Annotated in this window: 54 protein-coding genes (1 of these 54 cut by a window edge); 29 read left to right on the top strand and 25 right to left on the bottom strand. The window is 59.9% G+C overall.

All coding sequences use genetic code 11. The features are described from left to right. The 4 genes in view from yidC to rpmH are tightly spaced (at most 16 nt apart) and all read right to left on the bottom strand, a layout consistent with a single transcriptional unit that may run on beyond the window. Positions 1-839, bottom strand: partial view of a membrane protein insertase YidC gene (gene yidC, locus AC3A5O_RS02620; RefSeq protein WP_122567683.1) — the beginning only. The gene continues 844 nt to the left of window position 1, outside the view; the window shows 839 of its 1,683 coding nt (coding positions 1-839); it begins with the start codon at positions 837-839; its stop codon lies beyond the left edge, outside the window. Between the two features lie 2 nt (positions 840-841). Beyond that, complete coding sequence (gene yidD, locus AC3A5O_RS02615) at positions 842-1,087, bottom strand: membrane protein insertion efficiency factor YidD (protein ID WP_010465488.1); 246 nt, start codon at positions 1,085-1,087, stop codon at positions 842-844. After that, positions 1,080-1,481, bottom strand: coding sequence for a ribonuclease P protein component (gene rnpA / locus AC3A5O_RS02610; protein WP_003207107.1), 402 nt, complete (start codon positions 1,479-1,481; stop codon positions 1,080-1,082). Before rnpA ends, yidD begins: the two co-directional genes overlap by 8 nt. Positions 1,482-1,497: 16 nt before the next feature. Continuing rightward, on the bottom strand, positions 1,498-1,632 hold the full coding sequence (gene rpmH / locus AC3A5O_RS02605) for a 50S ribosomal protein L34 (protein ID WP_003213577.1): 135 nt from the start codon (positions 1,630-1,632) through the stop codon (positions 1,498-1,500). A gap of 567 nt (positions 1,633-2,199) precedes the next feature. On the opposite strand from rpmH, the gene dnaA reads away from it, so the two are divergent. From dnaA to gabP, 5 genes are all read left to right on the top strand, one after another. Then, the gene (dnaA, locus tag AC3A5O_RS02600) at positions 2,200-3,726 is read left to right on the top strand and encodes a chromosomal replication initiator protein DnaA (RefSeq protein WP_060739907.1); all 1,527 of its coding nucleotides are present in this window, start codon (positions 2,200-2,202) and stop codon (positions 3,724-3,726) included. Positions 3,727-3,765: 39 nt separating this feature from the next. After that, complete coding sequence (dnaN, locus tag AC3A5O_RS02595; protein ID WP_003196145.1) at positions 3,766-4,869, top strand: DNA polymerase III subunit beta; 1,104 nt, start codon at positions 3,766-3,768, stop codon at positions 4,867-4,869. Positions 4,870-4,892: 23 nt separating this feature from the next. After that, the gene (gene recF / locus AC3A5O_RS02590; RefSeq protein ID WP_003196148.1) at positions 4,893-5,996 is read left to right on the top strand and encodes a DNA replication/repair protein RecF; all 1,104 of its coding nucleotides are present in this window, start codon (positions 4,893-4,895) and stop codon (positions 5,994-5,996) included. A gap of 5 nt (positions 5,997-6,001) precedes the next feature. Continuing rightward, positions 6,002-8,419, top strand: a complete 2,418-nt coding sequence (gyrB, locus tag AC3A5O_RS02585) for a DNA topoisomerase (ATP-hydrolyzing) subunit B (RefSeq protein ID WP_122567830.1) — start codon at positions 6,002-6,004, stop codon at positions 8,417-8,419. Positions 8,420-8,721: 302 nt separating this feature from the next. Further along, entirely contained in the window at positions 8,722-10,116 is a 1,395-nt protein-coding gene (gene gabP / locus AC3A5O_RS02580) for a GABA permease (protein WP_122567685.1), read from the top strand. A gap of 152 nt (positions 10,117-10,268) precedes the next feature. Here the strand turns inward: gabP and AC3A5O_RS02575 are convergent, their stop codons facing one another. Beyond that, a complete protein-coding gene (locus AC3A5O_RS02575) occupies positions 10,269-11,003 on the bottom strand; it encodes a response regulator transcription factor (protein ID WP_014335791.1) in 735 nt (244 codons plus the stop codon). Between the two features lie 239 nt (positions 11,004-11,242). Between AC3A5O_RS02575 and AC3A5O_RS02570 the strand changes: the two genes are divergently transcribed. Continuing rightward, entirely contained in the window at positions 11,243-12,760 is a 1,518-nt protein-coding gene (locus tag AC3A5O_RS02570) for a sensor histidine kinase (RefSeq protein WP_122567686.1), read from the top strand. Between the two features lie 201 nt (positions 12,761-12,961). Here the strand turns inward: AC3A5O_RS02570 and AC3A5O_RS02565 are convergent, their stop codons facing one another. The 4 genes from AC3A5O_RS02565 to glyQ form a co-directional block, all read right to left on the bottom strand. Next, complete coding sequence (locus AC3A5O_RS02565) at positions 12,962-13,741, bottom strand: lysophospholipid acyltransferase family protein (RefSeq protein ID WP_305468964.1); 780 nt, start codon at positions 13,739-13,741, stop codon at positions 12,962-12,964. An 80-nt stretch (positions 13,742-13,821) separates the two neighbouring features. Next, the gene (gene gmhB, locus AC3A5O_RS02560) at positions 13,822-14,355 is read right to left on the bottom strand and encodes a D-glycero-beta-D-manno-heptose 1,7-bisphosphate 7-phosphatase (RefSeq protein WP_122567688.1); all 534 of its coding nucleotides are present in this window, start codon (positions 14,353-14,355) and stop codon (positions 13,822-13,824) included. Positions 14,356-14,358: 3 nt separating this feature from the next. Then, complete coding sequence (gene glyS, locus AC3A5O_RS02555) at positions 14,359-16,413, bottom strand: glycine--tRNA ligase subunit beta (protein ID WP_122567689.1); 2,055 nt, start codon at positions 16,411-16,413, stop codon at positions 14,359-14,361. Continuing rightward, positions 16,410-17,363 (bottom strand): glycine--tRNA ligase subunit alpha, encoded by a 954-nt coding sequence (glyQ, locus tag AC3A5O_RS02550; RefSeq protein ID WP_003177094.1) that lies wholly within the window; start codon positions 17,361-17,363, stop codon positions 16,410-16,412. The genes glyS and glyQ overlap by 4 nt, the downstream gene beginning before the upstream one ends. A gap of 81 nt (positions 17,364-17,444) precedes the next feature. On the opposite strand from glyQ, the gene AC3A5O_RS02545 reads away from it, so the two are divergent. From AC3A5O_RS02545 to AC3A5O_RS02520, 6 genes are all read left to right on the top strand, one after another. Next, positions 17,445-18,002 carry a DNA-3-methyladenine glycosylase I gene (locus tag AC3A5O_RS02545; RefSeq protein ID WP_122567690.1) on the top strand — a complete coding sequence of 186 codons (558 nt, stop codon included), beginning with the start codon at positions 17,445-17,447 and terminating at the stop codon, positions 18,000-18,002. A 43-nt stretch (positions 18,003-18,045) separates the two neighbouring features. Further along, the gene (locus AC3A5O_RS02540; RefSeq protein ID WP_122567691.1) at positions 18,046-18,933 is read left to right on the top strand and encodes a lysophospholipid acyltransferase; all 888 of its coding nucleotides are present in this window, start codon (positions 18,046-18,048) and stop codon (positions 18,931-18,933) included. Positions 18,934-19,306: 373 nt separating this feature from the next. Then, complete coding sequence (locus AC3A5O_RS02535) at positions 19,307-20,032, top strand: hypothetical protein (protein WP_122567692.1); 726 nt, start codon at positions 19,307-19,309, stop codon at positions 20,030-20,032. 145 nt (positions 20,033-20,177) lie between these two features. After that, positions 20,178-21,227, top strand: coding sequence for an NAD(P)/FAD-dependent oxidoreductase (locus tag AC3A5O_RS02530; RefSeq protein WP_305468967.1), 1,050 nt, complete (start codon positions 20,178-20,180; stop codon positions 21,225-21,227). A gap of 51 nt (positions 21,228-21,278) precedes the next feature. Then, the gene (locus tag AC3A5O_RS02525; protein WP_305468969.1) at positions 21,279-21,632 is read left to right on the top strand and encodes a VOC family protein; all 354 of its coding nucleotides are present in this window, start codon (positions 21,279-21,281) and stop codon (positions 21,630-21,632) included. Between the two features lie 164 nt (positions 21,633-21,796). Beyond that, positions 21,797-22,585, top strand: a complete 789-nt coding sequence (locus AC3A5O_RS02520) for an SDR family NAD(P)-dependent oxidoreductase (RefSeq protein WP_122567695.1) — start codon at positions 21,797-21,799, stop codon at positions 22,583-22,585. Between the two features lie 116 nt (positions 22,586-22,701). Here the strand turns inward: AC3A5O_RS02520 and AC3A5O_RS02515 are convergent, their stop codons facing one another. Then, the gene (locus tag AC3A5O_RS02515; RefSeq protein WP_487752821.1) at positions 22,702-23,265 is read right to left on the bottom strand and encodes a phage infection protein; all 564 of its coding nucleotides are present in this window, start codon (positions 23,263-23,265) and stop codon (positions 22,702-22,704) included. 33 nt (positions 23,266-23,298) lie between these two features. Further along, the gene (locus AC3A5O_RS02510) at positions 23,299-23,718 is read right to left on the bottom strand and encodes an organic hydroperoxide resistance protein (protein ID WP_030139009.1); all 420 of its coding nucleotides are present in this window, start codon (positions 23,716-23,718) and stop codon (positions 23,299-23,301) included. Between the two features lie 443 nt (positions 23,719-24,161). Here AC3A5O_RS02510 and AC3A5O_RS02505 point away from each other — a divergent pair, with 443 nt between their 5' ends. Both AC3A5O_RS02505 and AC3A5O_RS02500 read left to right on the top strand, forming a co-directional pair. After that, a complete protein-coding gene (locus tag AC3A5O_RS02505) occupies positions 24,162-24,701 on the top strand; it encodes an N-acetyltransferase (RefSeq protein WP_305468973.1) in 540 nt (179 codons plus the stop codon). Between the two features lies 1 nt (position 24,702). Then, a complete protein-coding gene (locus AC3A5O_RS02500; protein WP_305468974.1) occupies positions 24,703-24,903 on the top strand; it encodes a hypothetical protein in 201 nt (66 codons plus the stop codon). Positions 24,904-24,983: 80 nt separating this feature from the next. Here AC3A5O_RS02500 and AC3A5O_RS02495 read toward each other — a convergent pair whose 3' ends face one another. Continuing rightward, a complete protein-coding gene (locus AC3A5O_RS02495; RefSeq protein ID WP_122567697.1) occupies positions 24,984-26,108 on the bottom strand; it encodes a GGDEF domain-containing protein in 1,125 nt (374 codons plus the stop codon). Positions 26,109-26,363: 255 nt separating this feature from the next. Next, positions 26,364-26,738: a lysozyme inhibitor LprI family protein gene (locus tag AC3A5O_RS02490; protein ID WP_122567698.1), complete on the bottom strand. Its 375-nt coding sequence runs from the start codon at positions 26,736-26,738 to the stop codon at positions 26,364-26,366. A gap of 695 nt (positions 26,739-27,433) precedes the next feature. On the opposite strand from AC3A5O_RS02490, the gene AC3A5O_RS02485 reads away from it, so the two are divergent. Continuing rightward, positions 27,434-27,793, top strand: a complete 360-nt coding sequence (locus AC3A5O_RS02485; protein ID WP_305468976.1) for a DUF6124 family protein — start codon at positions 27,434-27,436, stop codon at positions 27,791-27,793. 200 nt (positions 27,794-27,993) lie between these two features. On the opposite strand, the gene AC3A5O_RS02480 is transcribed toward AC3A5O_RS02485, so the two are convergent. The 3 genes from AC3A5O_RS02480 to AC3A5O_RS02470 form a co-directional block, all read right to left on the bottom strand. Next, positions 27,994-28,764, bottom strand: a complete 771-nt coding sequence (locus tag AC3A5O_RS02480; protein ID WP_305491414.1) for a MetQ/NlpA family ABC transporter substrate-binding protein — start codon at positions 28,762-28,764, stop codon at positions 27,994-27,996. Positions 28,765-28,843: 79 nt separating this feature from the next. Beyond that, positions 28,844-29,518 (bottom strand): methionine ABC transporter permease, encoded by a 675-nt coding sequence (locus tag AC3A5O_RS02475; protein WP_003196204.1) that lies wholly within the window; start codon positions 29,516-29,518, stop codon positions 28,844-28,846. Further along, a complete protein-coding gene (locus AC3A5O_RS02470; RefSeq protein WP_122567701.1) occupies positions 29,518-30,525 on the bottom strand; it encodes a methionine ABC transporter ATP-binding protein in 1,008 nt (335 codons plus the stop codon). Before AC3A5O_RS02470 ends, AC3A5O_RS02475 begins: the two co-directional genes overlap by 1 nt. A 210-nt stretch (positions 30,526-30,735) precedes the next feature. Here AC3A5O_RS02470 and katE point away from each other — a divergent pair, with 210 nt between their 5' ends. Next, positions 30,736-32,928 carry a catalase HPII gene (katE, locus tag AC3A5O_RS02465; protein WP_487752896.1) on the top strand — a complete coding sequence of 731 codons (2,193 nt, stop codon included), beginning with the start codon at positions 30,736-30,738 and terminating at the stop codon, positions 32,926-32,928. Positions 32,929-33,035: 107 nt separating this feature from the next. Here katE and AC3A5O_RS02460 read toward each other — a convergent pair whose 3' ends face one another. The 4 genes from AC3A5O_RS02460 to zur are packed head-to-tail and all read right to left on the bottom strand — an operon-like array spanning position 33,036 to position 35,832. Then, complete coding sequence (locus AC3A5O_RS02460; RefSeq protein ID WP_305491417.1) at positions 33,036-33,749, bottom strand: PA5502 family lipoprotein; 714 nt, start codon at positions 33,747-33,749, stop codon at positions 33,036-33,038. A 37-nt stretch (positions 33,750-33,786) separates the two neighbouring features. Further along, complete coding sequence (znuB, locus tag AC3A5O_RS02455) at positions 33,787-34,575, bottom strand: zinc ABC transporter permease subunit ZnuB (protein ID WP_003196213.1); 789 nt, start codon at positions 34,573-34,575, stop codon at positions 33,787-33,789. Beyond that, positions 34,568-35,350, bottom strand: coding sequence for a zinc ABC transporter ATP-binding protein ZnuC (gene znuC, locus AC3A5O_RS02450; protein WP_060739886.1), 783 nt, complete (start codon positions 35,348-35,350; stop codon positions 34,568-34,570). The genes znuB and znuC overlap by 8 nt, the downstream gene beginning before the upstream one ends. Continuing rightward, the gene (zur, locus tag AC3A5O_RS02445; protein WP_122567706.1) at positions 35,350-35,832 is read right to left on the bottom strand and encodes a zinc uptake transcriptional repressor Zur; all 483 of its coding nucleotides are present in this window, start codon (positions 35,830-35,832) and stop codon (positions 35,350-35,352) included. The genes znuC and zur overlap by 1 nt, the downstream gene beginning before the upstream one ends. A gap of 66 nt (positions 35,833-35,898) precedes the next feature. On the opposite strand from zur, the gene znuA reads away from it, so the two are divergent. Beyond that, complete coding sequence (znuA, locus tag AC3A5O_RS02440; RefSeq protein WP_122567707.1) at positions 35,899-36,828, top strand: zinc ABC transporter substrate-binding protein ZnuA; 930 nt, start codon at positions 35,899-35,901, stop codon at positions 36,826-36,828. Between the two features lie 173 nt (positions 36,829-37,001). Here znuA and AC3A5O_RS02435 read toward each other — a convergent pair whose 3' ends face one another. Both AC3A5O_RS02435 and AC3A5O_RS02430 read right to left on the bottom strand, forming a co-directional pair. Beyond that, positions 37,002-37,952, bottom strand: a complete 951-nt coding sequence (locus AC3A5O_RS02435) for a homoserine kinase (RefSeq protein ID WP_487752820.1) — start codon at positions 37,950-37,952, stop codon at positions 37,002-37,004. 59 nt (positions 37,953-38,011) lie between these two features. After that, entirely contained in the window at positions 38,012-38,299 is a 288-nt protein-coding gene (locus AC3A5O_RS02430; RefSeq protein WP_014335817.1) for a DUF2782 domain-containing protein, read from the bottom strand. 74 nt (positions 38,300-38,373) lie between these two features. Between AC3A5O_RS02430 and polA the strand changes: the two genes are divergently transcribed. Continuing rightward, a complete protein-coding gene (gene polA / locus AC3A5O_RS02425; protein WP_122567710.1) occupies positions 38,374-41,142 on the top strand; it encodes a DNA polymerase I in 2,769 nt (922 codons plus the stop codon). Between the two features lie 436 nt (positions 41,143-41,578). On the opposite strand, the gene yihA is transcribed toward polA, so the two are convergent. Next, complete coding sequence (yihA, locus tag AC3A5O_RS02420) at positions 41,579-42,220, bottom strand: ribosome biogenesis GTP-binding protein YihA/YsxC (RefSeq protein WP_122567711.1); 642 nt, start codon at positions 42,218-42,220, stop codon at positions 41,579-41,581. A 191-nt stretch (positions 42,221-42,411) separates the two neighbouring features. Here yihA and AC3A5O_RS02415 point away from each other — a divergent pair, with 191 nt between their 5' ends. From AC3A5O_RS02415 to AC3A5O_RS02385, 7 genes are all read left to right on the top strand, one after another. Continuing rightward, positions 42,412-42,702, top strand: coding sequence for a c-type cytochrome (locus AC3A5O_RS02415; RefSeq protein WP_003196231.1), 291 nt, complete (start codon positions 42,412-42,414; stop codon positions 42,700-42,702). A 46-nt stretch (positions 42,703-42,748) separates the two neighbouring features. After that, positions 42,749-43,360: a c-type cytochrome gene (locus AC3A5O_RS02410; protein ID WP_305468984.1), complete on the top strand. Its 612-nt coding sequence runs from the start codon at positions 42,749-42,751 to the stop codon at positions 43,358-43,360. A 187-nt stretch (positions 43,361-43,547) separates the two neighbouring features. Then, positions 43,548-44,189: a thiol:disulfide interchange protein DsbA/DsbL gene (locus tag AC3A5O_RS02405; protein WP_305468986.1), complete on the top strand. Its 642-nt coding sequence runs from the start codon at positions 43,548-43,550 to the stop codon at positions 44,187-44,189. A gap of 15 nt (positions 44,190-44,204) precedes the next feature. Beyond that, positions 44,205-45,083, top strand: a complete 879-nt coding sequence (locus tag AC3A5O_RS02400; RefSeq protein WP_122567714.1) for an endonuclease/exonuclease/phosphatase family protein — start codon at positions 44,205-44,207, stop codon at positions 45,081-45,083. Further along, positions 45,080-47,167 carry a GGDEF domain-containing protein gene (locus AC3A5O_RS02395; RefSeq protein WP_487752819.1) on the top strand — a complete coding sequence of 696 codons (2,088 nt, stop codon included), beginning with the start codon at positions 45,080-45,082 and terminating at the stop codon, positions 47,165-47,167. Before AC3A5O_RS02400 ends, AC3A5O_RS02395 begins: the two co-directional genes overlap by 4 nt. Positions 47,168-47,270: 103 nt before the next feature. Continuing rightward, a complete protein-coding gene (locus AC3A5O_RS02390; RefSeq protein ID WP_122567716.1) occupies positions 47,271-48,050 on the top strand; it encodes an N-acetylmuramoyl-L-alanine amidase in 780 nt (259 codons plus the stop codon). Positions 48,051-48,125: 75 nt separating this feature from the next. Then, positions 48,126-49,739 (top strand): EAL domain-containing protein, encoded by a 1,614-nt coding sequence (locus tag AC3A5O_RS02385; protein WP_487752895.1) that lies wholly within the window; start codon positions 48,126-48,128, stop codon positions 49,737-49,739. Positions 49,740-49,745: 6 nt separating this feature from the next. Here AC3A5O_RS02385 and AC3A5O_RS02380 read toward each other — a convergent pair whose 3' ends face one another. Together AC3A5O_RS02380 and algB are read right to left on the bottom strand one after the other, a co-directional pair. After that, positions 49,746-51,524, bottom strand: a complete 1,779-nt coding sequence (locus tag AC3A5O_RS02380; RefSeq protein ID WP_305468989.1) for an ATP-binding protein — start codon at positions 51,522-51,524, stop codon at positions 49,746-49,748. A gap of 10 nt (positions 51,525-51,534) precedes the next feature. Then, positions 51,535-52,881 carry a sigma-54-dependent response regulator transcription factor AlgB gene (algB, locus tag AC3A5O_RS02375; protein ID WP_305468991.1) on the bottom strand — a complete coding sequence of 449 codons (1,347 nt, stop codon included), beginning with the start codon at positions 52,879-52,881 and terminating at the stop codon, positions 51,535-51,537. 437 nt (positions 52,882-53,318) lie between these two features. On the opposite strand from algB, the gene AC3A5O_RS02370 reads away from it, so the two are divergent. From AC3A5O_RS02370 to gltP, 4 genes are all read left to right on the top strand, one after another. Continuing rightward, the gene (locus AC3A5O_RS02370) at positions 53,319-53,603 is read left to right on the top strand and encodes a hypothetical protein (RefSeq protein ID WP_305468993.1); all 285 of its coding nucleotides are present in this window, start codon (positions 53,319-53,321) and stop codon (positions 53,601-53,603) included. An 80-nt stretch (positions 53,604-53,683) separates the two neighbouring features. Beyond that, complete coding sequence (locus AC3A5O_RS02365) at positions 53,684-53,848, top strand: DUF1328 domain-containing protein (RefSeq protein ID WP_003177151.1); 165 nt, start codon at positions 53,684-53,686, stop codon at positions 53,846-53,848. Between the two features lie 2 nt (positions 53,849-53,850). Then, positions 53,851-54,315, top strand: a complete 465-nt coding sequence (locus AC3A5O_RS02360; RefSeq protein ID WP_354335950.1) for an inhibitor of vertebrate lysozyme family protein — start codon at positions 53,851-53,853, stop codon at positions 54,313-54,315. 661 nt (positions 54,316-54,976) lie between these two features. Further along, positions 54,977-56,308, top strand: a complete 1,332-nt coding sequence (gltP, locus tag AC3A5O_RS02355) for a glutamate/aspartate:proton symporter GltP (RefSeq protein ID WP_122567720.1) — start codon at positions 54,977-54,979, stop codon at positions 56,306-56,308. The last annotated feature ends 315 nt before the right edge of the window (positions 56,309-56,623 follow it).

The following is a 56,623-nucleotide window of genomic DNA, read 5'->3' as shown; positions in this document are numbered from 1 at the left end:
GCTGTTACAAAATAGTGCTGCAGCCAGGCAACCCAACCACCTTGGACGGTTTCCTTGAGCTGGGCCTTGTCCATGTCCTTCATGGATACTTTTTTGTACGGCTCCGAACTTGTCCACAGGGCGGCGCCCAGGTAAGTCGCAGTGCCGGTGGCCGTGCTGGAGGAAGGATCGTCGCTGGCGTCACGCTTGAGCTGCGCGAACATCGCGCCGGACCAAGGCTGGGCACTCTGGTTGTCGATCAGATAAGAGACGGTTACGTCGTACATGCCACGTTTCACGGTGAAACGCTTGATGTAGTTGACGCCATCCTTGCTGAACTTCAGGTCCACGACCAGTTGGTCCTGACCGTCAGCCAGTTGATAAGTCTTCTTCTCGGCAGAGTAGACCGGGCGGCCGGCCGGGTTCGAATCCGGGCCGTTGGTACCGATCAGGCCACTTTGGGCCAGATAGGTGCGCTCGTTACCGTTGTCAAACAACTGGAACGGGATTTCCGGATGATCCTGGCGACGTGGGTACAGCGGCAGCTTCAGCTGGGCGATGTCACCACCCTGTGGATCGATTGCCAGCTCGAGCACGTCCGTTTTGATCTGGATGAGATCTTTGCTTACGGCCACAGGGGCTTCGGCAGGAGCGCTGGTATCGCTTGCCGCGCGGGGGATGTCGTCATTGCTGGCAGCGTTGTTGCCAACTGGAGCATCCGGCAGGCTCGGTGCGGTATTGCTGGCTGCAACATTCTGAGTCGGCAGGGCAGCCTGGCCATAGTCCTGGTTCCATTTAAGGACCATGACGTAGGACACGATTGCCAGGGCGACGATCAGGATCGTGCGTTTGATATCCATGATTACTCGGCCATCGAAGAAGAACGGGAGGTAGGGATAGGCGGAACCGGGTCATAACCGCCGGGATTCCACGGATGACAGCGACCTAAACGACGAAAGGTCAGCCAGCCACCGCGCAGGAGGCCATGATTTTCTATGGCTTCGTACGCGTAGCAGGAACAACTGGGGTAGAAACGACAGTGACTGGCCATCAAAGGACTAATGGCATAGCGATAAAACTGGATCGGAACGAGTGCCAGTTTACGCATCAGGACTGTCTACCCCTACAGTTTCGGTGTTGACTGCTGGTACTGGCTTGTTGCGCGCCAGACGCTTCCAGAGCTTGCCGAAATGCTGAATCAATTCGGGGTTTTCTACGTCACCCAAACCTTTGCGCGCGACGATAACGATGTCCCATCCAACCAGTGAATCCTGGTTCAGGCGAAACGATTCGCGCATCAGACGTTTGAGGCGATTGCGCTGAACGGAGAGCTTGACGCTCTTTTTCCCGATAACCAGCCCTAGTCGGGGGTGATCGAGATCGTTACTGCGCGCAAGGAGCAGGAGATTTTTCCCCGGAACCTTGCCGGTAGGGGAGTCAAAGACTGCCTTGAAATGCCGGGGTGTAAGCAGACGCTTTTCCCGACTGAAGTCCTGACTCACCTCCAGTGCCGGATTATCAAACTGCCAGACGCGCACGACCTTTGGCGCGACGACGCGACAGGACGGCACGACCGTTCTTGGTAGCCATGCGAGCACGGAAACCGTGGGTACGAGCGCGTTTGATAGTGCTTGGTTGGAAAGTACGTTTCATGTCGTGTTACCTGGTTCGTCCACAACGGGCCGGAATGGCCCCCGTTTTAAGAGACCGGGGATTCTAGAGAAAGCAAGCCTCTAGGTCAATTTCCAACCAGCGTTTCCTTTAAATAGATATCCAGCCGCTTTCGGCGGATTCATCACACAGCGCTAGATATAGAAATAAAGAAGGGAATTATTTAAAGCTTTTCTGTAAAGCTTATAAAAGCAAGGGCGCCACCTTTCTGTGGATAACCAGGCTCAGACCTTGTAATCCGCCATGTACAGAGAATGACAACTACAGGGGAAAGCGGTGTCCAGCCTGTGCTGCGCTGTCGGATAAGCTGTGGGTGGAATGCATGGTTATCCACAGGGCGGTTATCCACCGAGTTTTGCCCCCACTTGTGCAACGACCTCAGGCACGGTTATCCACAGAGCTTATCCACTGACCGCCGGTCGCCTTTCTCTGAGTTAACGCATTGATAAATCATGAGCGATGAGCAACCTGCGTGTGGATAAGTGCACGTCTGCTCGCTACAATGGCCGCTTGTTTTTGCCTCACCGGCTTTCAACTTAGGGGATATCCGTGTCAGTGGAACTTTGGCAGCAGTGCGTGGAGCTTTTGCGCGATGAGCTGCCTGCCCAACAATTCAACACTTGGATCCGTCCACTACAGGTCGAAGCCGAAGGCGACGAGTTGCGTGTCTATGCACCGAACCGTTTCGTTCTCGACTGGGTCAACGAAAAGTACCTGGGCCGGGTCATGGAACTGCTCGACGAGCATGGCAATGGCATGGCACCTGCGTTGTCCTTATTAATAGGCAGCAAACGCAGCTCGGCACCCCGCGCTGCACCCAATGCGCCGCTGGCCGCCGCCGCATCACAGGCCCAGCAGGCTGCCCCGGCACCGGTGAACAACCATGCCGCCCCGGCACCTGCCCCCGCCCCGAGCAAACGCAACACGCAAAAAGTTGCCGAGGTCAGCGAAGAACCTTCCCGGGACAGCTTCGACCCCATGGCCGGTGCCAGCTCCCAGCAGGCTCCGGTGCGGGCCGAACAGCGCACCGTCCAGGTCGAAGGCGCGCTCAAGCACACCAGCTACCTGAACCGAACCTTTACCTTTGAGAATTTCGTCGAAGGTAAATCCAACCAACTGGCCCGCGCGGCGGCCTGGCAGGTCGCGGACAACCCCAAGCACGGTTACAACCCGCTCTTCCTTTATGGCGGCGTCGGCTTGGGTAAGACCCACTTGATGCACGCGGTGGGCAACCACCTATTAAAGAAGAACCCGAATGCCAAGGTCGTGTACCTGCATTCCGAGCGTTTCGTGGCCGACATGGTCAAGGCGCTGCAACTGAACGCCATCAACGAGTTCAAGCGCTTCTACCGTTCGGTGGATGCCTTGCTGATCGACGACATTCAGTTCTTCGCCCGCAAGGAACGTTCCCAGGAAGAGTTTTTCCACACCTTCAACGCATTGCTTGAAGGTGGGCAGCAGGTCATTCTCACCAGTGACCGCTACCCGAAAGAGATCGAAGGTCTCGAAGAACGCCTCAAGTCGCGTTTCGGCTGGGGCCTGACGGTGGCCGTCGAGCCGCCGGAGCTGGAAACCCGGGTCGCGATCCTGATGAAGAAAGCCGACCAGGCCAAGGTCGAGCTGCCTCACGACGCAGCCTTCTTCATCGCCCAGCGTATCCGCTCGAACGTACGTGAGCTCGAAGGTGCCCTCAAGCGGGTGATCGCCCATTCGCACTTCATGGGCCGCGATATCACCATCGAGTTGATTCGCGAATCCTTGAAGGACTTGTTGGCGCTCCAGGACAAATTGGTTTCTGTGGATAACATTCAGCGAACGGTTGCCGAATACTACAAAATCAAGATATCCGACCTGCTGTCCAAACGCCGTTCGCGTTCGGTGGCACGTCCGCGTCAGGTGGCCATGGCCCTTTCCAAGGAACTGACCAACCACAGCCTGCCGGAAATCGGCGATGTGTTTGGCGGACGCGACCACACCACCGTGCTGCACGCCTGCCGCAAGATCAACGAACTTAAGGAATCCGACGCGGACATCCGCGAGGACTACAAGAACCTGCTGCGTACACTGACCACTTGATGACCACCAGCGCAGCTTATTAAGGCAAGGGACTAGACCATGCATTTCACCATTCAACGCGAAGCCCTGTTGAAACCCCTGCAACTGGTCGCAGGCGTCGTCGAACGCCGCCAGACCTTGCCGGTACTTTCCAACGTGCTGCTGGTTGTCGAAGGCCAGCAATTGTCGCTGACCGGTACCGACCTGGAAGTCGAGCTGGTCGGTCGGGTGCAACTTGAAGAACCGGCTGATCCGGGTTCCATCACCGTGCCGGCGCGCAAGCTGATGGACATCTGCAAGAGCCTGCCCAACGACGCGCTGATCGACATCAAGGTCGATGAGCAGAAGCTCGTGGTCAAGGCCGGTCGCAGCCGCTTCACCTTGTCCACACTGCCCGCCAACGATTTCCCGACTGTTGAAGAAGGCCCGGGTTCGCTGACCTGCAGCCTGGACCAGAGCAAATTGCGTCGCCTGATCGAACGCACCAGTTTCGCCATGGCCCAGCAGGACGTGCGTTATTACCTCAACGGCATGCTCCTGGAAGTGTCCGCCGGCGTTATCCGCGCCGTCGCCACCGACGGTCACCGCCTGGCCATGTGCTCCATGCAGGCCGATATCGGCCAGCCGGATCGCCACCAGGTGATCGTGCCGCGTAAAGGTATCCTGGAGCTGGCCCGTCTGCTGACCGAGCCGGACGGCAACGTCAGCATCGTGCTGGGTCAGCACCACATCCGCGCCACCACCGGCGAGTTCACCTTCACCTCGAAGCTGGTGGACGGCAAATTCCCTGACTACGAGCGCGTGCTGCCAAAAGGTGGCGACAAGCTGGTACTGGGCGATCGCCAGGCGCTGCGCGAAGCCTTCAGCCGTACCGCGATCCTCTCCAACGAGAAGTATCGAGGCATTCGCCTGCAACTGGCCAACGGTCAACTGAAGATCCAGGCGAACAACCCGGAACAGGAAGAAGCGGAAGAAGAAGTAGGCGTTGAGTACAACGGCGGCTCCCTGGAGATCGGCTTCAACGTCAGCTACCTGCTGGACGTGCTGGGCGTGATGACCACTGAGCAAGTGCGTCTGATCCTGTCCGACTCCAACAGCAGTGCGCTGGTGCAGGAGTCCGATAACGACGATTCGGCTTACGTTGTCATGCCGATGCGTCTGTAATCATCATGCCCAGCAGAAGCTAGATGTCCTTAAGTCGCGTCTCGGTCACCGCGGTGCGCAATCTGCACCCGGTGACCTTCTCCCCCTCCCCCCGCATCAATATCCTTTACGGCGCCAACGGCAGCGGCAAAACCAGCGTGCTGGAAGCCGTGCACCTGCTCGGGCTTGCCCGTTCATTTCGCAGCACGCGCCTGTTACCGGTCATCCAGTACGATCAACTGGCGTGCACGGTGTTTGGGCAGGTGGAGTTGGCGGAAGGCGGCCACAGCGCCCTGGGGATCTCGCGGGACCGGCAAGGCGAATTCCAAATCCGCATCGATGGGCAGAACGCTCGCAGCGCTGCACAGCTGGCCGAGATCCTGCCGCTGCAGTTGATCAACCCGGACAGCTTCCGTCTACTGGAAGGCGCACCAAAGATTCGCCGGCAATTCCTCGACTGGGGCGTGTTTCATGTGGAACCGCGTTTCATGACGACTTGGCAACGCCTGCAGAAGGCGTTGCGCCAGCGAAACTCTTGGCTGCGACATGGTACACTTGACGCCGTTTCGCAAGCGGTTTGGGACAGGGAACTGTGCCAGGCCAGCGCTGAAATCGATGAATACCGCCGCGCTTACATCAAAGCCTTGAAACCGGTCTTCGAGCAGACCTTGAGCGAACTGGTTGAGCTTGAGGGCCTGACGCTCAGCTATTACCGAGGCTGGGACAAGGACCGGGAACTGAGCACCGTACTGGCTGGCTCGCTGCAGCGGGACCAGCAGATGGGCCATACCCAGGCTGGACCACAACGCGCTGACTTGCGCCTTAGATTGGGTGCACACAACGCCGCGGACATTTTGTCCCGGGGTCAGCAGAAGTTGGTGGTGTGTGCCTTGCGTATCGCCCAGGGGCATCTGGTCAGCCAGGCCCGTCGCGGTCAGTGTATTTATCTGGTGGATGATTTGCCGTCCGAGCTGGACGAAGCCCACCGCCGCGCGCTGTGCCGCTTGCTGGAAGACTTACGCTGCCAGGTGTTCATCACCTGTGTAGACCACGAATTATTGAGGGAAGGCTGGCAGACGGAAACGCCAGTCGCCTTGTTCCACGTGGAACAGGGCCGTATCACCCAGACCCACGACCATCGGGAGTGAAGGCATTGAGCGAAGAAAATACGTACGACTCAACGAGCATTAAAGTGCTGAAAGGCCTGGATGCCGTACGCAAACGTCCCGGTATGTACATTGGTGACACCGATGATGGCAGCGGTCTGCACCACATGGTGTTCGAGGTGGTCGACAACTCCATCGACGAAGCCCTCGCCGGCCACTGCGACGACATCAGCATCATTATCCACCCGGATGAGTCCATCACCGTTCGCGATAACGGCCGTGGCATCCCGGTAGACGTGCACAAAGAGGAAGGCGTTTCCGCCGCCGAAGTCATCATGACCGTCCTCCACGCAGGCGGTAAGTTCGACGATAACTCCTACAAGGTCTCCGGCGGTCTGCACGGTGTAGGTGTCTCGGTGGTGAACGCACTGTCCGAAGAACTGGTCCTGACCGTTCGCCGCAGTGGCAAGATCTGGGAACAGACCTACGTCCACGGTGTACCTCAGGCACCGATGGCGATCGTTGGCGACAGCGAGTCCACGGGCACCCAGATCCATTTCAAGGCGTCGAGCGAAACATTCAAGAACATCCACTTCAGCTGGGACATCCTGGCCAAGCGGATTCGTGAACTGTCCTTCCTCAACTCCGGTGTCGGCATCGTCCTCAAGGACGAGCGCAGCGGCAAGGAAGAGCTGTTCAAGTACGAAGGTGGCCTGCGTGCGTTCGTTGAGTACCTGAACACCAACAAGACCCCGGTCAACCAGGTGTTCCACTTCAACGTCCAGCGTGAAGACGGCATCGGCGTGGAAATCGCCCTGCAGTGGAACGACAGCTTCAACGAGAACCTGTTGTGCTTCACCAACAACATTCCGCAGCGCGACGGCGGTACTCACCTGGTGGGCTTCCGTTCGGCGCTGACCCGTAACCTGAACAACTACATTGAACAGGAAGGCCTGGCGAAGAAGCATAAAGTCGCCACCACCGGTGACGATGCCCGTGAAGGCCTGACAGCGATCATTTCGGTGAAGGTGCCGGATCCGAAGTTCAGTTCCCAGACCAAGGACAAGTTGGTGTCTTCCGAAGTGAAGACTGCGGTCGAACAGGAGATGGGCAAGTACTTCTCCGACTTCCTGCTGGAGAACCCGAACGAAGCCAAGCTGGTTGTCGGCAAGATGATCGACGCCGCCCGTGCCCGTGAGGCCGCGCGCAAGGCCCGTGAGATGACCCGCCGCAAAGGCGCGCTGGACATCGCCGGCCTGCCGGGCAAACTGGCTGACTGCCAGGAAAAGGACCCTGCCCTGTCCGAGCTGTACCTGGTGGAAGGTGACTCTGCTGGCGGTTCCGCCAAGCAGGGCCGCAACCGTCGCACCCAGGCCATCCTGCCGCTCAAGGGCAAGATCCTCAACGTCGAGAAGGCGCGCTTTGACAAGATGATTTCCTCCCAGGAAGTCGGCACCTTGATCACCGCGCTGGGCTGCGGCATTGGCCGCGAAGAGTACAACATCGACAAGTTGCGCTATCACAACATCATCATCATGACCGATGCTGACGTCGACGGTTCGCACATCCGCACCCTGCTGCTGACCTTCTTCTTCCGTCAGTTGCCGGAGCTGATCGAGCGCGGCTACATCTACATCGCCCAGCCGCCGCTGTACAAGGTCAAGAAAGGCAAGCAAGAGCAATACATCAAAGACGACGACGCCATGGAAGAGTACATGACGCAGTCGGCCCTGGAAGACGCAAGCCTGCACCTGAACGAAGATGCCCCGGGCATTTCCGGTGAAGCCCTCGAGCGTCTGGTGAATGACTTCCGTCTGGTGATGAAGACCCTCAAGCGCCTGTCGCGCCTGTACCCACAGGAACTGACCGAGCACTTCATCTACCTGCCAGCCGTGAGCCTGGAGCAACTGTCCGATCACGCAGCGATGCAAGATTGGCTGGCCCAGTACGAAGTACGCCTGCGCACCGTGGAAAAATCCGGCCTGGTCTACAAAGCCAGCCTGCGCGAAGACCGTGAGCGTAACGTCTGGCTACCGGAAGTCGAACTGATCTCCCACGGCCTGTCGAACTACGTCACCTTCAACCGCGACTTCTTCGGCAGCAACGACTACAAGACCGTCGTATCCTTGGGCGCGCAACTGAGCACGCTGCTGGACGAAGGCGCGTACATCCAACGTGGTGAACGCAAGAAAGCCGTGACCGAGTTCAAGGAAGCCCTTGAATGGCTGATGGCGGAAAGCACCAAGCGCCACACCATCCAGCGATACAAAGGTCTGGGTGAGATGAACCCGGATCAGCTGTGGGAAACTACCATGGACCCGGGCTCGCGTCGCATGCTGAAAGTCACCATCGAAGACGCCATTGGCGCGGACCAGATCTTCAACACTCTGATGGGTGATGCAGTCGAGCCTCGTCGTGACTTCATCGAGAGCAATGCGTTGGCGGTGTCCAACCTGGATTTCTGATCTTCTGCGGTACCTCGTTCCAACAAAAAGCCAACGCTTATGCGTTGGCTTTTTTTTACATTTTAAAATCTCCACGCTCCTTCGGACCCGTCGGTCATAAACGGGGTAGCTCGGTAACATCCTGGCACAAAGCCTTCATTCTCAATGGGTTAGGAATCCGAGGAGAGTCCCGGATAACGGGAGCCTCAGATTTTCTGGCGCAGAACTTGCGTGTTTAATAACTTACACATCGTTTTTTTAAATTTACAGAGAGCGATGGGTTGAGGTGATACGAATAAATTCAAATGCCAAGGGTAGTCTCAATGAGCGGTACGCATACTTCCGATAATCTGGCGCAAGGGCTCAAGCCCCGTCATGTGACGATGCTTTCCATTGCCGGTGTGATTGGTGCCGGTCTGTTCGTCGGCTCCGGCCATGCGATCGCCGCGGCCGGTCCGGCCGTGCTGCTGGCCTACGCGGCCGCGGGTGCCTTGGTGGTGCTGGTGATGCGGATGCTGGGCGAAATGGCGGTGGCGTCGCCGGACACCGGCTCCTTCTCGACGTATGCGGACCGCGCGATTGGGCACTGGGCCGGTTTCACCATCGGCTGGCTCTACTGGTGGTTCTGGGTCCTGGTGATTCCGCTGGAGGCCAACGCCGCTGCGACGATCCTGCACGCCTGGTTCCCGAACGTGGCTATCTGGGTGTTCACATTGGTCATCACCCTGCTACTGACGGTCACCAACCTGTTCAGCGTGAAGAATTACGGGGAGTTCGAATTCTGGTTCGCCCTGGTCAAGGTGGTGGCGATCATTGGCTTCATCGGGCTGGGGGTGATGGCGATATTCGGTTTTCTCCCCACCAGTCAGGTCAGCGGTGTTTCGCACCTGTTCGACACCCAGGGCTTCCTGCCCAACGGAATGGGCGCGGTGCTAGGGGCAATCCTGACCACCATGTTTTCGTTCATGGGCACCGAGATCGTGACCATCGCGGCGGCTGAATCGAAGAACCCTGGCCAGCAGATCTCCAAGGCGACCAACTCGGTGATCTGGCGGATTGGCTTGTTCTACCTCGTGTCCATCTTCATCGTTGTTGCCCTGGTGCCCTGGAACGACCCACTCCTGGCCAGCGTCGGTTCCTACCAGACGGTGCTGGAGCGCATGGGCATCCCCAATGCCAAGCTGATCGTCGATATCGTGGTCCTGGTGGCGGTCACGAGCTGCCTGAATTCGGCGCTGTATACGGCGTCGCGGATGATGTTCTCGTTGGGCAAGCGCGGTGATGCACCGGCCGTTTCCCAGCGTACCAACAAGAGCGGTACGCCTCACTGGGCGGTGATGCTGTCGACTGGTGCAGCCTTTTTGGCGGTATTCGCCAACTACGTGGCACCGGCGGCGGTTTTCGAATTCCTGCTGGCCAGCTCTGGCGCCATTGCGTTGCTGGTGTACCTGGTCATCGCGGTTTCGCAGCTGCGCATGCGCAAACAACGCATGGCGCGTGGTGAAAAAATCGCTTTCAGCATGTGGCTGTTTCCCGGCCTGACCTATGCGGTGATTGTCTTCATCGTCGGGGCCTTGACCATCATGCTGTTCCAGGAAGCCCATCGGGTGGAGATCCTGGCGACGGGGCTGCTGAGTGTGTTGGTGGTGCTGTCCGGCGTACTGATACAGCGTCGCCGGATCGCAAAACCAGGAAGCGTGGTACAGACCATAGGGTGATATCCATTGTGGCGAGGGGATTTATCCCCGCTGGGCTGCGCAGCAGCCCTAAAGCAGTGAGTTCAATCTTCCTGGTACACCGAGTTGCCTGTTTGGGGGCTGCTACGCAGCCCAGCGGGGATAAATCCCCTCGCCACGGATGCATCCAATACCTAACTCGCGACAGACGCCTCACTCCCCGCCGCCACACTCTCCAACCGATACCCATACCCGTAAATCGTCAGCAACTGCCAACCCCGATCCGCTGTCAGCCCGAGTTTGTTGCGCAGGCGATAGATATGGGTGTCGAGCGGGCGGGATGAGGTCATTTCCTCGTGAGTCCAGAAGCGCTCGTAGAAGTACTCCCGAGACAGCGGTCGGCCCAGGTTGGCGAACAGGCACCGGGCGAGGCGGTATTCCCGTTCGGTCAGGCTGATGGGAATGCCGGCGCGGGTGATGGTCAGCTCGGCGTCGTCGAACGCCAGGTCGTTGAACACCAGCACGTCGCTGGCGGGCGCACGCTGCAGGTTGTGGCGGCGCAGTACGGCGGTGACCCGGGCCTTGAGTTCGTTGGGCCTGAAGGGTTTGCTCACATAGTCGTCTGCGCCGGCATTGAGGGCCTGGACGATGTCGTGTTCGCCGTCGCGGCTGGTCAGCATGATGGCGGCCGGTGGTGAATCCATGTGCTCGCGGGTCCATCGCAGCAGCGAAAGCCCGCTGATGTCCGGCAGTTGCCAGTCCAGGATCAACAGGTCGAAGGTTTCCCGACGCAGTTGCCGCAACAGGTCTTCGCCTCGTTCAAAGCTGTGCAGGGTCCAGGCTTGCTCGCCTCTGCCGGGGATTTGTTGCAGTGTCTGTTCTACCCGGCGCAGCTCGGCCGGTTCATCGTCCAGTATGGCGACACGCATGGAATGCGATTCCTTGATCTCGAGAGTAACGGACATCTTCAGGTGGCAATGAAATGCAGCCAGTGGCTGATTCGTTGTCATTGACCTGTCGCTGGCTGCGACAATACCGGCTCGCGGCACAGAGGGAAAGGCAGCAGCGCGCCACCCATCGAGTCCGTTATAGTCGTGGGCGTTTCAGCCTGTCGACTGATGCGGGCCAGTGAAGATATCCACAGTCCTTGAGTTCGGCCAGGAGGCCTATGAGTAACCAGCGTCGCCGTGAAAGTCGTGAACCCACCCAGGTCCAGCGGTTGTTTCGACAGTTGGTACGGGAGTGGTTGTGGATAAGTCTGCTGCTGTTGCCGCTGACAGCCTTGCTGTCATTGAGCAGTCAATCCCCGGGCAGCCGTTCAGGCGCTGCGTTGTTGTCGGTGTGCCTGGTGGCCTGTGTATTGGGCTTGTTACTGTTGCGCCCCCGCCTGGCCCTGTGGACAACGGTGGGTGGCATGAGCCTGGCCCTGTTGATCAGCGCCATGCTGGGCGCACGGGGTTGGTGGTGGTCACCCATGGCCAGTGTGCTGGGGATCATGTTCGGCTACCTGATCTGGAACTGGCGACGGCTGAGCGTGGTGCTGGCCTATTTCGGCTGGGAATTGGCACGCCTGGACGCCGAGCCCAAGGTCTTCCCGGAGCGTCGCCGTGCCTCCTACACCGGCAGCGACCGTTTGCAGGGCCAGATCATGGCCCTGGAGCAAGCCATGAGCCGCACCCGCGACACCCGGCGCTTCATTGCCGATGGCCTGGAATACCTGCCGGTCGCGACCATGATCAGCGATCCCCAAGGTAAGCTGCTGTTGGGTAATCGCAAGGCACGTGAGCTGTTCGGCCATGGCCTGGCGGGCGGTGACGTGTTGGAGCACCTTGGGCAATTGGGTTATCCGGGGCTGGAGCATGGGGTGCATCACCGGTTATCCACATTGCCCTTGGTGGAGTTTCGCGACATTCGTGAGCGCAGCTTGCGCCTGGAGCGGGCCGCGTTATTTCCGGTTGATGGCGATGCGCCGATTGGCTGGTTGCTGAGCCTCACGGACCTGAGCGCCGAACGTGAGGCGGAAGAACAGCGCAGCGTCATGCTGCGGTTCCTTTCCCATGACCTGCGTGCCCCGCACTCGGCGATCCTTGCACTGCTCGATGTGCAGCGGCACCAGGTGGGCGGTGATCATCCGCTGTTCGACCAGATCGAGCGCCAGGTGCGTCGCGCTTTGGACCTGACCGAGGGCTTCGTGCAATTGGCCAAGGCCGAATCCGAGGCCTATCAATTCCAGCCGACGCTGTTCGCCATGCTGGTGCTGGATGTGCTCGACCAGGCGCTGCCCATCGCCCAGGCAAAACGCATCCAGTTGATTCATGAAATTGAGGATGAAGAGGCGATGGTGAGAGCGGATCAATCGTTGCTGACCCGTGCCCTGTTCAATCTGCTGGAAAATGCCATCAAGTACAGCCCACCCGATGCCTGCATTTCCCTGCAGGTGCATTGCGTGTCGGGCTGGTTGATCTGCAATGTCGCCGACCAAGGCAAGGGCATCAGCGCCGAAGAACTGCCGGACTTGTTCAGTCAGTACCGACGGTTTTCGTCGGCCCAGGGGGTCGATGGAATTGGCCTTGGGTTATCGATGGTCAAGGCAGTGGTTGATCATCACGAGGGGAAAATCGAGTGCCACAGCGTGGTAGGTAAAGGCACAACGTTCAGCCTGCGCTTCCCGTTGCTGGAAGATTGAAAGATCGCAGCCTTCGGCAGCTCCTACAGGGCGTATCGAATCTCTATAGGAGCTGCCGAAGGCTGCGATTTTCTGGTGCTATAAAAACTTATGCACCTGCAGACGGGTTTTATGTGTTTAGGAAATATGTATTAAAAACATATACCTACAACATAAAATCAACGGATTTCGAAAAAACGGTACACAGGTTATCCACAGATCTCAAACAGCGGCTTGTTCCGTGGGGACTTCCGCGACAGGGCCGGGAGGAAGCGAACCCATTTCCCGTTGTGTCTGTTCATTCCAAGCCTGTACGCGGTCATTGAGCTCGGCGATGGCGCGGGGCCCGGTGCCTTCGGCATACATCGGCGCGCCGATCACTACGGTGATGACGCCCGGTTTTCTGATCCAGCCCGCCTTGGGCCAGAATTTGCCGGCATTGTGTGCAATCGGCAGCACCGGCAGGTTCGCGTTCACCGCCAATGCGGAACCGCTGCGGGAGAATTTGCCAACCGTCCCGTAAGGAACACGGGTGCCCTCGGGGAAAATCAGCACCCAGGTGTTGTCCCTCAGCAGCTCGTCACCCTTCTTCGCCACTTGCTTGAGCGCTAACTTGGGATTGTCGCGATCGATGGCAATCGGGCGCAGCATCGCCATGGCCCAGCCAAAGAACGGTACGAACAGCAGTTCACGCTTGAGGACCTGGCTCAACGGCTCGAAATAGGCCGAGAGGAAGAACGTTTCCCAGGTGCTCTGGTGGTTGGACTGGATCACGCAGGGCCGGTCCGGCACGTTCTCGGCACCCTTCACTTCATAGCGGATGCCCAGGAACACCTTGCTCAGCCACAGCGCGCATCGGCACCAGTACACATTGATGAAACGATAGCGCGCCCTGAACGGCAGGAAGGGAGCGATAAAAAAACTCAAGGTACACCACAACAAGGAACTGGTGCCCAGCAGCAGGTAAAAGAGAAAGCTTCTGATGGCCTGCAATATCGACATAGCGGCGTTTACCGTTGCGGGCAATGCCCGCCTGTTCAAGCGCTTCCCGAACAATCCTTGATCAGGATGTATTGGGAGCTCTAATTGTGGATAAGTTCAGCGGCAATCGCCGCCAGGTCGTCAAAAATCAAGGTGCCCACCGGCAGGGTCTTGCCCAGAGTCTTCTCGCCTTTCCCGGTCTTTACCAAAACTGGCTGACAATCGACGGCCTTTGCCGCCTCCAGGTCACCGAGACTGTCACCGACGAACCACACACCCGCCAAGGCCACATCGTAATGCGCGGCAATGGTTTTCAACATGCCCGGCTTGGGCTTGCGGCAATCGCAGCCATCGTCCGGCCCATGCGGGCAGTAGACGATCAAGCCGACTTCCCCGCCCTGCTCCGCCACCAGGGCGCGCAGGCGCTCATGCATGGCGTCCAGGACGGCGAGGTCATAATAACCGCGGGCAATGCCCGACTGGTTGGTGGCCACCGCCACCGTCCAGCCGGCCTTGCTCAACTGCGCGATGGCTTCGATCGAACCAGGCAGTGGCAACCACTCATCCACCGATTTGATGTAAGCGTCGGAGTCGTGATTGATCACCCCGTCCCGATCGAGAATCAGCAGTTTCAAGCGTTACCCCAGCAACGAAATATCGGCGACGCCGAGGAACAGCCCACGCAGACGCGCCAGCAGTGCGTAACGGTTGGCCCGTACGTTGGCGTCTTCGGCATTGACCATCACCGCCTCAAAAAACGCATCCACTGGTTCACGCAGTGCCGCCAGGCGAGCCAGGGTTTCGCTGTACTGACGCGCCGCCGCCATTGGCTGGACCGCCTGGTCTGCCTGCTGGATCGCCGAGTACAGGGAAAACTCGTTGGCGTTGTCGAAGTACTTGGCTTCGACGGTCGCCGCGATGTTGCCTTCGGCCTTGCTCAGCAGGTTCGAAACACGCTTGTTCACCGCGGCCAGGGCCGCTGCTTGCGGCAGTTGGCGGAACGCCTGCACCGCTTGTACGCGCTGGTCGAAGTCCAGGGCCGAACCCGGCTTCAGGGCACGTACCGACAGGTAGGTCGCGACCTCGACACCTTCATCTTCATAACGCGCACGCAGGCGGTCGAAGATGAATTCCAGCACCGCATCGGCCAGGCCGGCAGCCTTGACCTTGCTGCCGAACGCATTGACGGCGAATGCCACGGCGTCGTTCAGGTCCAGGTCCAACTGCTTGTCGATCAGGATCCGCAACACGCCCAGCGCCGCGCGACGCAAGGCATACGGGTCTTTGCTGCCGGTAGGCAGCATGCCGATGCCGAAAATGCCCACCAGGGTGTCGAGCTTGTCGGCGATCGCCACAGCCGCACCGGTCAGGGTGGTCGGCAGCTCAGCGCCGGCACCGCGGGGCATGTACTGCTCGTTCAGGGCCAGGGCTACGTCCTGCGGCTCGCCATCGTTGAGGGCGTAGTAGTAACCGGCGACGCCTTGCATCTCCGGGAACTCACCGACCATTTCGGTCGACAGGTCGCACTTGGACAGGAGGCCGGCTCGGGCCGCGCGCTGGGCGTCACCACCGATGCGTGGGGCGATGAACGCGGCCAGTTTCGAAACGCGCTCGGCCTTGTCGTAGACACTGCCGAGTTTTTCCTGGAACACCACGTTGCGCAGGCGCTCGTTGAAGCTTTCCAGGGGCTGTTTCTTGTCTTGCTTGAAGAAGAACTCGGCATCGGTCAGGCGCGGACGAACGACTTTTTCGTTACCGGCGATGATCTGTTGCGGGTCCTTGCTTTCGATGTTGGCGACCGTGATGAAGCGCGGCAGCAACTTGCCTTCGGCGTCCAGCAGGCAGAAGTACTTCTGATTGTCCTGCATGGTGGTGATCAGTGCTTCCTGCGGCACTTCGAGGAAACGTTCCTCGAACGAGCACACCAGCGGCACCGGCCATTCCACCAGCGCGGTCACTTCGTCCAGCAGGTTGGCCGGCACGATGGCGGTGCCTTCCTGCAGGGTGGCCAGCTCTTCGGTGCGCTTGCTGATCAGCTCGCGGCGCTCGTTGGCGTCGGCCAGCACATAGGCGGCACGCAGGTCGGCCAGGTAGTTGGCCGGCGAGGTGATGCGCACGCTCTGCGGATGATGGAAGCGGTGACCGCGGGAATCGCGACCGGCCTTCTGGGCCAGGATCGTGCAATCGATAACCTGGTCACCGAGCAACATCACCAGCCATTGGGTCGGACGCACGAACTCTTCCTTGCGCGCGGCCCAGCGCATGCGCTTGGGGATCGGCAAGTCATTGAGGGAGTCTTCGACGATGGTCGGCAACAGGCTGGCGGTCGGCTTGCCCTTGATGCTCTGGCTGTAGCGCAGCTTCGGGCCGCTCTGGTCGATTTCGCTCAGGTCCACGCCGCACTTCTTGGCGAAGCCCAGGGCGGCCTGGGTCGGGTTGCCGTCGGCATCGAACGCGGCCTGGCGTGGCGGGCCATCGAGGTTGATGCTGCGGTCCGGCTGTTGGGTCGCCAGGGCGGTGATCAGCACGGCCAGGCGGCGCGGCGCGGCGTACACCTGTTTGGCTTCGTAGCTCAGGCCAGCGGCTTGCAGGCCTTTGTCGATACCGGCCAGGAACGCATCGGCCAGGGTGTTCAGGGCTTTGGGTGGCAGTTCTTCGGTGCCCAGTTCAACCAGAAAATCTTGAGCACTCATTGTGCAGCCTCCAGCTTAGCCAACACTTCATCACGCAGGTCCGGGGTCGCCATCGGGAAGCCCAGCTTGGCACGGGCCAGCAGGTAGGCTTGCGCAACGGAGCGCGCCAGGGTGCGTACACGCAGGATGTATTGCTGGCGCGCAGTCACGGAAATCGCCCGGCGTGCGTCCAGCAGGTTGAAGGTATGGGACGCCTTCAACACCATTTCATAGCTCGGCAACGGCAGCGGCTGGTCGAGCTCGATCAGGCGCTTGGCTTCGCTTTCATAGAAGTCGAACAGTTCGAACAGCTTCTCGACGTTGGCGTGTTCGAAGTTGTAGGTCGACTGCTCCACTTCGTTCTGGTGGAACACGTCGCCATAGGTCACTTTGCCGAATGGGCCGTCGGCCCACACCAGGTCGTAGACCGAATCCACGCCCTGCAGGTACATGGCCAGGCGTTCCAGGCCATAGGTGATCTCGCCGGTGACCGGGTAGCACTCGATGCCGCCCGCCTGTTGGAAGTAGGTGAACTGGGTCACTTCCATGCCGTTGAGCCAGACTTCCCAGCCCAGGCCCCAGGCGCCCAGGGTTGGCGATTCCCAGTTGTCTTCGACGAAACGAATGTCGTGCACCAGCGGGTCGAGGCCCACATGCTTGAGGGAGCCCAGGTACAGTTCCTGGAAGTTTTCCGGGTTCGGCTTCAGCACCACCTGGAACTGGTAGTAGTGCTGCAGGCGGTTCGGGTTTTCGCCGTAGCGGCCGTCAGTCGGGCGGCGGCTGGGCTGCACATAAGCGGCGTTCCAGGTTTCCGGGCCGATGGCACGCAGAAACGTGGCAGTGTGGAAAGTGCCGGCGCCTACTTCCATATCGTAGGGCTGAAGTACCACGCAACCTTGCTCGGCCCAGTATTGCTGGAGGGCGAGGATCAAGTCTTGGAAGGTACGCACGGCTGGCGTAGGCTGGCTCACGAAATTCACCTGTTTCTTGGGCTGCGATTTAAAGAGCGGGAGTATACCCGATTCGTTCGTGCGCACGCCCCCTGGAGCCTTATGCCACGCTGCTTTTGGTGTTCTGACGATCCGTTGTACATGGCTTATCACGATCAGGAGTGGGGCACGCCGCTGCGCGATGCGCAGGGTTTGTTCGAGTTGCTTTTGCTCGAAGGGTTCCAGGCCGGGTTGTCCTGGATCACCGTTTTGCGCAAACGCGAGCACTACCGCAAAGTGCTGTACGGCTTTGATGTGCAGCGCGTGGCGCAGATGAGCGACGCCGAAATCGAAGACTTGATGCTCGACACCGGCATCATCCGCAACCGCCTCAAGCTCAAGGCCGCCCGTCGCAATGCCCAGGCCTGGCTCGCGCTGGAAGACCCGGTGGCGTTCCTCTGGTCGTTCGTGGGCGGCAAGCCCATCATCAACCATTTCAAAGACCGCAGCGAAGTGCCGGCCATCACGCCCGAGGCGCTGGCGATGAGCAAAGGCCTGAAAAAAGCCGGGTTCACCTTCGTCGGGCCGACCATCTGTTATGCGCTGATGCAGGCCTCGGGCATGGTCATGGACCACACCCAGGACTGCGACCGCTACGCCGAGTTGGTAAACGGCGGTTAGAATAGCCGGCTCGCAACACGGCCCATACATTCAGGAGTGACCTGTGGATAAGTTGAAAGGCGCCTTGCTGGTCGGCGCTCTGCGGTTGTTTGCGCTGCTGCCCTGGCGCGCAGTGCAGGCGGTGGGCTCGGCCATTGGCTGGCTCATGTGGAAATTTCCCAACCGTTCCCGCGACGTGGTGCGGATCAACCTCGCCAAATGCTTTCCCGAGATGGACCCGGCCGAGCGCGAACGTCTGGTGGGTCAGAGCCTCAAGGACATCGGCAAATCCCTGACCGAAAGCGCCTGTGCCTGGATCTGGCCGGCCCAGCGCTCCATCGAGCTGGTACGCGAAGTCGAAGGCCTGGAGGTGCTGAAAGAAGCCCTGGCCTCCGGCAAAGGCGTGGTCGGCATCACCAGCCACCTGGGCAACTGGGAAGTGCTCAACCACTTCTATTGCAGCCAGTGCAAACCGATCATTTTCTACCGCCCGCCCAAGCTCAAGGCGGTGGATGAATTGTTGCAAAAGCAACGCGTGCAACTGGGCAACAAAGTCGCGGCCTCCACCAAGGAAGGCATCCTCAGCGTCATCAAGGAAGTGCGCAAAGGTGGCCAGGTGGGCATCCCCGCCGACCCGGAACCGGCCGAATCCGCCGGCATCTTCGTGCCCTTCTTCGCCACCCAGGCCCTGACCAGCAAGTTCGTGCCGAACATGCTCGCTGGCGGCAAAGCGGTCGGCGTATTCCTCCACGCCCTGCGCCTGCCGGACGGCTCCGGCTACAAAGTCATCCTCGAAGCCGCCCCGGACGCGATGTACAGCACTGACACCGAAACCTCATGCGCGGCCATGAGCCAAGTGGTGGAGCGCTACGTGCGGGCCTACCCGAGCCAGTACATGTGGAGCATGAAACGCTTCAAGAAACGCCCGCCGGGCGAGGCGCGGTGGTACTGAAGGCCCGTTGCTTCATGAGCTAGTTGTGGTGAATGCAGGATTTGTGAACACCCAAGAACCCATGTGGGAGCCGAGCTTGCTCGCGATGACGGCACACTCAACATTGATGCAAGCAGACCCACCGCCATCGCGAGCAAGCTCAGCTCCCACAGTTTTTCCGGGCTGTTCACAAACACCGCATCCATCACAAATCCCTGTGGGAGCGAGCCTGCTCGCGATAGCGCCTTCACAGCCGCCACATAACTAACTGACCCCCAACCTCCTGTGGCGAGGGAGCTTGCTCCCGCTGGGCTGCGCAGCAGCCCCCCCTCGCCTAAAGCTTGGTCCCCCGCTGTCGATAACCCGAGGTATCCGCCAATCATGGACCGATGAAATGGACCTCTCCCTGAACGCTGCCAATATCCCGCCCGCCAACACTAACCTCACCCGCTCCGACCAGAAGTTGGTGAGCAATCCTCCAGCGGACGCCGTAAAGCAGCTGGCAGACGCCGGCCCAGCGGCTATCTACCACCCCAGCGAAGAAACCCAGCTCATGGTGGAATCGCCGGTGGTCATCGAAACCTGGATCGGTCGATCCCAATCGCCAGATTTCCCTCGATATGCCGCCATCACCGAGAGCGCGAAAAACACCCTGAAAAGCTCTTTCGAGACATTCCAGTCAACGCTTTCGGCAACCCATCCAGACTTGGCCGGCAAGAAATACGGCTTCACCGTCGAGGCCGATGGCAGGCTCAAGGTGCTCAACACGGCCGGCCAGCTCAGCAGCTCGGAAACCCGGCGGCTGACGGATCTGCTCAACGAATCCACGGATCTGAAAGCCGCAGCCGTTGCGTTCCGCGACGCCTCGATCGACATGGTCGACGCCGACTCGCCGTGGTCCGGCAGCTACCTGGGTCGCTACAACCTGACCCAGGAAAACTTCGCCAACACCATCGATCTGGCGCCGATGCTCAAGCGCCCCGGCTCGGTACCGCCCCAGGAGTTTTCGGACGGGTTGTTTTTCAATCAGTTGGCCTACAAAGGCGAACTCGCGACGCGAGAGACGGAAGCGGCAATGCTTGAGCGGCGCGCTGCGCAGCGATTCAGCGCGCAGGCCTGAAGGCTGGGTGTTTCGCTCAATCCCCCCGCCACAACTGCGATGTGCCTGATCCAACCCCTGTGGCGAGGGCACTTGCTGCCGCTGGGCTGCGAAGCAGCCCCAACCGGGCTAACGTATTCCCCCAGGCAAACCCAACGGAGGCCGAATGGATAACGGTCCAGGCAAACGCGTCATCGTCATTGGCGCGGGTATCGTAGGCGCATCCCTGGCCTACCACCTGGCGGCCAAAGGCGCGAATGTCACCGTGGTCGAGGCCGGAGGCATCGCGTCAGGCGTGACCGGCAGCTCATTCGCCTGGATCAATACCTCACACGCCGACCCCGACCCCATTGCGCCATTACGTGGTGCTGCCATTCAGGAATACCGCCGACTCGAAGCACAACTGCCCGGCCTGAAGATTCAATGGACTGGCGCCCTATCTTACGGCGCGAGTTCAACCGCTTTGGCAAACCGGATACCCCAATCGCAGATTCTCGAGCTTGAGCCAAACCTCAAGAACCCGCCTCAATTCGCTTCGTATGTGGCAGAAGAAGGCGCGTTGGACGCCGTAGCAGCAACCCATGCGTTGATCGCTGGCGCCCAGGTGAATGGCGCGAACGTTTTCACCCAAACGCCAGTGCTCGGCTTTAAAACCCAGGGTTCCACCGTGCTGGGCGTTGAAACCGCCGCGGGCGCCATCGAAGCCGATGTCGTCGTATTGGCAGCCGGCACAGGCACCACGAAGCTGACTGACCTGCTTGAAGTCTCCCTGCCCATAGAGGCTTCCCCGGCGATTTTCATTCGTTACACGTCGCAACCCAACCTGGTACACACCCTCATCTCCAGCCCTGAAATGGAAGTGCGGCAAACCCCGGAGGGTACGCTGCTAGCGGCCGAAGACTATCTGGACGGCGCCCTGGAAAACCAACCAGCGGCGATAGCAATGCGAACGGCCAACGCCATCAAGAACGAACTCCACGGCGTTGTCTCCCTGGATCTGCAATCGGCTCTTGTCGGGTTCAGGCCCATGCCCGCCGATGGCATCCCCATCATTGGCTATCTTCCGCAGGTCGGCGGCGTCTACGTATGCGTCATGCACCCCGGCGTTACCCTGGCGGCGATTGTGGGCCGTCTTGCCTGTGAGGAAATCATCGGCGACAAGCCATCCCCTGCTCTCAACCCCTGCCGTCCGGATCGATTTTTTCAAGCTCAGTGAGGGCTGAATGGCCTAAGCTCGCCTACTCCCCAATCAGCCAAGGAAGCATCAATGGGCATTCGCGCAAAAGACCGTCAGATCGATAACATCGAGCTCAATGTCAACGATATCGCCCGAAGCAAAGCCTTCTATGGAAGCGTATTCGGCTGGAACTTCGTCGATTACGGCCCGATCTACGCCGAATTCAGTGACGGCCGACTGACCGGTGGCTTCACGACCGGTGAACCCGTGCGCCCGGGTGGCCCGTTGATCATCCTGTACGCGGATGACCTTGAAGGCACCCAGCTCAGGCTCGAAGCCGCAGGGGCGACCATCAGCCGTGCTGTGTTCGCTTTCCCGGGTGGCCGGCGTTTCCACTTTATCGATCCGGATGGCTATGAACTGGCAGTGTGGTCGGCTTCCTGACGGCTGATTGATCACAAAGAGGCGCAAAGCCTCAATCGTGTCCATGATTAAGGGCCTGCGATAGCGTCGACGTTGGAATGGCAAAACCACCTCTAAATTCGTCGGACTACCGTCCAGCCAGAAATATCTCACTTCCTCTGGTTCATTAATCAAGGAGTCCCCTCATGAAAATCGACTTCACCGGACGTCACGTCCTGGTCACCGGATCCACCAGCGGTATCGGTTTTGCGACCGCCAAAGGCTTCCTGGAAGCCGGCGCCCACGTGGTCATCAATGGTCGCAGCGAGAGCAGCGTGGAAGACGCGCTGCAGCGCTTGGGCGAGCTTGCCTCAAGGGCGACTGGCTTTGTGGGCGATCTCAGCAACGCGCCTGGCTGTCAGGCACTTGTCGCCAAGCACCCAAGCTTCGATATCGTCATCAACAACCTGGGCATTTTTAAACAGGAAGACTTTTTCGAAACGCCGGACAGCGAATGGCAGCGCTTCTTCGAAACCAACGTAATGTCCGGCGTGCGTGTTTCCAGGGCCTACGCCCAGGGTATGGTCGAGCGTGGTTGGGGGCGGATTGTGTTTGTTTCGTCGGAATCGGGCGTGAACATTCCCGCCGACATGATCCACTACGGCTTCACCAAAACCGCCCAACTTTCCATCGCTCGCGGCCTGGCCAAGCGCCTCGCCGGCACGGGCGTGACGGTGAACTCGGTGTTGCCTGGGCCGACCCTTTCCGAAGGTGTTGCCCAGATGCTCCAGGCAGACGTCGAGCGCAGCGGGGAAAGCCTGGAAAAAGTCGCGGCGGATTTCGTCAACGAGCACCGCAGCACATCGATTATCCAGCGTGCGGCACGGGTCGAGGAAGTCGCCAACATGATCATCTATGCCAGCTCGGAACAGGCCTCGGCCACCACCGGTGCGGCGCTGCGCGTGGATGGTGGTGTGGTGGATAGCATCGTTTAGGGTCCTATGACACGTTGCAAAAAAACGCCGCTTCCTCATGAGAGATAAGCGGCGTTTTTTCTTTTGGAAGCGACATGGGTTGATATGACCGGTTTTCGGAGCGGTGAAGGGTTTGTTCAGCCTACCCGGTTTTCGATCAAGCGATCCGAGCCACCTTCGGCTACGCGGTTTTCGATCAGTCGGTCCGAGCCACCTTCGGCTACGCGGTTTTCGATCAGTCGGTCCGAGCCACCTTCAGCTACACGTTTTTCGATGAGTCGATCCGAGCCGCCTTCGGCTACGCGGTTTTCGATCAGTCGATCCGAGCCGCCTTCGGCTACGCGGTTTTCGATCAGTCGATCCGAGCCGCCTTCGGCGACACGTTTTTCGATCAGTCGATCCGAGCCACCTTCGGCGACACGTTTTTCGATGAGTCGATCCGAGCCGCCTTCGGCGACACGTTTTTCGATGAGTCGATCCGAGCCACCTTCGGCGACACGTTTTTCGATGAGTCGATCCGAGCCACCTTCGGCTACGCGGTTTTCGATGAGTCGATCCGAGCCGCCTTCGGCTACGCGGCTTTCGATCAGGCGATCCGAACCACCCTCAGCGAACGTAGGTTGAACAAAAGAAGTCGCGAACGCATTGCCGAGCGACAGAGCCAGAAGCGAGCCAACGAGAGTTTTGCTGAAAGTGTTCATGTCCTGATCCTTTTTATTCGTAGATGAAGTGAGTTAGACGGTGACGTGCAAACGGACGTCGACGTTGCCGCGTGTCGCGTTGGAGTACGGGCAAACCTGGTGAGCCGCGTCGACCAGCGCTTGAGCATCGGCTTGATCCAGACCTGGCAGGCTGATGTGCAGGTCGATGTCCAGACCGAAACCGCCAGGGATCTGGCCGATGCCAACGTGTGCCGTGATCGAAGCGTCAGCAGGAATGCTGCGTTTGCTTTGGCTGGCGACAAACTTCAATGCGCCGATGAAGCAAGCCGAGTAGCCGGCGGCGAACAACTGCTCAGGGTTGGTGGCTTCACCACCGGCGCCGCCCAAGGCTTTTGGAGTGGCCAGTTTCACGTCGAGAATCTTGTCGCTGGAAACAGCACGGCCATCACGGCCACCGGTAGAGGTTGCGACTGCGGTATAGAGAACGTTCATGGTGTTTCCTCTTTTGCTGATTGATTTGATCGTTTTGGCTTGCGCTAAATGTTTGTGCGCTAACCAGTTGAGGTAAAGTTAACGGATGAATAATTAGCGCGCAAGATAAATTTTTAAAAATTTATCGATTTTGATTTAACCGTTTGATCTAAAAAGAGATTTATTTTATGGCGGCGCAGTGTCTCCAGCTCGCGTGGGTCGCGAGGTGGACCAAGGAGAAGGAAGTGCTAGGGAGGATCAGCAGGTCCAGCGCAATTGCAGACCTTCGGAGAGAGGGAGTTCAAAGCAGAATTATGGGCTTCTCGATCATTCCCACCACCACGCTTCCGCCAGCCCACACATCCTTGCGCCTTTGCCTACAACAACGCCAGAACCCACCTGCTTGTACGCCCTGTCCCCGGGTTCTATTGTTTTCTGCCACTGCCCATCATCGTATTTGCCACATGAAACGGCCACGCATTAGCGATTTTAAACATCAGATGTTCCGCTCGACCGCAATGCAGCTCGCTAAAGAGTTTTTGGTGGACGATCCTAGGGCACTAGCGGAGAAGGGTATTGATGTTGAGCGGATAAGGTACGAGCCGATAGCTCAAGAGGCGCTGGAACAATGCTATCTATGGGGCTCAGAGGCCCAACTTTATCCATGGGAGGATATACCTGGGTGGAAGAATCGCGACGGGAAAGCGTTTGACCTTTCTCTGTGGTATGACCGAGAGTTATGTGGACTTTGCTTTGCCACTCCAAAATCAAGCACCTTGTCCATCAAGGTAGTCCTCCTGGAGGGCAAGCCTGACGTCACTCATCCTCTAAAGGGTGAAGTTGCCGGTTTAGTATTGATCGCGATCAGCCGATACGCGCGAATGCTGAAGCTTAGCGAGATTGAGATTTTTGAGCCTGACCCTGGGGCCGTCCAGTGGTACCAGTATCTGGGCTTCGATTTCGACGACCAGCGGCGCCTTGTTATAGCGGTGAACGAGGCATAACATGATCCCCAATTCTATTGACGAGTTTTCCATGAAGACTTCCAAGCGCACTCCAAAGCCCTTGCTTGCAGCTCAGTACCAAGCGGAAGCCCGCCGTCTGGCTGGTTGCGCGACCAGTATTGAGCGCCAGTTCTTGTCGGTTAGCCTCGCCAAGGGTAAGGAGCTTGAACCCGTTGGCCGCATGGCTGGTGCCAGAACCTGAGTTCTGCCGATACAAAAAAGACCGCCGAATGGCGGTTTTTGTTTTTTCCAGTTCCGACGGATGATGCAAAGCCAACCCGACTAAGCAACAGCCACTCGATTGCGCCCCAGCGCCTTCGCCCGATACAGGGCCTTATCCGCATCGTTCATCAAGCTGTGAAGGTCCTTGTTACAGGCCTCCGTCGACGCGACGCCAAGGCTGGCGGTTATGCAGTGGACAGGCTCGATCATCAAACCCGCAATCGTATCAATGAGCCGTTCTGCGATCTGGGTGGCGACTTCGATGGAAGTGTTAGGAAGCAGAATGGCGAACTCTTCCCCACCTAGTCGGCCGTGAATATCCGTCGCCCGAAATGACGAACTGATGACCATCCCCATCTCGCGCAAAACCTGATCCCCGACCTGATGGCCGTAGGTGTCGTTGATGTGCTTGAAGTGATCCATGTCCAACATGACCGCGCACAACCCTAACCGGTTGGTCTTGCATTCGTCGTAGAGCTGCTGGGCATGCTCGAAAAAAGCCCGCCGACTCTTCAGGCCGGTCAGTTCATCGGTTTGTGCGGCGCGGGTAGAAATGCTGTTCGCCTGTTCCATTTCACGGGTAAGACGAAAGGCGACTTCCAGGGCCTGGGACATTTTGTGTGTGGCGCGGGCAGCAAATGCGGCGAACACCAGGATCGAAAGGGCCATGCCGACTTGAATCGGCGACGGTTGAAACAGCAGCCAGACGGTACACGGAAACAACACCAGGCCAATGGAGGCTAGCGTCATATCGCGGTAGGCCGAATAACAGGACACCGCGCTGACAGACATTCCGACGGTAAAGAGCATGACCAGTGCTTGGGACAACAGATCGTCCGCCGGCATGACCACAAACGCCCCGCCGCCCCAGATGCTGGCGGATAGCACCAACGTGACCCAGTACCTGCGCTCCCAGCGTTGAGGCGTACGCTCACTTTCGTCGCTGCGAAAATAGGCAACGAACATCGCGATACGCAACAGCGTCGATGCGGTCAGGATGCCCAGCCACCAAAGAATGATGCTGTGCTCAAACCGATCCCAGCACAGCCAACTCAACATGATGGCAGCCATGTAACTGCCGAACACCGCAGAAACGGATTGGCGAAACAGTTGCTGCAATCGATCAGTCCGCACCTGCTCGGCTATGCAAAAATCCTGGCCATTGCGAGATCTTGGGCCACCCATTTGATCCACCTGATCGTGACGCAACTAAAGCGGCGATTGTGGCACCCTGCCACCAACGCAAACAACTGAATTACTGTGGCGAGGGGATTTATCCCCGCTGGGCTGCGAAGCAGCCCCAACCCTTCCTACAACCAAACTGTGCATCATCTTCTTTACAGGAGCAGGCTGGAATCAATCCGCAATAACGGGTGAACCCGCCAAAGAAAAACCCGACGCTTTAGGTCGGGTTTTTCAGCGAAGGCAAGTTGTTACGGGTTACTCGACTTGCGACAGCTTGGCATCGTCGCAACCGGCAGCACGGCACTCGCGCTCGACAGCCTTGAGTATGACGATACGCGCCTCGGTCTTCTCATTGGCACAGTCCAGGTAGAGCAGGCCATCGTTGGAACAGGCGCTGTCACGATTTTTGATCCACTGGATTTGAGCGGCTTTCACCTTTTTCTTTTGCTCCGGGTTCAGAGCACTCATCGTCTTCTTGTATTGATCGTTGATGTCCTGATCCGACTGAACCATTTTCAGCGACGCGCAATAGGTTCTGTCATAGGCGTTTCTAGGGTTATCGCAACTCATCGCAGATGCCGATGCGGATGCCATTGCCAGCAATGCCCCAACCAACAAAGACTTGATCACTCACTTCTCTCCCTGAATGGCCTCTATTGATTAGAGGTCGCGGCGTGAATTTATCATGAGGGTTGTAGAACAATGAAGCGGATCCGATGGCCTTCAGCTCCTCGATTGCAGCGGCGCTTATCCACACCATCGATCCATAACGCAGTCCCTTGTGGCGAGGGGATTTATCCCCGCTGGGTTGCGCAGCAACCCCAAAAATCTCCATGCAACCAAAAGTCTGTGGCGAGGGAGCTTGCTCCCGCTGGGCTGCGCAGCAGCCCCAAACCATCCAAACACATTCCTACAGACCAACCCGTGCCAGCTACCCCGTCCCTTCTCAAGTATCCCTCTAGCCTGAACTACAGGTCATAAACACCACATGTTCATCCTCCCACCCCAACCCGTCCACCAGGCTACCCAACCTTGCGCCTTTACCTACAACTACGCCAGAATCCGCCCGCTTGTGCACCTTGCCCCTGGGTTCTATCGTTTTCCTGCCACTGCCCATCAGTGGTCGGGTTTAGTAGCCCGAGGTATTTAGTAAGGTGCAAAGCTCTATCAATCAGGTATTTCCATGCCTGTATTTGATGGCGGTTGTGCGCAGGGCGCCCTCGGGCGCGCCGGCTTGCTAAGTCCCCGGTCTACTAACCTGCGTACAGCTGCCACCCCTTGTTTAGTAGCTAGAGGGTTGCGGCTTCAACTATAGGACTTAGTACATGTTCAAACCTACACCGAATCCGCCAGAGGCGGACCAAGCTCCCCCGCGCACCAAATCCAAGGCCAAAAAGCACGACGAAGCCACCAAACGCGTCCTGGATCACTACCTGCTCCCAAAACCGGAAAAGTCCGAAGATACGTCCCAACCGGGCCAGCTCTTCACCGTCGCAAAAAACGCCGACAACGAATCCCTCCTCGCCAACCTCAGCGAAACCCTGGCGGCAGCCGACGCGATGGTCAGCAACCTGGCCTTCGATCTGGAAGGTCAGCGCCGCCACATCCTTCTCGGCATCCAGCAATTGATTGAGCTGAGTTCATTGCTGGCTAACCGGGTGTTGGATAACGTTGATCCGCGATAGCAAATAAACATCCTTCCCAAAAGCAAACCCGACATCTTGCGTCGGGTTCGCTTTTTTAACGCTCCAGAAACACGAAAGCCCGCAGATATTTCTATGAATGCCCGTGATCTTGCGGATTTTTGCCCATCACGCATATTTCCGAGCAAAAAAAACGGGCCTGCATTCCCACGCAGCCCCGTTTTTTTCACCACCTGATCAGCTCAAAACGCCGGCAAAACCGCCCCTTTGTACTTCTCAAGAATAAAAGCCTTCACCTCCGGCGTATGCAAAGCCGCAACCAGCTTCTTCATCGCCTCACTGTCCTTATCATCCTCACGGGCAACCAGAATGTTCACATAAGGCGAGTCACTACCCTCAATCACCAACGCATCCTTGGAAGGATCAAGCTTGGCCTCCAACGCATAGTTGGTGTTAATCAACGCCAGATCCACCTGAGTCAGCACCCGCGGAATGGTCGCCGCTTCCAGCTCGCGGAACTTCAAATCTTTTGGATTCTCGGTGATGTCCTTGGTCGTCGACAGGATGTTGTTCGAATCCTTCAACTTGATCACCCCAGCCTTCGCCAGCAGCAACAGCGCACGACCACCGTTAGTAGCGTCGTTCGGGATCACTACGTTGGCACCGCCCGGCAGTTCGGTAAGTGCCTTGTACTTGCTGGAATAAGCGCCCAGGGGTTCCAGGTGCACACCGGCCACGCTCACCAGGTGCGTGCCCTTGGCCTTGTTGAACTCATCCAGGTACGGCTGGTGCTGGAAGAAGTTGGCGTCCAGGCGCTTTTCCGCAACCTGCACGTTGGGCTGGATGTAGTCGGTGAAGACTTTGACCTTGAGGTCTACGCCTTGCTTTTCCAATGCCGGTTTGACGAATTCGAGGATTTCCGCGTGCGGCACCGGGGTGGCGGCGACGGTCAGGGTGTCGGCGTGGGCGGAAAACGCTGCGGCGGCAGCGAAGGCAACCAGTAGTTTCTTCATTCAGCTAACTCCTTTTGAAGCGCCTGCTCTCGGCGCCTGCCAGCGAATGGCCGGCTCATGGTTTATTGGCCGCGAGGCCTTATTTTCTAGAAAAATGCACAACCAGTTTGTCGCCCACGGTTTGCAGGACCTGAACCAGCACCAGCAGCAACACCACCGTGACCACCATGACATCGGTCTGGAAACGCTGGTAACCGAACCGGATGGCCAGGTCGCCCAAACCACCGGCGCCGACCACACCGGCCATGGCCGTGTAGGACACCAGCGTAATCGCTGTCACCGTAATCGCGGCAAAAATGCCCGGGCGGGCTTCCGGCAGCAAGGCGTTGACGATGATCTGCCGCGTCGTTGCGCCCATGGCCTGGGTCGCTTCGATGATGCCGCGGTCGACTTCGCGCAGGGCGGTTTCCACCAGGCGGGCGAAGAACGGTGTCGCGCCGACCACCAGCGGTGGGATCGCGCCGGCCACGCCCAGGGAGGTGCCGGTGATCAATACCGTGAACGGGATCATCACGATCAACAGGATGATGAACGGCAGCGACCGCAGGATGTTCACGATCAGCGACAGCAGCGCATAAACGCCCCGGGCTTCGAGCAACTGGCGCGGGCTGCACAGGAACAGCAACACGCCCAGGGGCAAGCCGAGCAGCACGGTGAACAGCAGCGAACCGAACAGCATCAGGAAGGTATCGCCCGTTGCCAGCCAGATTTCCAGCCAGTCGATGTTGGAGAAGAACGAACTCAACAGTTCCATTAGCGCAGCACCTCCATGTGGACATCGGCCGCGGTGAAGCGGGCAAACGCCGCCTCCATGTCACCGCCGGTGATGGCGAGGGTCAGTTGCCCGTAGGGGGTGTCTTTGATGCGGTCGATACGACCGGCCAGGATGCTGTAGTCCACACCGGTTTCCCGGGCGACGGTGCCGAGCAATGGCGCGTATGTCGCTTCGCCCTGGAACGTCAGACGCACGATACGCCCTGGCACGTGGGCGAAGTCGTCGCGCTGTTCGCTTTCGTCGATCTGCTCGTCTTCCTGGACGAAACGCTTGGTGGTCGGGTGCTTCGGATGTAGGAACACTTCGGCCACCGGGCCTTGTTCGACGATCACACCGGCGTCCATTACCGCTACTTGATCGCAAACGCGGCGGATCACGTCCATTTCATGGGTGATCAGCACGATGGTCAGCTTCAGCTCGCGGTTGATCTCCGCCAGCAGTTGCAGCACCGAGGCGGTGGTCTGCGGGTCGAGGGCGCTGGTGGCCTCGTCGCACAGCAGGATCTTGGGCTTGGTCGCCAGGGCGCGGGCGATGCCGACGCGCTGCTTCTGGCCGCCGGACAATTGCGCTGGGTATTTACGGGCGTGGTCGGACAGCCCTACCCGTGCCAGCAACTCGGCGACGCGGCGGTCGATGTCGCTGCGGGACAATTCGCCCGCCAACGTCAGCGGCAGCGCCACGTTGTCGGCCACGGTCTTGGATGCCAGCAGGTTGAAGTGCTGGAAGATCATCCCGACTTGCTGGCGGAAGCGCCGCAGGCCGCTGGCGTCCAGGGCGGTGACTTCCTCGCCGTCGACGATGATCTTGCCGCCGCTGGAGTCTTCCAGGCGATTGATCAGGCGCAGCAGGGTACTTTTTCCCGCACCGGAATGGCCAATCAGGCCGAAGACCTGACCGTTCTCAATCGTCAGACTGGTCGGATGCAGGGCGGGGATATCCCTACCGGCGACTCGGTAGGTTTTATGGACGTCTTGAAACTCGATCACGTAGCGAACCTTGTGGGGCGCGTTGGAAAAGGATCAGCGGTTAGCCGGGCGCGCATTTTAGCCTGTCCGTATAGAGGTTCTTAGCATTTATTTGCGATCGGACCAGTCATTTGGCAATAACGCGATCAATGGGCATAAAAAAGGAACACAGCCAAACGGCATCGGTCACTCATTAAGCAACTCGAAAATGCCCAGGTACCAACCTGCGGTATCGAACTCAAGAGTCCTGGCCACGGCGGGGATCGCAAAGAGGAGTTATGCCTGATGAGTACCGAAAAGCCCACGGTCAACAAGAGCCAACTGGCCGGGACCGACACCCTGGATCGCGGCAACACCAACGCCAAGCTCGAAAGCCTGGAACAGTTTCGCTCCGACGCCACCGAGCAGGCGTTGCGCACTAACCAAGGCGTGAAAATCGCCGATAACCAGAATACCCTTCGTGTCGGCGCTCGCGGTCCCTCGCTGCTGGAAGACTTCATCATGCGTGAAAAAATCACGCACTTTGACCATGAGCGCATCCCGGAACGCATCGTCCACGCCCGCGGGACCGGCGCCCATGGCTACTTCCAGAGCTATGAAGCGCATTCAGCATTGACCAAGGCCGGTTTCCTACAAGACCCGAGCAAGAAAACCCCGGTGTTCGTGCGTTTTTCCACTGTGCAAGGCCCACGGGGTTCCGGCGACACGGTGCGGGATGTGCGTGGTTTTGCAGTGAAGTTCTTCACCGACGAAGGCAACTTCGACCTGGTGGGCAATAACATGCCGGTGTTTTTCATCCAGGATGCGATCAAATTTCCTGACTTCGTCCACGCCGTAAAACCCGAGCCCCATAACGAAATTCCTACAGGCGGTTCGGCCCACGACACGTTCTGGGATTTCGTCTCGCTGGTGCCGGAATCGGCCCACATGGTGATCTGGGCGATGTCCGACCGGGCCATTCCCAAAAGCCTGCGCGCCATGCAGGGGTTTGGGGTGCACACCTTCCGCATGATCAACGCCGAAGGCAAAAGCAGTTTCGTCAAATTCCACTGGCGCCCTACCGTCGGCACCTGTTCATTGGTGTGGGACGAAGCCCAGAAGCTGGCGGGTAAAGATACGGACTATCACCGTCGCGATCTTTGGGAGTCGATCGAGATGGGCGACTACCCGGAATGGGAGTTCGGCGTGCAGATCGTTGCCGAGGAAGACGAGCACAATTTCGACTTCGACCTGCTCGACCCGACCAAGATCATTCCCGAGGAGCTGGTGCCCATCACGCCCCTGGGCAAGATGGTGCTGAACCGTAACCCGGACAATTTTTTCGCCGAAGTCGAGCAAGTTGCGTTCTGCCCTGGGCATATCGTGCCGGGCATCGATTTTTCCAACGATCCGCTGCTGCAAGGTCGGCTGTTTTCCTACACCGATACGCAAATCAGCCGACTCGGTGGGCCGAATTTTCATGAGCTGCCAATCAACCGGGCGATCACCCCGGTGCACAACGGCCAGCGTGACGGCATGCACCGCAGCACCATCGACAAGGGGCGCACGTCCTACGAGCCGAACTCCATCGACGGTGGTTGGCCGAAGGAAACCCCGCCCGGCCCGGAGGACGGCGGCTTCGAAAGTTATCCAGAGCGTATCGACGCCTATAAGATCCGCCAACGCAGCGATTCGTTCGGTGACCATTTCTCCCAGGCGCGGCTGTTCTACAACAGCATGAGCCCCCACGAAAAAGAGCACATCATCGCCGCCTACAGCTTCGAGCTGGGCAAGGTGGAGCGGGAGTTCATCCGGAAGCGGCAGGTGAATGAGATCCTCGCCAACATCGACTTGGACCTGGCTGGGCGGGTAGCGAAAAACCTCGGCTTGCCGGCACCGACCGCGGGTACTGTCGATGTTCCGACGCCTTCACTGGGGCAATCCCCGGCCTTGAGCCAGGCGAACCTGCTGTCCGGCGACATCAAGACGCGCAAAGTAGCAGTGCTGGTGGCCAATGGTGTCGACGGGGCGATCATCGATGCCCTCAAGCAGGCCCTGAAGGCAGAAGGCGCTCACGCCAAAGTGCTGGGGCCGACTTCGGCGCCGGTGACCACCGCCGATGGGCAGACGTTGGCGGTAGATGCGTCCATGGAAGGCTTGCCGTCGATTGCCTTTGACGCGGTATTCGTACCGGGTGGCGCGGAGTCGATCAAGGCCTTGAGTCGCGACGGCGTGGCGTTGCATTACGTGCTGGAGGCCTACAAGCATCTGAAAGCCATTGGGCTTCATGGTGAGGCCCGGCAGTTGTTGGTGGAGTTGAAGCTGGAGGTGGATGCGGGGTTGATCGAAGACGCGGATGCGAGCGGTTTTTCGCGGTTTTTTGCGGCGATTGCTCAGCATCGGGTTTGGGCGCGGGAGCCGAAGGCGAAGGCTGTTCCAGCCTAAAGAGAGTTGTTGTCTGGTAGGACGCTATCGCGAGCAAGCTCGCTCCCACAGGGGTTAGGTGTCGATCACTAAACCCCATGTGGGAGCGAGCTTGCTCGCGATGCTTTTTAAGGCTTACGCGGAGTCAGCACGACCTGGGCCGGCACACTGCGCAAAATCTGCTTCTGCAGCTTCAGATCAAACCCAGGGTCCAGCTTCTTGACCCGCTTGGTCAGCAACGTCGCCAACCATGGATAGTCATCGGTGCGCGGCGCCTGGATGCTGACGTCACACTGATAATTCACCACATCAGCGGCGATGGCATCCAGTTGTCGGCGCATTTGCTGTATATCGGCGAGGTTGAGCGCAACCGTGGTGCTGGGGGCGCTCGGATCGATCACCTTGGCGACCGGTTTGGCTTCGGCGGCCTTGAGGTCGGCCTCGGCTTTTTCCAGCTCGGCCTTGCGGGCCTCGGCAATGGCGCTGTTGACCTCGCCGGTGAGGGCCGGGGCCTTGGGCATCAGTGCTCGGGCGCGGCTCAGGGCAGTGGCGGCGGCATTGACGTCGCCTTTTTGCAAGTCGATCTGGCTGCGGCGCAAATACGCCTCGGCCAGTTGCCGCTGGTAAGGTTCCAGCGACCGGTCTTCCGGCGACTGGGCTTGCAAGGCGGCCAACTGGCCTTCGGCGGTGGCCAGCTCATTGCTGGCCAGGCTTTGCTCGAGCTGTGCGATGGCCGGGCCCCGCGTATCGGGAGCCTGGGTGACCGGCGGTGTACTCTGGCACGCGCCCAGCAGCAGGGAAAATGCGACAAGGAGCAGATAACGGGAGGCGAACGGCTTCATTCCTGCGACTCTCTATTTGCGCAAAAAGCGAGCAAGTCTACACCCCTCGACGAGGCAGGACAAAACTCAGCAGAAATAACGCAGCGGCGCTGACCACGATAGACGGGCCGGCCGGGGTGTCCTTGAACCAGGAAAGTGCCAGCCCGCCACACACTGCGAGCATGCCCAGCAGGCTCGCGCCCAGGGCCATCTGCTCGGGTGAGCGGGCGTGACGCTGTGCCGCAGCCGCTGGAATGATCAGCAATGACGTAATCAGTAACACACCGACGATTTTCATCGCCACGGCGATGACCACCGCAATCAGCAGCATCAGCGCCAACCGTAAACCCAGCACGGGCAAGCCTTCGACCCGGGCCAGCTCTTCGTGCACGGTAACGGCCAGCAATGGCCGCCAGAGCGCCACCAGCAACAGCAGCACCGCCGCGCTACCGCCCAGGATCCAAGACAGGTCCGTCGGGCTGATCGCCAGCAGGTCGCCGAACAGATAGGCCATCAGGTCGATCCGCACGTCATGCATGAAGCTTAGTACCACCAGCCCGAGGGACAGGGTGCTCGGTGCCAAAATACCCAGCAGCGTGTCGGACGCCAGCGGCTGGCGGTGTTGCAAGGTCACCAGCACCACCGCCAACAACAGGCAACCGACGGTCACTGCCACCGCCGGGCTGACATCCAGCAGAAACCCCAGGGCCACGCCGAGCAACGCCGCGTGGGACAAGGTGTCGCCGAAATAGGCCATGCGCCGCCAGACCACGAACGAACCCAAGGGGCCGGCGACCAGGGCGAGTGCCAGGCCTGCGAGCAGGGCGTACAACAGAAAATCAGCCATGCTTGCAGCCATCTCCATGAACATGATTGGAAGCGGAAGGGGCGCTGACCACCGAGCCATGCAGGTCATGGGCGTGGTCATGGTGGTGGTGATAAATCGCCAGGCTTTGTGCGTTTTTTCCGAATAGCTCGACGAAAGCCGGATCGCCGCTGACCTGTTCGGGATGCCCGGAACAGCAGACGTGGCGGTTGAGGCAGACCACCTGGTCGGTGGTGCTCATCACCAGGTGCAAATCGTGGGACACCATCAGCACGCCGCAGCCATGGCGGTCGCGCAGGCGCGTGATCAGGCTGTACAACTCGGCCTGACCCGCCACATCGACCCCTTGCACCGGCTCGTCGAGCACCAACAATTCCGGCTCGCGCAACAGGGCGCGGGCCAGCAGCACACGCTGCATCTCGCCCCCGGACACGCTTTGCACCGGGCTGTCGATCACTTGCTCGGCGCCGACTTCGTTGAGCGCGGCCAAGGCCCGTGCGCGGTCCACCCCCGGCACCAGGCGCAGGAAGCGCAGCACCGACAGCGGCAGCGTCGGATCGACGTGAAGTTTTTGCGGCATGTAACCGACGCGCAACCTGGGCTTGCGCCAGACGCTGCCGCTGTCGGGCTTGAGCAAACCCAGTACGGCGCGCACCAGAGTGGTCTTGCCGGCGCCGTTGGGGCCGATCAAGGTCACGATCTGCCCCGGCTCGACGCTCAGGTGAATGTTGTCCAGCACGTTCTGTCCGGCGAACGTCACGGCCACCTGCTCGAGGCGGATCAGCGCGTTGCTCATCAGGCCCCCTGGCAGCCGGAGCACAGACCCACCACTTCGACGGTCTGGGTGTCGACCACGAAGCCGACCTCCTTGGCGCTGGTGATGATCGCATCGCTGATGGACTTCTGTTCCAGCTCGATGGCGGCGTGGCATTCGCGGCAGATCAGGAACTGGCCCTGGTGGGCGTGCTCGGGATGGTTGCAACCGACGAAGGCGTTCAGCGAAGAAATACGATGCACCAGGCCGTTTTCCAAGAGGAAATCCAGCGCCCGATAGACCGTTGGCGGCGCGGCGCGGCGGCCGTCCTGCTCGCTGAGTACGGCGAGGATGTCGTAGGCGCCCAGCGGCTTGTGGCTCTGCCAGACCAATTCCAGCACGCGCCGCCGCAGGGCGGTCAGGCGCAACCCTTGGCGCGCGCAGATGGCGTCGGCCTCGGACAGCGCGCTGTGCACGCAGTGGGAGTGGTCGTGGGGGCGACTGGCAAGGGGCGTAATAGGCATGGGCAGCGACGAGTTCAGTGAGAGACGTTATTATGTTACCCGTTCTCGCCTCTACGAGTGGTCATCGTGTCCCGATTTTTTTCGCTCTTTGTCGCTTTTGTCGCAAGTTTTCTACTGATCGGCCCGGCTCAGGCCGACGTCAAGGTCCTCACCAGCATCAAGCCGTTGCAGTTGATTGCCGCCGCCGTGCAGGACGGCGTAGCCGTTCCAGAGGTGTTGCTGCCGCCAGGGGCTTCGCCGCATCACTATGCGTTGCGGCCGTCGGATGTTCGCAAGGTGCAGTCGGTGGACCTGCTGTACTGGATTGGGCCTGACATGGAAGGTTTCCTACCGCGGGTGTTGAACGGTCGTACCCTGCCCTCCGTTGCGGTGCAGGATCTGCCGGGGCTCAAGTTGCGTCACTTCGCCCAGGACAGCGCCTCCCACGAGGATCATGACCATGGCGACGATGAACACGATCACGACCATCGCCCCGGCACCGTGGATGCCCACCTGTGGCTATCGCCGCACAATGCGCGGGTGATCGCTGCCAAAATGGCGACGGACCTGAGCGCGGCGGATCCAGCGAACGCGGCCCGCTATCAAAGCAACCTCACGGCCTTCAACCAGCGTCTCGACGCCTTGGACACGCGCCTCAAGACGCGCCTGGCCGGGGTCGCGGGCAAACCGTATTTCGTGTTCCACGAAGCGTTCGACTATTTTGAAGACAACTACGGCCTCAAGCACGCCGGGGTATTCGCCGTGGCCGCCGAAGTCCAGCCCGGCGCCCAGCATGTGGCGGCGATGCGCACGCGCTTGCAAGCGGTGGGCAAGACCTGCGTGTTCAGCGAACCGCCCCTGCGCCCGCGCCTGGCCGAAACCCTGGTGGCCGGGTTGCCGGTGAAGTTGGCGGAGCTGGATGCACTGGGCGGCTACACCCCGGCGACGGCGCAGGGGTATGAGCAGTTGTTGGAGAAGTTGGGGAATGATTTGGCGGGGTGCCTGGAGTCGCTATAGCCTACCAACGCAGACCCTGTGGCGAGGGGATTTATCCCCGTTGGGCTGCGAAGCAGCCCCTTGCTTTCAGTCTGATGCGCTGCGGCGGCAGATATTTCTTGGGGGCTGCTTCGCAGCCCAGCGGGGATAAATCCCCTCGCCACAAGAGCATTCAGCTTCGCGCCTGCTGGCTGTTACAGGGCAAAAGGCAACTGTGCGTGAACCGTCTGCCGCTGCGCCAATCGCTGCTGGAACTCCATCGGATCGTGAATCAACACATCCTGCCCGGCAAACGACTCGGCGGCGATCAACCGCGACAGCCAGAACCGCACGCACGCCACGCGCAGCATGGTCGGCCATAGCTCGGCCTCGGCGGCGGTGAACGGCCGCAACGCCGCATAGGCACCCAGCAACGCTCGCGCCCTGGCACCATCGAGCACGCCGTCGTCATCCGAGCACCAGTCATTCAAGGCGATGGCGACGTCATACAGCATCGGCCCGGAGCAGGCGTTGTAGAAGTCGATCAAGCCGGTCAGGTGCGTGCCTTCGAACATCGCATTGTCGCGGAACAGATCGGCGTGGATGTTGGCGCGTGGCAGCGCCAGGATGCCAACCTTCTGCCGGGCGATTTCATCCAGCGCCGCCTCGAGCAACTGGCGCGCCTCTGCGTCGAGGTGCGAGAGCAGCTTGGCGCCCTCCTCCTGCATCCAGTCCAGGCCGCGATCGGTCTTGCGCTTGATCATGTTGTCGCGGGTCGCCAAGTGCAGATGCGCCAGCAATTCCCCGACCTGGGCGCAATGCTGGGCGTTGGCCTGTTTGATGTGCTTGCCGGCCAGGCGCGGTTGCAACAGCGCCGGTTTGCCCGCCAGTTCCCGCAGTGCGACGCCGTCGGTGGTGCGCAAGGCGTAAGGCACCGGCAGGTCGGCGTTGTGCAGTACGTCCAGCAGTTCGATGAAGAACGGCATTTCCTGCACCGGGCCGCGCTCGACCAGGGTCAGGACGAATTCGCCCTGCTCCAGGCTGATAAAGAAATTGGTGTTTTCGCTGCCAGCGGCGATCCCCTGGAAATCAAGCAGACGGCCAAGCCCGTAAGGGGCGAGAAAGGTTTCCAGCTCGGGCCGAGCCAGGGGCGTGAACACAGACATGGTTAAAACTGCCAGTACGGGCGCCCTTCAGCGGGCGCCGGTTGAAGTGCAGAGCGGTACTACCACTCAAAGATTTTCCACGAAGGGATCAGCATATCCGGCTGGTCCGAGCGGATGAAGTTTGCATCAGTGCCATCGGCGCGTACCAGGAAATAAGGCTTGCCGTTCTTGGGCGTGACCTTGATCGCGTACAAAAAGCCGTTTTGCCGATACTCCTGAATGGTTCTATCCCCTTCGGTGCGGATGGTGACGTCCGGGTCCGCCGAGGGTGCGTCGTCCGCCGCCATGACGGCCAACGGGGTGATTGCAAACAAGCCAGCCAGTAACAGGCGATTTAGTGTACGCATGATAACCTTGTCCCTTTGTCGTCAACGGTCCCGCTATTCTAGCCCCGGACCCGCCGAAAAGGTTGATCCTGCTCATGAGCCAAGCCCCCCTCGTCCTGGTGGACGGTTCTTCTTATCTGTACCGCGCCTTTCACGCGCTGCCACCGCTGACCACGTCCAAAGGCCTGCCGACCGGTGCGGTCAAGGGCGTGTTGAACATGCTCAAGAGCCTGCGCAAGCAGTATCCGGACAGTCCGTTCGCCGTGGTGTTCGACGCCAAGGGTGGGACATTTCGCGATGCGCTGTACGCCGAATACAAGGCCAACCGCCCAAGCATGCCCGACGATATGCGCGTGCAGATCGAGCCGCTGCATGCCAGCGTCAAGGCCCTGGGCTTCCCGCTGCTGTGCGTGGACAACGTCGAAGCCGATGACGTGATCGGTACCCTGGCCCGCAGCAGCGCGGCGGCCGACCGTCCGGTGGTGATCTCCACCGGCGACAAGGACATGGCGCAGTTGGTCGACGGGCACATTACCTTGGTCAATACCATGACCGGTAGCGCCCTGGACGTGGCTGGCGTGAAGGAGAAGTTTGGCGTCGCTCCAGAGCAGATCATCGATTACCTGGCGTTGATGGGCGATTCGTCCGACAACATCCCGGGCGTTCCGGGTATCGGGCCGAAGACCGCATCTGGCCTGTTGGTAGGCGTCAATGGCGGCCTGACCGAGCTGTATGCGCAACTGGACATCGTCGCCACCCTGCCCATTCGTGGCGCCAAGACCCTGGCCGCCAAGCTTGAAGAGCACAAGGAAATGGCATTCCTTTCCTATGAGCTGGCGACGATCAAGGTCGACGTGCCGTTGGACGTCGGCCTCGATGATCTGCAAATGGGCCAACCGGATCACGAGAAGCTCGCCGAGCTGTATACCCTGCTGGAATTCAAGAGCTGGTTCGAAGAAAACCAGCGCGACGCCAAGCGTGCCGGCCAGGAGATCGTCGAAGTTGCCGAAGAACAGCCCGGCGGCGCCGAAGCCAAGTACGAGGTCATTCTCGATCAGGCGCGCTTCGAGGCGTGGCTGGCGAAACTGGACAAAGCGCCGCTGTTTGCCTTTGTCACCGAAACCAACGGCGGCGATGCCCAGCATTCGCAACTGGTCGGCTTGTCGTTCGCCGTGGCCCCTTTCGAAGCGGCCTACATCCCGCTGACCCATTCCTACATGGGCGTGCCGGAACAACTGGACCGCGACACGGTGCTCAAGGCGCTCAAGCCACTGCTGGAAAACCCGAACAAGCTCAAGGTCGGCCAGCACGCCAAGTTCGAAACCAACATCCTGGCCAACTGCGCCATTGGTGGCGACCAGGACAATGGCATTCTGGTCCAGGGCATCGCTTTCGACACCATGCTCGAATCCTATGTGCTGGACTCCACCGCGACCCGCCATGACATGGACAGCCTGGCGCTCAAGTACCTGGGCCAGAGTAAGACCGATTTCCAGGACATCGCGGGCAAAGGGGTCAAGCAACTGACCTTCGACCAGATCTCCCTGGAACTGGCCGGCCCTTACGCCGCCGAAGACGCCGACGTGACCTTCCGCCTGCACCAGGCCTTGCAGGAAAAACTGGCCGCCACGCCAAGCCTGGGCCCGGTGCTCAACGACATCGAAATGCCGCTGATGCCGGTCCTGGCGCGCATCGAGCGCCAGGGTGCGTTGGTGGATGCCAACCTGCTGGGCGTACAGAGCGTCGAGTTGGGCGAAAAACTGGTGGCGTTGGAGCGTGAGGCGTTTGCCATCGCCGGTGAGGAATTCAACCTGGGTTCGCCGAAGCAATTGGGCGTGATCCTGTACGAAAAGCTCGGTTTGCCGGTGCTCAGCAAAACCGCCAAGGGCCAGGCGTCCACTGCCGAAGCGGTGCTCGCCGAGTTGGCGGAGCAGGATTACCCGCTGCCCAAGGTGCTGATGCAGTACCGCTCCCTGAGCAAGCTCAAGAGCACTTACACCGATCGCCTGCCGGAACAGATCAACAGCCGTACCGGCCGCGTCCACACCAATTACCAGCAGGCCGTCGCCGCGACCGGGCGCCTATCGTCCATCGACCCGAACCTGCAGAACATCCCGATTCGCACGGCCGAAGGCCGACGCATCCGCCAGGCGTTCGTCGCGCCGAAAGGCTACAAGCTGCTGGCGGCGGATTATTCGCAGATCGAGCTGCGGATCATGGCGCACCTGGCCAAGGATGAAGGGCTGCTCCACGCCTTTCGCAACGACCTGGACGTGCACCGGGCCACGGCCGCCGAGGTGTTCGGCGTCGAGCTGGAAGCCGTCACCCATGACCAGCGCCGCAGCGCCAAGGCGATCAACTTCGGCTTGATCTATGGCATGAGCGCGTTCGGCCTGGCCAAGCAGATCGGCGTTGATCGCAAGCAGTCCCAGGCTTACATCGACCGCTACTTCACTCGCTACCCGGGTGTGCTGGCGTACATGGAACGCACCCGCGCCCAGGCGGCCGAGCAAGGGTTTGTCGAAACCATTTTCGGTCGCCGGTTGTACCTGCCGGACATCAACGCGAAAAACCCGGCCCTGCGCAAAGGCGCCGAGCGCACCGCCATCAACGCGCCGATGCAGGGCACGGCGGCCGACATCATCAAGAAAGCCATGGTCGCCGTGGACCGTTGGCTGACGACGTCCGGGCTGGATGCGAAGGTCATCCTGCAGGTCCACGACGAACTGGTGCTGGAAGTGCGTGAAGACCTGGTCGACCAGGTGCGCGAGGAAATCCGCCAGCACATGAGCACCGCCGCCACGCTGGACGTGCCGCTGCTGGTGGAAGTGGGCGTGGGCAATAACTGGGACGAGGCGCACTGATCCTTTTGTCCTGAGGCCTCCTCGCCACAGGGGGGGGGCTGATAGAGCTGGGGAGTGAAAGATTGTCATCGCGAGCAAGCTCGCTCCCACAGGCGTTTTGTGTCGAGCCGACTATCGAGCCAACACCAATTCACTGTGGGAGCGAGCTTGCTCGCGATAGCGTCAGCCCAGACAATCTGGGCCCATTGAGTCCCCCAAAACCCAGGTGCGGCCTCATTAGTTCGGAAAATTCCTAAGGTTATTTCCAAAAATAATCTGAACTAAACCCGTGAATCGCCACTCAGAGATTCTGAATGGCTGGTGAAGCCCTTCAATGCTCCTATGTTGTGTTAAGTGTTGGCAGATATCTGGACCCCGCCCTAGCGGTCCGGAACTTGGACCCCGAACTTCCCCCTCCCCATAAGAAGTCCGGGGTTTTTTTTGCCTGCGATTTGGCTTATTCGGCCTCGTCGCTGCCCTTGTCCGCCAATTCCATCCAGTCGGCCAGCACTGTGTAGGCTTCTTCCAGGCCCATGCGCTTGGGCGCCGAGAACAGCTGGATAGTGATCGCGTCGCCCCAGCCCTTGCGAATGTCCGACTGCACTTTGAGCAAGGTATTTTTCGCCGCGCCGTAGGTGAGCTTGTCGGCCTTGGTCAACAGGATGTGCATCGGCATGCCGCTGGCGACCGCCCAATCGAGCATCAACAGGTCGAAGTCGGTCATCGGATGGCGAATGTCCATCATCAGGATCAGGCCTTTCAAACTCTCGCGGCTGCCCAGGTACGCTTCCAGGTGGCGCTGCCAGTGTTGCTTGAGCGGGATCGGGACCTTGGCATAACCGTAGCCGGGCAGGTCGACCAAACGCCGTTCATCGTCTAGCTTGAAGAAGTTCAAGAGCTGCGTGCGACCCGGGGTTTTCGAGGTGCGTGCCAGGCTCGCATGGGTCAAGGTGTTCAGCGCGCTGGATTTGCCGGCGTTGGAACGCCCGGCAAACGCCACTTCGAAGCCTTCGTCGTCTGGGCATTGATCGACTTTGGCAGCGCTGAGCATGAAGGTGGACTGTTGGCACAGGCCAAGGATGGGGTTCTTCAGTTGCATGGGATTTCCGATGTGGGCGGCGTCGGGAATGGACGCGGCAAGCTGTGTCGTTTCCGTTTCAGTGACGCCAGTATATAATGCCGCAGATTTTGTGTGCGCTTTGTCCCAGCGTAGGATGAAGTTCACGGGAGCGACCGACCGAAATTGCGCATTAGAACGCAGCTCGTTCCCAACCCTGAAAAGGTCGTTTTATGACGAAATGGCTGCTAGCTGCCGGTGTCTTGATGCCGCTTTACAGCGCTCAGGCTACACAGGATCCGGAAGCTGTGTACAACCGTGTTTGTGGTGCCTGTCATTCCGGCCAACTCCCCATGGCGCCCCGCAAGGGCGATCAGGAAGCTTGGACGCCGAGGTTGGCGAAAGGTATGGAGACGCTGGTGCAACACGTGACCCAGGGTTTCAAGGCGATGCCGCCGCGTGGTTTGTGCATGGACTGCAGTGCCGAGGATTACCGAGCCATCATCCAGTGGATGAGCGAGTAAACCCGGTCCATAACTCTTTAACCCTTAGCCGTAGTTGGATTAGCTGATGAACAAACTGATCGTGAGTCTGCTGTTGACCTTGGGGATATCCGGCGTAGCCCACGCCGCTGGCGATGCTACTGCCGGTCAGGCGAAAGCTGCCGTATGCGGGGCCTGCCACGGCCCGGATGGCAATAGCATGGCGCCCAACTTTCCGAAACTGGCGGGTCAGGGCGAGCGTTACCTGGTCAAGCAGTTGAAGGAAATCAAGGACGGCAAGCGTGTCGTGCTGGAAATGACCGGCCTGCTGAATAACCTGAACGATCAAGACCTGGCGGACATCGCGGCCTATTTCGCCAGCCAGAAGGGCAGCGTCGGCGCCGCTGATCCGAAGCTCGTGGCACGCGGTGAAGCGCTGTTCCGTGGCGGCGACCTGGCCAAGGGCCTGCCAGCCTGCACCGGTTGCCACTCCCCGGATGGCAAAGGCAACGCGGCTGCCGGTTTCCCTCACCTGGGCGGTCAGCATGCCCAGTACATCACCAAGCAACTGACCGATTTCCGCAAGGAAGAAGGCGGTCGTGCCAATGACGGCGATGCGATGACCATGCGCACCATCGCTCGCAAGCTGAGCGACGAAGACATCGCGGCAGTCTCCAGCTACATCCAGGGTCTGCACTAAGGCCGTTGCAAGGGGATACACCTCTTGCAACGTTAACGCTCGATTAATCTGTCGATGCGAGCATCAAAAGGGTGGCTTTGGCCGCCCTTTTTTGTGGCCGCTGCCGTTACACTAGAGAACTTGCACCCGCCACGGTCTGTCTTAGAAGCAGGCCTTGCGAGGCCCCCTCATTGTCCAGGAGTAAAGCATGCGTAATCTGATCATCAGCGCCGCGCTCGTCGCCGCCAGCCTGTTCGGCATGACTGCCCAAGCGGCTGAAAAGCCCGCCGCACCCTATGTCGAATTGACCAACCCCGTTCCTGTAGCGGCGCCTGGCAAGATCGAAGTCGTGGAACTGTTCTGGTACGGCTGCCCGCACTGCTACGCTTTTGAACCGGTCATCAATCCATGGGTCGAGAAGCTGCCGTCGGACGTTAACTTCGTCCGCATCCCTGCCATGTTCGGCGGCCCATGGGACGCCCACGGCCAAATGTTCCTGACCCTCGAAGCCATGGGCGTCGAGCACAAGGTTCACGCGGCGGTTTTCAACGCGATCCAGAAAGAAGGCAAGAAGCTAGTCAAGAAAGAAGACATGGCGGAATTCCTCGCGACCCAGGGCGTTGATAAGGACAAGTTCCTCGCTACCTTCGACTCCTTTGCCATCCAGGGCCAGATCAAGAAAGCCCGTGAGCTGGCGAAGAAATACGAAATCACCGGCGTACCGACCATGATCGTCAACGGCAAATACCGCTTTGACATCGGTTCTGCCGGTGGTGCCGAACAAGCGCTGCAACTGGCCGACCAATTGATCGCCAAAGAGCGAGCGGCCACCAAGGCTGCCGCCAACTAAGCGCGGCCCACGCCCATGGCCCGCTGGAGTACCGAACGCATCGTTGGCCTGCATGAACCACGGGTCAACGAGCATCATGTCGCGTCCACGGGCCTGCCTGGCGACAGCCGCTTGCGGCTGCTCAGCTTCAATATCCAGGTGGGCATCAGCACCGAACGCTACCGGCATTACCTGACCCGCGGCTGGCAACATTTGCTGCCGCACACCGGGCGTGCCGGTAACTTGCAGAAGATCGGCGACCTGCTCAAGGACTTCGACCTGGTAGCCCTGCAAGAGGCCGACGGCGGGAGCTTGCGGTCAGGCTACGTCAATCAGGTGGAACACCTGGCCCAATTGGGCGCCTTCCCCTACTGGTACCAGCAACTCAATCGCAACCTCGGCCGTCTCGGCCAGCACAGCAATGGTGTGTTGAGTCGCTTGCGCCCGTGGGCGATCGAAGATCATCCGCTGCCGGGCCCCAAAGGGCGCGGGGCGATCCTTGCGCGTTTCGGCGAAGGTCCGGAGGCGTTGGTTGTGGTCATGATGCACCTGGCGCTCGGGGCGCGTACCCGGACGATGCAACTGGCGTACATTCGCGAGCTGATCGGTGGCTACAAGCATCAGATACTGATGGGCGACATGAACACCCACGCCACCGACCTGCTGCAGACCTCGCCCCTGCGCGATCTCGGCTTGCTCGCACCACAACTGGAAGCGACATTCCCCAGCTGGCGCCCCCAGCGCTGCCTGGACCATATCCTGTTGAGCCCGACCCTGACCCTCGAGCGCGTCGAGGTGTTGGCCCAACCCATTTCCGATCACCTGCCGGTCGCGGTAGAAATTCGTTTGCCGGGTTCGCTCACGGCCGATGCATTCCCCGTGCTGAGTACTGCCCCTCGCGGATCCGATGAATGAGCGACGACGCCGAACGCTGGAGAGAGAAGTACCTCAAGAGTATCGAACAGCAGGAAAAGCTTGAGCGCCGCTGGGATGCTCGGCTGGACTTGCTGCGTCGTGGCCTGGTGCGCAGCACCCTGGCCGCCGAAGGCACTGACCGGGCTGTCGACCAATGCATGAAAGAGATGCGCGAAGTGGTGCGCACCGATGACATGGACGCCGGTCTCGCCGCCCTGCTGCCGCGCCTGGAGAAAGCCGTACTCGATTCCGAGCAGCGCCGCGAAACCCGGATCGAGCAGATGAGCACCGCTTTGACGGCCCTGGTTGCCCAGTTGCAGAGCCTGCCACTGCCGAAGGAAGTCAGCCGGCCCCTGAAGAAATTTTCCAAGCAGTTGGAAGAGCGGGTTGGCCAGGCCCGGGAGATTCCACTGCTGCTCAGCGAATTGAGCGGCTTGCAAGGCAAGGCACTGAGTGCCCTGGACACCCCTGTCGAACCGAGTCGCCCCGGATTGCTGCAACGGTTGTTTGGTGGCCAAGGCCATGAGGACGCGACGCCCCAGCCCCAAGCGCCTGCCCAGGCCAGCGTGGTACCTCCGGCAGACGCGGCCCTGCCAGTTGTCGTAGCCGTTGAGCCGGCAACTGACGTAGCATCCGTCGCACCAGCACCAGCACCAGCACCAGCACCAGCACCAGCACCAGTCCCGTCGGTAGCGGAGCAAGCATCCACGTTGGAGGCAACGCCCGAACCGGTCGATTTGGTTACGCCGCAGACCGAACCCGCACCGACGCCCGTCTCGGTACCTGTAGCCGAAGTGGCTCCGCCGATCAGCGAGCCGGACGAAGCCGCCGAGCCTGCCCCATTGCAGGCGGTGGCCGCCGACGACCTCCCGGTAGCGGCACCCGTCCTGGAAAATCCCGACGAGCTGAGGTCCGATGAGGTGCCACAGGCCCTCCCCGACCCTTCGCCGCCTCCAGCAGAAGCCGAGCCAGGCGAGCCCCTGGCCGCCGCCGATGTGGCCGACGCCCAATACGCCCTGCCCGACTCGCCGGAACCGTCCTACAGCTCGGTCGCCAAGCACATCGAAGACACTTTGCTGGGCCTGTTGGGCGACCTGACCTTGCCCGAGCGTCATCGGCCACAAGCCGAAGCTATGCGTGAACGGCTGCGAAATGGCTTGAACTGGTACGAATTGCTACCGATCCTCGATGATCTGGCGGTGCTGATGCTGGCCATCACCGACACCGGCCAGCATGAATTCGAAGCGTACCTGCAACGCCTCAATGATCGTCTCGAGTCCTTCCAGAGCAGCCTGCAGGCCGCCAGTGAAGACCACGCCGACAACTTGTCGGCCTCTCGGGAAATGGACACCCAGATTCGCGAACAGGTGGACGGCCTGCAAAGCAGCGTGCAACAAGCCGATGACCTGGAAGGCCTCAAGCAGGTGCTGGAGAATCACCTCGAAGGCTTGCTCGGGACGATGGACCAACACCGCCAGCAACGGGATCAACGCGAACAGGAAGTCTCGATGCGCCTGAAAAGCCTGGCCGATCGTGTCGCGCTGATGGAGCAGGACGCCCAGGTCGTGCGGGAAAATCTCGAGGAGCAGCGGCAAAAAGCGCTGGTCGATCCGCTCACCGGGTTGCCCAACCGCGCCGCCTGGTCCGAGCGCCTGGAGCATGAAATCGTCCAGTGGCAGCAGCACGGCAACAGCTTGCTGTTGGCCATGCTCGATCTTGATCATTTCAAGCGTATCAATGACAACTACGGCCATCTGGCCGGTGATCGGGTGTTGAAACTGATCGCCTCGGTCCTGCGCAAACGCCTGCGTGGCGGCGATTTCATTGCGCGTTTTGGTGGCGAGGAGTTTGTCTTGCTGGTGCCGGATACCCCCCTGGCGGCTGGCGCCAAGCTGGCCGAGGCGCTGCGTGTGGCCATCGAAGCCTGCCCGTTTCACTTCAAGGGCGAGCCGGTCACGGTGACGGTATCGGTGGGCATAACGGCCTTCAAGCCGGGCGAACACAGCGATTCGGTGCTGAAAAGAGCCGATCAGGCGCTCTACCGGGCAAAAAATGCCGGGCGCAACCGCGTGGAGCTGGGCTGAGGGCTAATTGTTCCAATTTGTTTAATATCGTCCTGCGCAACGGATCATCGCGGGGCGATACGTTACACTGTTGCATTACTTCCAGCGCGTAATGCCTTCCGCCATGAAATTCTTTTCGCTCATCACTGCCCTATTTATCCTGGCCGGCTGTACCAGCGGCCCGCGGCTCGACACCAGTCACCCTTCCGTCAACCACGACAACCGCATCCAATTCGTGGTGGTGCATTACACCTCTGCGTCCCTGGAGCGTTCACTGGCCCTGCTGACCCATGGCGAAGTCAGTGCCCATTACCTGATTGGCGACGATAAAGACGCGACCATCTACAAATTGGTGGACGAAGGTCGCCGCGCCTGGCACGCCGGGGAAAGTGAATGGGAAGGCCGGACCTGGCTCAATTCCAGTTCCATCGGCATCGAAATCGTCAATCCGGGTTTCGTCGACACGCCCACCGGGCGCCTCTGGTATCCCTACAGCGAAGCCCAGGTCCAGGCCTTGACCGTTTTGCTCAAGGACATCATCCAGCGCAACGGGATCAACCCACGCAGCATCATCGGCCACAGCGACATCGCGCCCCTGCGCAAGCTCGATCCGGGGCCGCTGTTCCCTTGGAAGCGCCTGGCGCAAGCGGGCTTGGGGGTGTGGCCGGATGAACAGGCCGTCGCACGCCAGCAGGTTTTCTTCGCAACACAGCTACCGCCTGCCAGTTGGTTCCAGGCCGAGCTGGCCCGTCTGGGCTACCCGACGCCCCAGACCGGCGAGTGGGACGTGGCCACACACCATGTGCTGGCCGCCTTCCAGATGCACTACCGGCCGACCCGCTTCGATGGCACACCGGACGCGCAAAGCGCGGCGATTTTGCAGGTGCTCAACCAGACAAAATAATGACGCCCGTCCGACGAATCGGACCAAACCCAAATCAGAAGCTATAACTCATTGGTAACTTTCGGATTACCGATGATGACGGCTGCCCGCGAAACCCTACAGAGCTGGCTACATCGCCCCCTGTTCCTGGCGATGATGGCGGCTGCCCTGAGTACCCTCCTGCTGCTGGCGGGCAGTCTGTTCGTGGTCGTGCAGCAGATCCAGCAACGTGAAAGCGATCAGATGAATGCCCAGGGCGAGCGCTTTCTGCTGCGGCTGGAGCAGCTCTTCGGGCAATTGCGTGAAAGTCTCGATGACCTGCAAAACCAGCCGTTGCGCGGCTGCGACGATGACATGATCGCGACCTTGCGAGAGGTCAGCTTCAATTACCGTTTCGTTTATGAAGCGGTGTATATCGATGGCGGTGGCGTCTGTTCCAATCGTCCGCGCCAGAGCAGGTTATCGGTGACCCGCCCGCCCGATCTGCGGGGTCCGACCTACAGCTATTGGCTCAATACCACCACTGAACCCAACGAAGACCGCGCGGCGTTAATGCTGGGCCGTGGCAACTTCCGAGTGGCCACCTCCCGTGGGCATTTGGCCGACGTGGTCGACCTGCCCCCGGGTAGCAGCTTGCTGGTGGTCCTGGATCACGGCAAGCGCGCCATTCCCGTGTTGGGCACTCAACAACACTGGCCGCCCGCAGAGCCTTGGCCACCGAAAAGCCGGAATGCTTTGCAGGTGACGCAGACCCGGCTGATCTACCGGATGCCCACCGACAGCCCGGAATACCAGCTGGTGCTGATCGCCCAGCGCAAAGGTTTCAAGGTCCCGAACAGTGCCTGGTGGATGCTGCCCATCAGCTTGGTGCTGGGCCTGGGCATTGGTTTCCAGGTGTTTCTGCTCGCCCGCCACCGCCAGTCCATGGATGCTGAACTGCACGGGGCCATCAGGCGTGGCGAATTGCAGGTGCTTTACCAGCCGATTTTCGACTTGGACAGCCGCAACTGCGTCGGCGCCGAAGCCTTGCTGCGCTGGCGACGACCGGACGGCACCCTGACCAGCCCGGACTTGTTTATCCCGATGGCCGAGAACACCGGTCAGATCCGTCAGATCACCGATTTCGTGCTGCAGCGGCTGTTTGATCAATTGGGTCAGGTGTTACGGGCCAATCCGCAGCTGTATATCTCGGTGAACCTGGCGGCCTGCGATGTGATGGTGCCGCGTATTGGCGAAGTGATCGCTCGCCTGTTGGCGTTGCATCGGGTCTCGGCGAACCAGATTGCCTTCGAGGTGACCGAGCGCGGGCTGATCGATGTGTTGGTCGCCCGGGATAACCTGCAATCGTTGCGCGATGTTGGGCATCAGGTGCTGATCGACGACTTTGGCACCGGTTATTGCAGCCTGGCCTACCTGCAAACCCTGCCCGTGGACTGTCTGAAGATCGACAAGGCCTTCATCGACGCCTTGGGCCACGATGCCGCCAGCAGCGGTGTGGCCCCGCACATCATCCGCATGGCCCACGCGCTGCAACTCAAGGTGATCGCCGAAGGCATCGAGCATGAAGCCCAGGCCTCCTACTTGAGCAGCGAAGGCGTGAGGTTCGGCCAGGGCTGGCTGTTCGCCCATGCCCTCAGCGCGGTGCAGCTCATCGAATTGATTACCCGTGGCCGACGCCTGCGTGGACGTCGCCTCGATGATGAAGCCTAAGTCTGCTCATACCGTCAGCGCCATGTAGAACTGCGTCCCCTGCCCCGGCCTTGAATAAACGCCCATGCGTCCGCCATGGAGCTGGACGATCTCCTTGCACAGAGCCAGGCCGAGGCCGGCGCCACCCTTCTTGCGCCCGACCTGGACGAAAGGTTCGAAGATCCGTCCTTGCTGGCCGTAGGCAATGCCTTCACCGTTGTCTTCGACACTGATGATCACCCGCTCGCCATGGCGTCGGGCCTGCAAGCGGATCTGGCCGTCTTCGCCGGTGTGGCGCATGGCGTTGTCGATCAGGTTATCAAGCACGCGATCCAGTTGCGCCGCGTCGGCATGCAGCCGCGGCAGCGGGCCCTGGATTGCCACGAGCAGCTCGATACCCTGGGCTTGGGCCTGCTCGGCAAATCGCAGCCGGGCCTCTTCCAACAGATCGTCGATGGAACAAGGCGCCAGGGTCAGCTTTTGCAGGCCGTTCTGGTAGCGAGAGAAATTCAGCAGGTCATTGATCAGTTGCATCAGCCGCTGCATTTCTTCCGTGACGGTGTTGAGCAGGTCCGCCTCGCGCGACTCCGGTGGAAAGTGCAGGCGCTCCTGCAACAGGCCGAACGCCATGTGCATGCCCGTCACCGGCGTGCGCAGCTCATGGGAGGCCCGCAGGACGAACTCGCTGCGCACCCGTTCGAAGGCGCGCTGTTCGGTGACGTCATGCAGCACCATGACCGCACCGAGGATGTGGCCTTGGGTGTGGCTGACCGGCGTAAGGCTGTAGGTCAGCACCCGCGACTCGCCGTCGACCTCGATGCTCAGATCTTCCGGCGCACGTTCCAGGGTTCCCCCCCGCAGCACCAGATGCAGTTCTTCATCCAGCTCCAGGCGTCCCAGCGCCTCGCCGAGCCCTTGGCCCAGGCGCGCCTCGTCCCAGCCCAATTGACGCTGGGCCACCGGGTTGAGGTGCTCCAGCTGGCCTTGGCGATCAATCATCAGCAAGCCGTCGTCGATGCTGTCGAGCACCGCTTGCAAACGTTGCTGGCCGGCGAGCAGCTCATCGACATTGGTGGCCTGATGTTCGCGCAGTGCCTGGGCCATGACCCCGAAACGACGGGTCAGCAGATTCAACTCGGCGGCGGAAGAAATGGGCAGCGTGACCTCGAAATTGCCCTGGCCGATGTCATCCGCCGCCGCAGCGAGCGCCTCGATCGGCGCGCCGAATCGCCGGGCAATACCATGGGCCGTGATAAAGCCGATGATCAGCACCGCCAACCCCACCAGGCCCAGCAGTCCGGAAATCCACATCGCACGTTCACGGGCGCGGTCCTGAGTTTCACTGATGTTGGTCAGGGCCTCGCGATAACCTTCGATCAGTCCATTGCGCAGCACGTTGAATTTTTCGGTGAGGTCCTTGACGCCCGAGAGCTGGCGAGACGCGGTGAAGGCCTCGATAAATTCAACGTAGTCGGCCTTGGCCCGGCTGAAGCTGATGGCCGTGTTGTCCAGCTTTCTTTCATGGGCGATCCCCTCGTCGATCAGCGCCAGGTATTGCTGTTTGGAGGCCTCCAGAGCAGCCAGGTCGGGCTCGTCGTCGAGCATGATTATCAACTGATCGCCAAGGGTCTGGCGCAGCTTGAGGCCCAGGTCCAGCAGGATGAAGTTGTCGCGTACCGCTTGTTCCTGGGTACTGGCCATTTGCATGACACTGACCAACCCAAGCACCAATCCCAGCAATGCCACGGTGATCAGGGCCGAGATACTGAGAAACAGCCGTGTGCGCAGCTTCATCGCCAGTTTCATAAGGTGTTGCTCACAGGTTGTACTGCTTGCGTTTGCGATACAGCGTGGAGGCATCGATACCCAGCGTCTTGGCTGCCTGATCGAGGGTGTCGGCCGTGGCCAGCACCGCGCCGATGTGGGCTTTTTCCAGTTCGTCGAGGCTCAATGCGGCACCGATGCGCGGCGCATTGTTGACCGGCTGCTCGGCCATGCCCAGGTGACTGATTTCGACTTTTTCCTGTGGGCAGATGATGCTGGCGCGCTCGACCACGTTGCGCAGTTCGCGGATGTTGCCGGGCCATCGGTAGCCTAGCAGCGCTTCGCGAGCCTCGTCGCTGAAGCCTCGAGCCGGGCGCGCATATTCCTTGACGAAGCGGGCCAGGAAGCGATCGGCCAGGGTCAGGATGTCTTCGGCGCGTTCACGCAACGGCGGCAGGTGCAGGGTAATGACGTTCAGGCGATACAGCAGGTCTTCGCGAAAACGCCCGTCGCGCACCATGTCTTCAAGGTTGAGGTTGGTGGCGGCGAGAATCCGCACATCGGCGCGGCGGGTGACCGGATCCCCTACCCGCTCATATTCCTTGTCCTGGATGAAGCGCAACAACTTGGGTTGCAACGTCAGGGGGAAATCGCCGATCTCGTCGAGAAACAGCGTGCCGCCGTCGGCCTGGTTGACACGCCCCAGCGTACTTTCGCTGGCGCCGGTGAAGGCCCCCCGGCTGTGGCCGAACAATTCGCTTTCCATCAACTCGGCGGTCAGTGAAGGGCAATTGATGGTGACGCAGGATTTCTTCGCACGCTTGCTCCAGCCATGGATAGCCCGGGCCAGCTCACCTTTACCGGTACCGGACTCGCCGAGGATCAGGATGTTGGCGTCGGTGCTGGCAACCTGGCGCGCGGTCTCCAGCACGACTTTCATCGCCGGGCTGTGGGAATCGAGGCCGTCCTTGGGCTTGCGCACCTCCCCTTCAAGGGCTTCGAGCCTCGCCGACAACTGGCGCACTTCCAGTTGCTTGGCGGTGGCCAGGCGCAATTGATCCGGGCTGCAAGGCTTGACCAGATAGTCGGCCGCCCCGGCCTGGATCGCATCGACCGCGGTGTCGACGGCCGAGTGGGCGGTGACGATCACCACCCGCATCCAGGGCGCCTGGATGCGCATTTGTGCCAGCACATCCAGGCCGTTGTCTTCGCCCAGGCGCAGGTCGAGAAAGCACAGGTCGAACACCTGGCGTTGCAGCAGTGTGTCGGCCTGGGCGGCGCTGTTGGCGGTGGCAACGGCATAGCCTTCGTCTTCCAGGCAGTAACGGAACGTACGCAGGATGGCGGACTCGTCGTCTACCAGCAGAATGCGGCCTTGGTGCTCAGTGGCGGATTCCATTTTTCCTACGCTCCTTTAATGAATGATGTTGGTTAGTGTCAGAAAAATCGGGCAAGTTGCATGGTCGATTCTGAGGGGATATTACCCACCGAACTTGCCTCTGTAGACGTCTGACTCCTAAAAGACTGATTTGAGTTCCTTTTTTTGTGATTTGTCCGGGGGGACGGTTCGTATCGCTGATTCCGACGGCTGCGTCTGACAGGAAACTTCAGAACCACCTTACGCCTTTTCCCTGCCGTTCGTGCAATTCGCACGACGTTCGCGCGGGTCATCGTGCAGGATGCGTCCCCCAGCTCTCGTGGTCATTTGATAACTCTTTGATTTTAAAGAATTTTATCTCTTAAAAAATCCTGGCACGCCGGCTGCACTGCTCTGGTCAACGTGGCGTAAGAGCGCCTCAACCAGATCACCACACCCGGGTGGGGAGGAATTTCAGGATGAATCGTCAATGTGCCGCCCAGTTTCGACTCTCTTCCTTGAATATCCAGCAGGGCTTATGGGCTGCCCTGGCATTGTTGGTCACGCTCGTTGTTGGTCAGCAATGGTTGCTCTGGCACGAACGTCAACAGCCAGAAGCGCCGCAGGTGTCGATTCACCGTGCCCCACAAACCCATTTCAGCGCCGTCAGCGTCGCCGAGGCTTCCGCTTCCATGCGCATGATGGAGGTCGATCAGGCTCAGCCAGTGACCGACATGCCGCGTGAAGAACGTTGGGTGTTTTAACCCGATGTACCGGTCGTCCACTGCGCCGGAACCATCACTGCAAGACCCTCACTAAATAGAAAAGCGTAAGGAGAATCACCATGTTGAGCTGGGCAATTACCTTCCTGATCATTGCCATCATCGCCGCCGTACTGGGCTTCGGTGGTATCGCAGGCACCGCCACGGGCATCGCCAAGATTCTCTTTGTCGTGTTCCTGGTGATGTTCATTGCTTCCTTCTTCTTTGGCCGCCGTGGCCGAGGCTGACCATGAGCGTTTCCTTAAAAGGACTGGCCGCCGCCCTGTTGCTGGGCGGCAGTGCCATGGCAATGGCTGCCAATGACGGACAGATGCGTGCCAACCAGTTGCTGGAGGCGGACCCGCAATACCGCGAGACTTGGCAGCACGTCGTCAAAAAAGAAGAGCGCCTGCCCGAATGGGTGATGAACCTGTCAGGCGATTCGGAACAAATGAATGCTGTCGAGGAAGACGGCGACAAGTACCTGGTGGGACCGCTGTGTGAAACCCAGGCCACGTGTCGCAGCAAGCGTCTGATCGTCGCCTTCAGTTTCGACAAGGACGAGGCCTATGCCATGTTGGTGGAGGTCCCTGCCGGACTGCCGGCCGACAAATCGCCGACCCGTCATGCCGACTACCGTTTCCTCGGTAATCCCGATGAAGGTATGCAGAAACTGTTAAGGGAACAACTCAAGAAAGATCCGAACTGGTATTGATTCTGAAAATGGGAAAAGCAGCCCTGCTTTTCTCTGCTGCACAGCCCGAGGAGGGCCGGTGCATGACCAGGGGGCCGGGACGTTCTGACGGATATGCGTCGGAGTGACCTACGGGCGCAAGGGGTGCCTGCGAAAGGGCCGGGTCAGGTAAAAGCTGTGACGCAAGTTCGCAAAGCCCTCACGGCTTGGCGAACTTGCGTAGAGCTTCGTGTCGCAAGCGACCCCCGATGCGGCATTTTGTCTCCTCCCGCCAATTTTTTACCCTTTCCCTGACCGTATATCGGAGAATACCGAGACGATTTCTCTCGTGAATCGCGTCTCGATGCGTCGCCGTTTCAACGGCTCCCAACCTCGGCTGAGAAAGCCCAGAGACGCTGAAATGGCCGGTTTACGGCAATTATGCCTGCAAAAATGTCGCCTTCGAACCGCCTGTGAGGCGGGTTTCGTTTGGAAAATCTCATGCCGATTCGGCATGGGGTAGGCGTTTACGGCATTAGACGAGCCCCCCTGGCATCGCAATAGTTGCGCCTTTTTTCGCCTGCCAGTCAGCCGCTAGCGCGCTCGGGGTGACCTTATACGGGGCAGAGGCAATGCAGAGTTCGTGGTCATCGACGGACCGTTCACGCCACTGCCCGAGTCCAACTGAAGTAAGGGTAACGATATGAAGAAGGCACGACTAAGCCTCGCCTGGCAGATCCTCATCGGTCTGGTGCTGGGGATTGCATTGGGCGCGCTGCTCAACCATTTCAGTGCCGAGAAGGCCTGGTGGATCAGCAACGTACTGCAACCGGCGGGCGACATCTTTATCCGCCTGATCAAGATGATCGTGATCCCGATCGTGATTTCCTCGCTGATCGTCGGCATTGCCGGGGTCGGTGACGCCAAGAAACTCGGGCGTATCGGCCTCAAGACCATCCTTTACTTCGAAATCGTCACCACCATCGCCATCGTCGTCGGCCTGCTGCTGGCCAACTTCTTCCAGCCGGGCAGCGGCATCGACATGAGCACCCTGGGCACGGTGGACATTTCCAAGTACCAGGCCACGGCCGCGGAAGTCCAGCATGAACATGCGTTCATCCAGACCATCCTCAACTTGATCCCGTCGAACATCTTCGCCGCCGTCGCCCGTGGCGAGATGCTGCCGATCATTTTCTTCTCCGTCTTGTTCGGCCTGGGCCTGTCCAGCCTGCAATCGGACCTGCGCGAACCGCTGGTGAAAATGTTCCAGGGCGTGTCGGAAAGCATGTTCAAAGTCACCCACATGATCATGCAATACGCGCCGATCGGTGTGTTCGCCCTGATCGCGGTGACGGTCGCCAACTTCGGCTTCGCCTCCCTTCTGCCTCTGGCGAAACTGGTGATCCTGGTTTACGTCGCCATCGCCTTCTTCGCTTTCGTGGTGCTGGGCCTGATCGCCCGCCTGTTCGGCTTCTCGGTGCTCAAGCTGATGCGCATCTTCAAGGATGAGTTGGTGCTGGCCTACTCCACCGCCAGTTCCGAAACCGTGCTGCCGCGGGTGATCGAGAAGATGGAAGCCTACGGCGCGCCGAAAGCCATCTGCAGCTTCGTGGTGCCCACCGGCTACTCGTTCAACCTCGACGGTTCGACCCTGTACCAGAGCATCGCGGCGATTTTCATCGCCCAGCTGTATGGCATCGACTTGTCCATCAGCCAGCAGTTGCTACTGGTGCTGACCCTGATGGTCACCTCCAAAGGCATCGCTGGCGTACCGGGCGTGTCGTTCGTGGTGCTGCTGGCCACCTTGGGCAGCGTGGGCATTCCGCTGGAAGGCCTGGCCTTCATCGCCGGTGTCGACCGCATCATGGACATGGCCCGTACCGCGCTGAACGTCATCGGCAACGCCCTGGCCGTGTTGGTCATCGCCCGTTGGGAAGGCATGTACGACGATGCCAAGGGCCAGCGCTACTGGAACTCCCTGCCGCACTGGCGCAGCAAGGAGCCGCTGCCGGCGGGGGAAACTTCCAGCCGTTGATCCATTGGGGGGAGTTCGGGCCAGCAACAAAGTGCCTGAACAACCCCGGTTATTGTGGGAGCGAGCTTGCTCGCGATAGCGCCAGATCCGTCAGCATTGATGTTGGCTGACCCACCGTTATCGCGAGCAAGCTCGGCTCCCACAGGAATTTTTGCCAGGCGCAAAGCCTCCGAACGACCCGGTCATTGTGGGAGCGAGCTTGCTCGCGATAGCGTCGGATCAGTCAGTATCGATGTGACTGACCCACCGTTATCGCGAGCAAGCTCGGCTCCCACAGGAATTTTTGCCAGGCGCAAAGCCTCCGAACGACCCGGT

This window comes from Pseudomonas sp. Soil_N_39, from assembly GCF_057655955.1.
Note: the sequence above shows the minus strand (reverse complement) of the source record. Positions and strands in the feature narration are given on the sequence as shown.

Excerpts from the sequence above, each read along its gene's own strand:
- yidD (WP_010465488.1), bottom strand. The coding sequence starts at position 1,087 with ATGCGTAAACTGGCACTCGTTCCGATCCAGTTTTATCGCTATGCCATT.
- rpmH (WP_003213577.1), bottom strand. The coding sequence starts at position 1,632 with ATGAAACGTACTTTCCAACCAAGCACTATCAAACGCGCTCGTACCCAC.
- dnaN (WP_003196145.1), top strand. The coding sequence starts at position 3,766 with ATGCATTTCACCATTCAACGCGAAGCCCTGTTGAAACCCCTGCAACTG.
- recF (WP_003196148.1), top strand. The coding sequence starts at position 4,893 with ATGTCCTTAAGTCGCGTCTCGGTCACCGCGGTGCGCAATCTGCACCCG.
- gabP (WP_122567685.1), top strand. The coding sequence starts at position 8,722 with ATGAGCGGTACGCATACTTCCGATAATCTGGCGCAAGGGCTCAAGCCC.
- AC3A5O_RS02575 (WP_014335791.1), bottom strand. The coding sequence starts at position 11,003 with ATGCGTGTCGCCATACTGGACGATGAACCGGCCGAGCTGCGCCGGGTA.
- AC3A5O_RS02570 (WP_122567686.1), top strand. The coding sequence starts at position 11,243 with ATGAGTAACCAGCGTCGCCGTGAAAGTCGTGAACCCACCCAGGTCCAG.
- AC3A5O_RS02565 (WP_305468964.1), bottom strand. The coding sequence starts at position 13,741 with ATGTCGATATTGCAGGCCATCAGAAGCTTTCTCTTTTACCTGCTGCTG.
- glyS (WP_122567689.1), bottom strand. The coding sequence starts at position 16,413 with ATGAGTGCTCAAGATTTTCTGGTTGAACTGGGCACCGAAGAACTGCCA.
- AC3A5O_RS02545 (WP_122567690.1), top strand. The coding sequence starts at position 17,445 with ATGCCACGCTGCTTTTGGTGTTCTGACGATCCGTTGTACATGGCTTAT.
- AC3A5O_RS02535 (WP_122567692.1), top strand. The coding sequence starts at position 19,307 with ATGGACCTCTCCCTGAACGCTGCCAATATCCCGCCCGCCAACACTAAC.
- AC3A5O_RS02530 (WP_305468967.1), top strand. The coding sequence starts at position 20,178 with ATGGATAACGGTCCAGGCAAACGCGTCATCGTCATTGGCGCGGGTATC.
- AC3A5O_RS02525 (WP_305468969.1), top strand. The coding sequence starts at position 21,279 with ATGGGCATTCGCGCAAAAGACCGTCAGATCGATAACATCGAGCTCAAT.
- AC3A5O_RS02520 (WP_122567695.1), top strand. The coding sequence starts at position 21,797 with ATGAAAATCGACTTCACCGGACGTCACGTCCTGGTCACCGGATCCACC.
- AC3A5O_RS02515 (WP_487752821.1), bottom strand. The coding sequence starts at position 23,265 with ATGAACACTTTCAGCAAAACTCTCGTTGGCTCGCTTCTGGCTCTGTCG.
- AC3A5O_RS02510 (WP_030139009.1), bottom strand. The coding sequence starts at position 23,718 with ATGAACGTTCTCTATACCGCAGTCGCAACCTCTACCGGTGGCCGTGAT.
- AC3A5O_RS02505 (WP_305468973.1), top strand. The coding sequence starts at position 24,162 with ATGAAACGGCCACGCATTAGCGATTTTAAACATCAGATGTTCCGCTCG.
- AC3A5O_RS02500 (WP_305468974.1), top strand. The coding sequence starts at position 24,703 with ATGATCCCCAATTCTATTGACGAGTTTTCCATGAAGACTTCCAAGCGC.
- AC3A5O_RS02495 (WP_122567697.1), bottom strand. The coding sequence starts at position 26,108 with ATGGGTGGCCCAAGATCTCGCAATGGCCAGGATTTTTGCATAGCCGAG.
- AC3A5O_RS02485 (WP_305468976.1), top strand. The coding sequence starts at position 27,434 with ATGTTCAAACCTACACCGAATCCGCCAGAGGCGGACCAAGCTCCCCCG.
- AC3A5O_RS02480 (WP_305491414.1), bottom strand. The coding sequence starts at position 28,764 with ATGAAGAAACTACTGGTTGCCTTCGCTGCCGCCGCAGCGTTTTCCGCC.
- AC3A5O_RS02475 (WP_003196204.1), bottom strand. The coding sequence starts at position 29,518 with ATGGAACTGTTGAGTTCGTTCTTCTCCAACATCGACTGGCTGGAAATC.
- AC3A5O_RS02460 (WP_305491417.1), bottom strand. The coding sequence starts at position 33,749 with ATGAAGCCGTTCGCCTCCCGTTATCTGCTCCTTGTCGCATTTTCCCTG.
- znuB (WP_003196213.1), bottom strand. The coding sequence starts at position 34,575 with ATGGCTGATTTTCTGTTGTACGCCCTGCTCGCAGGCCTGGCACTCGCC.
- znuC (WP_060739886.1), bottom strand. The coding sequence starts at position 35,350 with ATGAGCAACGCGCTGATCCGCCTCGAGCAGGTGGCCGTGACGTTCGCC.
- zur (WP_122567706.1), bottom strand. The coding sequence starts at position 35,832 with ATGCCTATTACGCCCCTTGCCAGTCGCCCCCACGACCACTCCCACTGC.
- AC3A5O_RS02435 (WP_487752820.1), bottom strand. The coding sequence starts at position 37,952 with ATGTCTGTGTTCACGCCCCTGGCTCGGCCCGAGCTGGAAACCTTTCTC.
- AC3A5O_RS02430 (WP_014335817.1), bottom strand. The coding sequence starts at position 38,299 with ATGCGTACACTAAATCGCCTGTTACTGGCTGGCTTGTTTGCAATCACC.
- polA (WP_122567710.1), top strand. The coding sequence starts at position 38,374 with ATGAGCCAAGCCCCCCTCGTCCTGGTGGACGGTTCTTCTTATCTGTAC.
- yihA (WP_122567711.1), bottom strand. The coding sequence starts at position 42,220 with ATGCAACTGAAGAACCCCATCCTTGGCCTGTGCCAACAGTCCACCTTC.
- AC3A5O_RS02415 (WP_003196231.1), top strand. The coding sequence starts at position 42,412 with ATGACGAAATGGCTGCTAGCTGCCGGTGTCTTGATGCCGCTTTACAGC.
- AC3A5O_RS02410 (WP_305468984.1), top strand. The coding sequence starts at position 42,749 with ATGAACAAACTGATCGTGAGTCTGCTGTTGACCTTGGGGATATCCGGC.
- AC3A5O_RS02405 (WP_305468986.1), top strand. The coding sequence starts at position 43,548 with ATGCGTAATCTGATCATCAGCGCCGCGCTCGTCGCCGCCAGCCTGTTC.
- AC3A5O_RS02400 (WP_122567714.1), top strand. The coding sequence starts at position 44,205 with ATGGCCCGCTGGAGTACCGAACGCATCGTTGGCCTGCATGAACCACGG.
- AC3A5O_RS02395 (WP_487752819.1), top strand. The coding sequence starts at position 45,080 with ATGAGCGACGACGCCGAACGCTGGAGAGAGAAGTACCTCAAGAGTATC.
- AC3A5O_RS02390 (WP_122567716.1), top strand. The coding sequence starts at position 47,271 with ATGAAATTCTTTTCGCTCATCACTGCCCTATTTATCCTGGCCGGCTGT.
- AC3A5O_RS02385 (WP_487752895.1), top strand. The coding sequence starts at position 48,126 with ATGACGGCTGCCCGCGAAACCCTACAGAGCTGGCTACATCGCCCCCTG.
- AC3A5O_RS02380 (WP_305468989.1), bottom strand. The coding sequence starts at position 51,524 with ATGAAACTGGCGATGAAGCTGCGCACACGGCTGTTTCTCAGTATCTCG.
- algB (WP_305468991.1), bottom strand. The coding sequence starts at position 52,881 with ATGGAATCCGCCACTGAGCACCAAGGCCGCATTCTGCTGGTAGACGAC.
- AC3A5O_RS02370 (WP_305468993.1), top strand. The coding sequence starts at position 53,319 with ATGAATCGTCAATGTGCCGCCCAGTTTCGACTCTCTTCCTTGAATATC.
- AC3A5O_RS02365 (WP_003177151.1), top strand. The coding sequence starts at position 53,684 with ATGTTGAGCTGGGCAATTACCTTCCTGATCATTGCCATCATCGCCGCC.
- AC3A5O_RS02360 (WP_354335950.1), top strand. The coding sequence starts at position 53,851 with ATGAGCGTTTCCTTAAAAGGACTGGCCGCCGCCCTGTTGCTGGGCGGC.
- gltP (WP_122567720.1), top strand. The coding sequence starts at position 54,977 with ATGAAGAAGGCACGACTAAGCCTCGCCTGGCAGATCCTCATCGGTCTG.